This window comes from Streptomyces griseoviridis (assembly GCF_005222485.1).
GTDB classification, from domain to species: domain Bacteria; phylum Actinomycetota; class Actinomycetes; order Streptomycetales; family Streptomycetaceae; genus Streptomyces; species Streptomyces hintoniae.
Map to the genome: position 1 here is coordinate 852818 of NZ_CP029078.1, position 55273 is coordinate 908090.

Annotated in this window: 52 protein-coding genes and 1 pseudogene (2 of these 53 cut by a window edge); 24 read left to right on the forward strand and 29 right to left on the reverse strand. The window is 72.6% G+C overall.

The features are described 5' to 3' along the window. The 3 genes from DDJ31_RS03565 to DDJ31_RS03575 all read left to right on the forward strand — a co-directional run. Positions 1-195, forward strand: the 3' end of a protein-coding gene (locus tag DDJ31_RS03565) for a chitinase (protein ID WP_127181754.1). It extends 1209 nt beyond the left edge of the window; the window shows 195 of its 1404 coding nt (coding positions 1210-1404); its start codon lies beyond the left edge, outside the window; its stop codon occupies positions 193-195. 48 nt (positions 196-243) lie between these two features. Further along, positions 244-2451 carry an RICIN domain-containing protein gene (locus DDJ31_RS03570; protein WP_127181753.1) on the forward strand — a complete coding sequence of 736 codons (2208 nt, stop codon included), beginning with the start codon at positions 244-246 and terminating at the stop codon, positions 2449-2451. 238 nt (positions 2452-2689) lie between these two features. Beyond that, on the forward strand, positions 2690-3499 hold the full coding sequence (locus DDJ31_RS03575) for an SCO2400 family protein (protein ID WP_127181752.1): 810 nt from the start codon (positions 2690-2692) through the stop codon (positions 3497-3499). Between the two features lie 63 nt (positions 3500-3562). Here DDJ31_RS03575 and DDJ31_RS03580 read toward each other — a convergent pair whose 3' ends face one another. Beyond that, the gene (locus DDJ31_RS03580) at positions 3563-5227 is read right to left on the reverse strand and encodes a cellulase family glycosylhydrolase (RefSeq protein WP_127181751.1); all 1665 of its coding nucleotides are present in this window, start codon (positions 5225-5227) and stop codon (positions 3563-3565) included. Positions 5228-5793: 566 nt separating this feature from the next. Between DDJ31_RS03580 and DDJ31_RS03585 the strand changes: the two genes are divergently transcribed. Next, positions 5794-6987, forward strand: coding sequence for an MFS transporter (locus DDJ31_RS03585; protein WP_127181750.1), 1194 nt, complete (start codon positions 5794-5796; stop codon positions 6985-6987). Positions 6988-7065: 78 nt separating this feature from the next. Here the strand turns inward: DDJ31_RS03585 and nadE are convergent, their stop codons facing one another. Next, on the reverse strand, positions 7066-7980 hold the full coding sequence (nadE, locus tag DDJ31_RS03590; RefSeq protein WP_127181749.1) for an ammonia-dependent NAD(+) synthetase: 915 nt from the start codon (positions 7978-7980) through the stop codon (positions 7066-7068). 29 nt (positions 7981-8009) lie between these two features. Here nadE and DDJ31_RS03595 point away from each other — a divergent pair, with 29 nt between their 5' ends. Then, positions 8010-8741: a maleylpyruvate isomerase family mycothiol-dependent enzyme gene (locus DDJ31_RS03595; protein WP_127181748.1), complete on the forward strand. Its 732-nt coding sequence runs from the start codon at positions 8010-8012 to the stop codon at positions 8739-8741. A gap of 27 nt (positions 8742-8768) precedes the next feature. Here the strand turns inward: DDJ31_RS03595 and DDJ31_RS03600 are convergent, their stop codons facing one another. From DDJ31_RS03600 to DDJ31_RS03620, 5 genes are all read right to left on the reverse strand, one after another. After that, on the reverse strand, positions 8769-9146 hold the full coding sequence (locus tag DDJ31_RS03600) for a MarR family winged helix-turn-helix transcriptional regulator (protein ID WP_127181747.1): 378 nt from the start codon (positions 9144-9146) through the stop codon (positions 8769-8771). A 248-nt stretch (positions 9147-9394) separates the two neighbouring features. Next, complete coding sequence (locus DDJ31_RS03605) at positions 9395-9622, reverse strand: hypothetical protein (RefSeq protein WP_127181746.1); 228 nt, start codon at positions 9620-9622, stop codon at positions 9395-9397. Between the two features lie 197 nt (positions 9623-9819). After that, a complete protein-coding gene (locus DDJ31_RS03610; protein ID WP_127181745.1) occupies positions 9820-11451 on the reverse strand; it encodes an MDR family MFS transporter in 1632 nt (543 codons plus the stop codon). A gap of 136 nt (positions 11452-11587) precedes the next feature. Continuing rightward, complete coding sequence (locus DDJ31_RS03615) at positions 11588-12805, reverse strand: glycosyltransferase (RefSeq protein WP_127181744.1); 1218 nt, start codon at positions 12803-12805, stop codon at positions 11588-11590. A gap of 89 nt (positions 12806-12894) precedes the next feature. Beyond that, positions 12895-14208 carry a UDP-glucose dehydrogenase family protein gene (locus tag DDJ31_RS03620; protein WP_127181743.1) on the reverse strand — a complete coding sequence of 438 codons (1314 nt, stop codon included), beginning with the start codon at positions 14206-14208 and terminating at the stop codon, positions 12895-12897. Positions 14209-14382: 174 nt separating this feature from the next. Between DDJ31_RS03620 and DDJ31_RS03625 the strand changes: the two genes are divergently transcribed. Next, complete coding sequence (locus tag DDJ31_RS03625) at positions 14383-15036, forward strand: TetR/AcrR family transcriptional regulator (RefSeq protein ID WP_127181742.1); 654 nt, start codon at positions 14383-14385, stop codon at positions 15034-15036. Positions 15037-15072: 36 nt separating this feature from the next. On the opposite strand, the gene DDJ31_RS03630 is transcribed toward DDJ31_RS03625, so the two are convergent. After that, a complete protein-coding gene (locus DDJ31_RS03630; protein ID WP_171480766.1) occupies positions 15073-16389 on the reverse strand; it encodes a geranylgeranyl reductase family protein in 1317 nt (438 codons plus the stop codon). A 136-nt stretch (positions 16390-16525) separates the two neighbouring features. Between DDJ31_RS03630 and DDJ31_RS03635 the strand changes: the two genes are divergently transcribed. Then, complete coding sequence (locus DDJ31_RS03635; RefSeq protein ID WP_127181741.1) at positions 16526-17881, forward strand: dipeptidase; 1356 nt, start codon at positions 16526-16528, stop codon at positions 17879-17881. 825 nt (positions 17882-18706) lie between these two features. Here DDJ31_RS03635 and DDJ31_RS03640 read toward each other — a convergent pair. The 3 genes from DDJ31_RS03640 to DDJ31_RS03650 all read right to left on the reverse strand — a co-directional run bounded on the left by DDJ31_RS03640 (position 18707) and on the right by DDJ31_RS03650 (position 21260). Next, positions 18707-19747, reverse strand: a complete 1041-nt coding sequence (locus tag DDJ31_RS03640) for an NUDIX hydrolase (RefSeq protein ID WP_127181740.1) — start codon at positions 19745-19747, stop codon at positions 18707-18709. 143 nt (positions 19748-19890) lie between these two features. Next, positions 19891-20085, reverse strand: a complete 195-nt coding sequence (locus tag DDJ31_RS03645) for a hypothetical protein (protein WP_127181739.1) — start codon at positions 20083-20085, stop codon at positions 19891-19893. A gap of 227 nt (positions 20086-20312) precedes the next feature. Continuing rightward, positions 20313-21260: an ROK family protein gene (locus tag DDJ31_RS03650; protein ID WP_127181738.1), complete on the reverse strand. Its 948-nt coding sequence runs from the start codon at positions 21258-21260 to the stop codon at positions 20313-20315. 235 nt (positions 21261-21495) lie between these two features. On the opposite strand from DDJ31_RS03650, the gene DDJ31_RS03655 reads away from it, so the two are divergent. Beyond that, entirely contained in the window at positions 21496-22545 is a 1050-nt protein-coding gene (locus tag DDJ31_RS03655; RefSeq protein ID WP_127181737.1) for a LacI family DNA-binding transcriptional regulator, read from the forward strand. A 7-nt stretch (positions 22546-22552) separates the two neighbouring features. Next, positions 22553-23293, forward strand: a complete 741-nt coding sequence (locus DDJ31_RS03660; protein WP_127181736.1) for a hypothetical protein — start codon at positions 22553-22555, stop codon at positions 23291-23293. 37 nt (positions 23294-23330) lie between these two features. Here DDJ31_RS03660 and DDJ31_RS03665 read toward each other — a convergent pair whose 3' ends face one another. The 5 genes from DDJ31_RS03665 to DDJ31_RS03685 form a co-directional block, all read right to left on the reverse strand. Continuing rightward, on the reverse strand, positions 23331-24629 hold the full coding sequence (locus DDJ31_RS03665; RefSeq protein WP_127181735.1) for a DUF6986 family protein: 1299 nt from the start codon (positions 24627-24629) through the stop codon (positions 23331-23333). A gap of 153 nt (positions 24630-24782) precedes the next feature. After that, entirely contained in the window at positions 24783-25745 is a 963-nt protein-coding gene (locus DDJ31_RS03670) for an electron transfer flavoprotein subunit alpha/FixB family protein (RefSeq protein WP_127181734.1), read from the reverse strand. 51 nt (positions 25746-25796) lie between these two features. Then, the gene (locus tag DDJ31_RS03675; protein ID WP_127181733.1) at positions 25797-26585 is read right to left on the reverse strand and encodes an electron transfer flavoprotein subunit beta/FixA family protein; all 789 of its coding nucleotides are present in this window, start codon (positions 26583-26585) and stop codon (positions 25797-25799) included. Between the two features lie 229 nt (positions 26586-26814). Further along, positions 26815-27324, reverse strand: coding sequence for a flavin reductase family protein (locus DDJ31_RS03680; protein WP_127181732.1), 510 nt, complete (start codon positions 27322-27324; stop codon positions 26815-26817). Between the two features lie 208 nt (positions 27325-27532). Then, complete coding sequence (locus DDJ31_RS03685; protein WP_127181731.1) at positions 27533-27946, reverse strand: TlpA family protein disulfide reductase; 414 nt, start codon at positions 27944-27946, stop codon at positions 27533-27535. A gap of 75 nt (positions 27947-28021) precedes the next feature. On the opposite strand from DDJ31_RS03685, the gene DDJ31_RS03690 reads away from it, so the two are divergent. Beyond that, a complete protein-coding gene (locus tag DDJ31_RS03690; protein WP_127181730.1) occupies positions 28022-28438 on the forward strand; it encodes a DUF4395 domain-containing protein in 417 nt (138 codons plus the stop codon). A 203-nt stretch (positions 28439-28641) separates the two neighbouring features. After that, positions 28642-29370: a lysophospholipid acyltransferase family protein gene (locus DDJ31_RS03695; RefSeq protein ID WP_127181729.1), complete on the forward strand. Its 729-nt coding sequence runs from the start codon at positions 28642-28644 to the stop codon at positions 29368-29370. Positions 29371-29557: 187 nt separating this feature from the next. Here DDJ31_RS03695 and DDJ31_RS03700 read toward each other — a convergent pair whose 3' ends face one another. From DDJ31_RS03700 to DDJ31_RS03715, 4 genes and pseudogenes are all read right to left on the reverse strand, one after another. Continuing rightward, positions 29558-30151: a transglutaminase domain-containing protein gene (locus DDJ31_RS03700; protein WP_127181728.1), complete on the reverse strand. Its 594-nt coding sequence runs from the start codon at positions 30149-30151 to the stop codon at positions 29558-29560. Positions 30152-30243: 92 nt separating this feature from the next. Further along, a pseudogene (locus DDJ31_RS03705) lies at positions 30244-31311 on the reverse strand (threonine aldolase family protein); the annotation flags it as partial. Further along, entirely contained in the window at positions 31308-32054 is a 747-nt protein-coding gene (locus DDJ31_RS03710) for an SDR family NAD(P)-dependent oxidoreductase (protein WP_127181727.1), read from the reverse strand. The gene DDJ31_RS03710 and the pseudogene DDJ31_RS03705, both read right to left, overlap by 4 nt. 95 nt (positions 32055-32149) lie before the next feature. Beyond that, entirely contained in the window at positions 32150-33547 is a 1398-nt protein-coding gene (locus DDJ31_RS03715) for a DUF6421 family protein (RefSeq protein ID WP_127181726.1), read from the reverse strand. 349 nt (positions 33548-33896) lie between these two features. On the opposite strand from DDJ31_RS03715, the gene DDJ31_RS03720 reads away from it, so the two are divergent. After that, a complete protein-coding gene (locus DDJ31_RS03720) occupies positions 33897-34580 on the forward strand; it encodes a glycerophosphodiester phosphodiesterase (RefSeq protein ID WP_127181725.1) in 684 nt (227 codons plus the stop codon). A gap of 3 nt (positions 34581-34583) precedes the next feature. Here DDJ31_RS03720 and DDJ31_RS03725 read toward each other — a convergent pair whose 3' ends face one another. Next, a complete protein-coding gene (locus DDJ31_RS03725; RefSeq protein ID WP_127181724.1) occupies positions 34584-35126 on the reverse strand; it encodes a GNAT family N-acetyltransferase in 543 nt (180 codons plus the stop codon). Between the two features lie 74 nt (positions 35127-35200). On the opposite strand from DDJ31_RS03725, the gene DDJ31_RS03730 reads away from it, so the two are divergent. After that, positions 35201-35602, forward strand: coding sequence for a VOC family protein (locus DDJ31_RS03730; protein WP_127181723.1), 402 nt, complete (start codon positions 35201-35203; stop codon positions 35600-35602). Between the two features lie 42 nt (positions 35603-35644). On the opposite strand, the gene DDJ31_RS03735 is transcribed toward DDJ31_RS03730, so the two are convergent. Both DDJ31_RS03735 and DDJ31_RS03740 read right to left on the reverse strand, forming a co-directional pair. Continuing rightward, positions 35645-36187 carry a MarR family winged helix-turn-helix transcriptional regulator gene (locus tag DDJ31_RS03735; protein ID WP_127181722.1) on the reverse strand — a complete coding sequence of 181 codons (543 nt, stop codon included), beginning with the start codon at positions 36185-36187 and terminating at the stop codon, positions 35645-35647. Beyond that, on the reverse strand, positions 36184-37860 hold the full coding sequence (locus DDJ31_RS03740; protein ID WP_127181721.1) for an FUSC family protein: 1677 nt from the start codon (positions 37858-37860) through the stop codon (positions 36184-36186). Before DDJ31_RS03740 ends, DDJ31_RS03735 begins: the two co-directional genes overlap by 4 nt. A 154-nt stretch (positions 37861-38014) precedes the next feature. On the opposite strand from DDJ31_RS03740, the gene DDJ31_RS03745 reads away from it, so the two are divergent. The 3 genes from DDJ31_RS03745 (at position 38015) to DDJ31_RS03755 (ending at position 40419) form a co-directional block, all read left to right on the forward strand. Beyond that, a complete protein-coding gene (locus tag DDJ31_RS03745; RefSeq protein ID WP_127181720.1) occupies positions 38015-38557 on the forward strand; it encodes a DUF5134 domain-containing protein in 543 nt (180 codons plus the stop codon). Positions 38558-38677: 120 nt separating this feature from the next. Further along, positions 38678-39613 carry a M56 family metallopeptidase gene (locus DDJ31_RS03750; RefSeq protein WP_127181719.1) on the forward strand — a complete coding sequence of 312 codons (936 nt, stop codon included), beginning with the start codon at positions 38678-38680 and terminating at the stop codon, positions 39611-39613. Between the two features lie 80 nt (positions 39614-39693). Then, positions 39694-40419, forward strand: a complete 726-nt coding sequence (locus DDJ31_RS03755) for a phosphatase PAP2 family protein (RefSeq protein ID WP_127181718.1) — start codon at positions 39694-39696, stop codon at positions 40417-40419. Here DDJ31_RS03755 and DDJ31_RS03760 read toward each other — a convergent pair. Further along, positions 40382-40630, reverse strand: coding sequence for a DUF2630 family protein (locus DDJ31_RS03760; protein ID WP_127181717.1), 249 nt, complete (start codon positions 40628-40630; stop codon positions 40382-40384). The genes DDJ31_RS03755 and DDJ31_RS03760 overlap by 38 nt on opposite strands. 241 nt (positions 40631-40871) lie before the next feature. On the opposite strand from DDJ31_RS03760, the gene DDJ31_RS03765 reads away from it, so the two are divergent. Next, the gene (locus DDJ31_RS03765) at positions 40872-41627 is read left to right on the forward strand and encodes a TetR/AcrR family transcriptional regulator (protein ID WP_127181716.1); all 756 of its coding nucleotides are present in this window, start codon (positions 40872-40874) and stop codon (positions 41625-41627) included. Here the strand turns inward: DDJ31_RS03765 and DDJ31_RS03770 are convergent. Then, positions 41615-43117, reverse strand: coding sequence for an LVIVD repeat-containing protein (locus DDJ31_RS03770; protein ID WP_127182970.1), 1503 nt, complete (start codon positions 43115-43117; stop codon positions 41615-41617). The two genes, DDJ31_RS03765 and DDJ31_RS03770, sit on opposite strands and share 13 nt — an antisense overlap. A 189-nt stretch (positions 43118-43306) precedes the next feature. Here DDJ31_RS03770 and DDJ31_RS03775 point away from each other — a divergent pair, with 189 nt between their 5' ends. Next, the gene (locus tag DDJ31_RS03775; protein ID WP_127181715.1) at positions 43307-43960 is read left to right on the forward strand and encodes a DUF305 domain-containing protein; all 654 of its coding nucleotides are present in this window, start codon (positions 43307-43309) and stop codon (positions 43958-43960) included. A gap of 62 nt (positions 43961-44022) precedes the next feature. On the opposite strand, the gene DDJ31_RS03780 is transcribed toward DDJ31_RS03775, so the two are convergent. After that, on the reverse strand, positions 44023-44472 hold the full coding sequence (locus DDJ31_RS03780) for a DUF6214 family protein (RefSeq protein ID WP_253302951.1): 450 nt from the start codon (positions 44470-44472) through the stop codon (positions 44023-44025). A gap of 283 nt (positions 44473-44755) precedes the next feature. Here DDJ31_RS03780 and DDJ31_RS03785 point away from each other — a divergent pair, with 283 nt between their 5' ends. Then, positions 44756-46141, forward strand: a complete 1386-nt coding sequence (locus DDJ31_RS03785; RefSeq protein ID WP_127181713.1) for a nucleobase:cation symporter-2 family protein — start codon at positions 44756-44758, stop codon at positions 46139-46141. Here the strand turns inward: DDJ31_RS03785 and DDJ31_RS03790 are convergent. Further along, positions 46064-46414 (reverse strand): ArsR/SmtB family transcription factor, encoded by a 351-nt coding sequence (locus DDJ31_RS03790; RefSeq protein ID WP_240678295.1) that lies wholly within the window; start codon positions 46412-46414, stop codon positions 46064-46066. The two genes, DDJ31_RS03785 and DDJ31_RS03790, sit on opposite strands and share 78 nt — an antisense overlap. 162 nt (positions 46415-46576) lie before the next feature. Here DDJ31_RS03790 and DDJ31_RS03795 point away from each other — a divergent pair, with 162 nt between their 5' ends. Then, positions 46577-47656, forward strand: coding sequence for an NADH:flavin oxidoreductase/NADH oxidase (locus DDJ31_RS03795; protein ID WP_127181711.1), 1080 nt, complete (start codon positions 46577-46579; stop codon positions 47654-47656). Positions 47657-47741: 85 nt separating this feature from the next. Here DDJ31_RS03795 and DDJ31_RS03800 read toward each other — a convergent pair whose 3' ends face one another. Beyond that, positions 47742-49112, reverse strand: a complete 1371-nt coding sequence (locus DDJ31_RS03800) for an extracellular catalytic domain type 1 short-chain-length polyhydroxyalkanoate depolymerase (RefSeq protein WP_240678294.1) — start codon at positions 49110-49112, stop codon at positions 47742-47744. Between the two features lie 366 nt (positions 49113-49478). Here DDJ31_RS03800 and DDJ31_RS03805 point away from each other — a divergent pair, with 366 nt between their 5' ends. Together DDJ31_RS03805 and DDJ31_RS03810 are read left to right on the forward strand one after the other, a co-directional pair. Beyond that, the gene (locus DDJ31_RS03805; protein ID WP_127181710.1) at positions 49479-50465 is read left to right on the forward strand and encodes a pectate lyase family protein; all 987 of its coding nucleotides are present in this window, start codon (positions 49479-49481) and stop codon (positions 50463-50465) included. A gap of 110 nt (positions 50466-50575) precedes the next feature. After that, positions 50576-51304, forward strand: a complete 729-nt coding sequence (locus DDJ31_RS03810) for a pectate lyase (RefSeq protein WP_431028819.1) — start codon at positions 50576-50578, stop codon at positions 51302-51304. Between the two features lie 147 nt (positions 51305-51451). Here the strand turns inward: DDJ31_RS03810 and DDJ31_RS03815 are convergent, their stop codons facing one another. Continuing rightward, positions 51452-52195, reverse strand: a complete 744-nt coding sequence (locus tag DDJ31_RS03815; protein ID WP_127181708.1) for a PaaX family transcriptional regulator C-terminal domain-containing protein — start codon at positions 52193-52195, stop codon at positions 51452-51454. A 71-nt stretch (positions 52196-52266) separates the two neighbouring features. Here DDJ31_RS03815 and DDJ31_RS03820 point away from each other — a divergent pair, with 71 nt between their 5' ends. Together DDJ31_RS03820 and DDJ31_RS03825 are read left to right on the forward strand one after the other, a co-directional pair. Continuing rightward, entirely contained in the window at positions 52267-53937 is a 1671-nt protein-coding gene (locus tag DDJ31_RS03820; RefSeq protein WP_127181707.1) for an acyl-CoA dehydrogenase family protein, read from the forward strand. Between the two features lie 124 nt (positions 53938-54061). After that, on the forward strand, positions 54062-55273 hold the 5' portion of the coding sequence (locus tag DDJ31_RS03825; RefSeq protein ID WP_127181706.1) for a HEAT repeat domain-containing protein. 924 nt of this gene lie beyond the right edge of the window; 1212 of the gene's 2136 nt are visible here — the first part of the coding sequence; it begins with the start codon at positions 54062-54064; its stop codon lies beyond the right edge, outside the window.

Here is a 55273-nt window from a genome sequence, read left to right on the forward strand (position 1 = left end):
GACCAGAACGAGACGGTCACCGTGGCCGACTTCCGGACCATCCTCGGGTACGCCCAGCAGCACCATCTGGCCCGGCTCACCTTCTGGTCGGTCAACCGCGACCGCCCCTGCACCGGTGGCCCCGCGGACAGTTGCTCAGGCGTGGGCCAGTCCGACTGGGACTACACGCGCGTGTTCGCCGCGTACACCGGCTGACGCACCGCCGTTCCGGGCTCCTGCCCTCAACCCCCCATAAGGAGAGCCGTGTTCCGCCACCCACCCCCCGCATCCGCCACGCCCTCCACACGCCGCAGAGCCGGTGTCGTCGCGCTGGTCGCGGCGGCCGCCGCCTCCGTCCTGACGGCGGTCCCGGCCGAGGCCGCCCCGACCGCGCTGCCCGCCTCCTGGTCCACCCTGGTCAACGCGGCCAGCGGCAAGTGCCTCGACGCGCGGGCGGCGGGGACCGCGAACGGCACCGCCGTACAGCAGTACGCCTGCAACAACAGCGCGGCCCAGCAGTGGAGTTTCACCACCACGAGCAACGGCTACGTCCGCATCAACAACCGGCCGAGCCCAGAACAGGTCGTCGACGTCACCGGCGTCTCCACGGCCGACAACGCGGCCACCCAGCTCTGGGCGTACGGCGGCGGCACCAACCAGCAGTGGCTGCCCGTGGACGACGGCGGGGGCGCCTTCCACTTCGTGAACCGCAACAGCGGCAAGTGCCTCGACGATCCGGCCGCGTCCCTCGCCGACAGCGTGCAGTTGGTGCAGTACACGTGCAACGGCTCGGCGGCCCAACGTTTCCAGGTGGTTCCGGTGGCCCAGTCCACGGCCGATCCCGACCTCGGTCCGAACGTCGTCGTCTTCGACCCGTCCATGTCGGCGTCGGCGATCCAGACCAAGCTGAACTCCCTCTTCAAGCAGCAGGAGACCAACCAGTTCGGGTCCCAGCGCTACGCGGTGATGTTCAAGCCGGGCGCGTACAGCGCGGACGTCAACGTCGGCTTCTACACGCAGGTGTTGGGGCTCGGGCTCACCCCGGACGCGGTGACGGTGAGCGGCGCGGTGCACGCGGAGGCCGACTGGTTCCAGGGCAACGCCACCCAGAACTTCTGGCGCGGCGCCGAGAACCTCTCGGTCAACCCGACCGGCGGGAGCGACCGTTGGGCGGTCTCGCAGGCCGCGGCCTACCGCCGGATGCATCTGCGGGGCAACCTGGCGCTTGACGACGGCGGTTGGTCCAGCGGCGGCCTGCTCGCCGACAGCAAGATCGACGGACAGGTCAACTCCGGCAGCCAGCAGCAGTGGCTGACGCGCAACTCGCAGCTCGGCAGCTGGACCGGCGCCAACTGGAACATGGTCTTCGTCGGCAGCCAGGGCGTCCCGGGGACCAGCTTCCCCAACCCGCCGTACACGACGGTCGCCCAGACCCCGGTCTCCCGGGAGAAGCCGTTCCTGTACGTCGACGGCGCGGGCGCCTACCAGGTGTTCGTCCCGTCCCTGCGGACCAACTCCACGGGTACCAGCTGGGCGGGCGGCACCCCGGCGGGCTCCTCGCTGTCCCTGGACAGCTTCTACGTCGTGAAGCAAGGCGCGACGGCGGCACAGATCAACGCGGCGCTCGCGGCGGGCAAGAACCTGCTGGTCACTCCGGGCGTCTACCACCTCGACCAGACCCTTCAGGTCAACCGGCCCGACACGGTCGTCCTCGGCCTGGGTCTCGCCACCCTGGTACCCGACCAGGGCATCACCGCGATGAAGGTCGCCGACGTCGACGGCGTGAAGATCGCCGGTCTGCTCTTCGACGCGGGCACCACCAACTCGTCCACCCTGATGGAGGTCGGCCCGCCCGGCGCGTCCGCGTCGCACGCGGCCGACCCGACCTCGCTGCACGACGTGTACTTCCGCGTCGGCGGCGCGGGCGTCGGGAAGGCGACCACCAGCCTCGTCGTCAACAGCGACCATGTGATCGGCGACCACATGTGGATCTGGCGGGCCGACCACGGTTCGGGCGTCGGCTGGACCAGCAACACCGGTGACACCGGGCTGATCGTCAACGGCGACAACGTCACGATGTACGGGCTGTTCGTCGAGCACTACCAGAAGTACCAGACCGTCTGGAACGGCAACGGCGGGCGCACCTACTTCTACCAGAACGAGATGCCGTACGACCCGCCCAACCAGGCGGCCTGGATGAACGGTTCGACCCAGGGCTACGCCGCCTACAAGGTCGCCGACTCGGTCACCAGCCACCAGGCGTACGGGCTGGGCAGCTACTGCTACTTCAACGTCAACCCGGGCGTGACGGCCGCCCGCGCCATCGAGGCACCGAACAACCCGAACGTCCGCTTCACCAGCATGCTGACGGTGTCCCTGGGCGGTACGGGCACGATCAGCCACGTCATCAACAACACCGGAGGCCCCTCCAACTCCGGCACCAACGTGGCCAATCTGACCAACTACCCGTAGGAAGCTGCTAGTTGGCCCAGCAGGGCGTAGGTGGTCGGCCGTGGGGTGCGCCGGAGCGTCGGCGCACCCCACACCCTCGCCCTCCCTCGCGACCTCTTGCCCCTCTCATCCCCCCTTGTCCCCACCGCGGCCCTGAATCCGCGCAGGAGCGGCACACAGACTGCACACAGCGCCGCGCGGGCACCGTTAGCGTTACTGGCCGATCGCTCCCCTGTACGAACGTGCCAGAAAGACCGAAATGGACTACTGCTCCACGTGCCGTCGGCATCTCAACGGGGCTCTGGTGTGCCCCGGGTGCGGGGCCTACGCCCCGGACATCGCGCCCCGGACGACCGTGTCGGCCTACGGCAGCGGTCTCGCCCCCGAGGCCCCGGAGCCCGAACCCCTCCCGCACGCCGACGACATCGTGGACGCGCCGGTCGTCGCGGCGGGCCGGGCCGCGAGGCGGCGGCAGTTGGCGCGGTGGAAGAAGAACAAGCGGCGGGCCGCCGTCGCGACCGCCGTCGCCCTGGTCGGCGGTGGGCTGAGCGTCGCGGCGATGAACCGCCAGCCGGCGGACCGGGCACAGGCCGACGCCGCGCCCGACACCCGCGGTATGGGCGGCGCCGAGGAGCGGACCGAACCGGTCGGCCCTTCGTCGACCCCGCCGTCCACGCACAGGACCACGCGGGTGGTGACCCCGGCGGCTCCGTCGACCGCGGCCGACGGCCCGCACGGCCGGTCGGCGTCCGCGTCCCGGACGGCCTTGAAGCTGGTCCCGAGCGGGAAGGCCGACACGTCGGCCAGGACCCCGTCCCCGGCAGGGACGACGGCCGACGCCGCGCGGTTGCCGGACCGAGGGCAGCGGTCGGCCGTCACGGAGACGTCCGACCCGGCCAAGGAGACGTCCGCCTCTTCGCCGTCGGACACGGGCGCCTCGGACTCCGGTGCCCGGCAGCCGAGTTCGACGCCGGACACGTCGCGGACACCGGAGGCATCCGAGTCCGCCGACCCCGCGGACTCGGCCGCGCCCGCGAAGCTCTGCCTGCTCGTGATCTGCCTGGGCTGACCGCCGGCCCGACCGCGGCGCCGGACAGCGGGCACGACCTGCCGTCCGGCGCCGCGGCTCTGCTCAACTGGTCGCGCAGGTACTGCCGTTGAGCGTGAACGCGGTGGGCGCGGTGTTCGTCGTGGCCTTGTTGCCGAGGAACCCGACGGTGACGGAGCCGCCCGCGGGGACGGACGAGGTGTAGGAGGCGGCGGCGACGCTCACCGCGCCGCCGGTCTGGGTCGCGGTGCCGCCCCACATGCTGGTGACGGTCTGCCCGTCGGCGAAGGAGAAGCCGAGCGTCCAGCCGTTGATCGCCGTGGTGCCGGTGTTGCGGATGGCCAACTCGGCCTGGAAACCGCCCGGCCAGTCGCCGACGATCCGGTAGCCCACGGAGCAGGTCGCTCCCGGGGTGCCGCCGCCCTTGGCGGTGGTGACGCTCACCGTCGCGGAGCGCGCGGACTTGTTGCCGGCCGCGTCGTGGGCGTACACGGCGAACGTGTAGGTGGTGTCGGCGGTGAGCCCCGTCAGGTTGACGGTGTGGGACGTGGCGGTGGCGAAGGCGGTCTCGGTGCCGCCGCTGATCCGGACGACGTCGTATCCGGTGACGCCGACGTTGTCCGTGGCGGCCGTCCAGCTCAGGGTGGCCGACGTGGCGGTCACGGCGGTGGCGGTGGGGGTGCCGGGTGCGGTGGGCGCCTGGGTGTCGGTGGGGGTGGAGCCGTTGAAGACGGTGGCCTCGCGGGCGGTTTTGGCGATGCCGTTGGCGCCGTTGAAGACGCGCTGGCCCCAGGAGCTGAGACGGGTCGCGTCGAAGTCGAGGGCGAGGTCGAGGACCGGGTCGGTGTTGCCGCTCCAGGACCAGGCGAGATAGCCGAGCCGCAGCTGTTCGGCGGTGGCCATCATGGTGTCCTCGTCCGGATCGCCCCACTGGTCCGCGGGGCCTCCGAACTCACCTATCAGGATGGGTAGTTTGGCGTTGACGAAGGCGTTGAGGTAGTCGGTGATCTCGGCGGCCGTGTCGTAGACGCTGTACATGTGGATCGAGAAGATCAGGTTGCCGGTGGTGTCGGCGGCGTACACCGCCTGGGCGTTGGCGCGCATCACGCCTTGGAGGTCCTGGCCCCAGTTGGGCGCGTCCACCATGATGGTGTGCGCGAATCCGGCGGCGCGGAGCTTCTTGACGGCGGCGATGGTGGGGGCGGTCCAGCCGGCCGGATCGGTGTTGCCCCAGGGCTCGTTGCCGATGTTGATGATGGTGTAGTCCTCCTGGCCGGCGAGGACGCTCTTGAGGCCGATCCAGTAGTCGGCGGCCTGGTCGAGGGTGCCCGCCGCGGAGTCCTCGCCGTATCCGGTCGTGTCGTGCACCTCGAGGACGCAGATCAGCCGGTTGGCCTTGCACTGGCTGATCACACCGGCGACGTCGGAGGCGCTGTTCGCGGACCAGCGGTGCCCGTCGGCGAGGACGACACGGACGGCGTTGGCGCCGAGCGCCTTGATGTCGGCCAGCGACTGCTGGGTGCGGCCGGGGTACCAGGTGTGGGCGTGGTTGACGCCCCGCATGATGAAGTCGTTGCCGTTGCCCTCGACGAGTCTGCCGCCCGCGATGTGCAGGCCGGTGGCGAGGGCGGCGGGCGGCTCGGCCGCGTGCGCGGAGGCCTGGGAGAGGCCACCGCCCACCAGGACGAGCCCGAGAAGGCCGGCCAGGGACGCGAGCAGACGGGCGAGGGGGCTCCTTGCGGTTCTCACTGCGGCTCCAGGGAGTCAGGGCCCGGGACGTTCAGGCTCGGGGTGAGGTGCGGGGGTGCAGGGAGTTCGAGGGGTGCTGGGAGTACGAGGGGTGCTGGGAGTACGAAATTGCGGGCAGTGCCAGGGGGTGCGGGGGGCGCAGAACGTGGGGAGTGCGGGCCGTGCACGGCCGTACGGGGAATCCGGAGGGTGCGACACGGGGGGGGCGGCTCAAGCGTGGGAGCGCTCCCATACAACCGACACTGTCAAGGGCACGTCAAGGCATCGAGCACGACCAAAGCGAGTCCGCCCACCACCGACCACGACACCGCGGGCCCACTCCCCTCCCTGCCCCGCCGGAAGCACCGCCCCTGGCCGGACCGCGCACCCTCCTCCCCTCCCTGGCCGCCGGAAGCGCCCCACCTCGCCGGACCGCGCCACCCCCACACGCCACCCCTCCTCGCCGCACCCACACCCCTCCCCGCCGGAAGTGCCGCACCGCACCCCACCCCTCCTTGCCGCCCTCGCCCCCCTCCCCCTAGCCTTCTTTTGTGCCGCTCATAAACAAAACCCGCTCGCACAGCGTCGTGCCGGGTACCGCAAGCCATCTCGCCCGGCTCCGCCTGGCCCTCACCCTCTTCTTCGCCCTCGACGGCTTCGTCTTCGCCGGGTGGGTCGTCCGGATCCCCGCGATCAAGCACCAGATCGGCGCCTCCGCCAGCGCGCTCGGCCTCGCCCTCCTCGGGGTCTCGGCGGGCGGTGTCATCACGATGACCCTCACCGGCAGACTCTGCCGCCGCTACGGCAGCCACCAGGTCACCGTCGTCTGCGCGGTCCTGCTCTCCCTCAGCGTGGCCCTGCCGCCCCTCACCCACTCCGCGCTCTCGCTGGGCCTCGTGCTCCTGCTGTTCGGCGCCGCGTACGGCGGGATCAACGTCGCCTTCAACAGCGCCGCCGTCGATCTCGTCGCGGCCCTGCGCAGGCCGATCATGCCGAGCTTCCACGCCGCCTTCAGCCTGGGCGCCATGGCGGGCGCCGGGCTCGGCGGACTGGTCGCCGGGTCTCTCACCCCCACCCAGCACCTGCTGGGGCTCGCGGTGATCGGCCTGCTGGTGACGGCGGTCGCGGGCCCCTCGCTGATCCGGCTCCGCCCTCCCGTCCGCGAGCCGCGCCCGGACGCCCCGCTGCCCGAGCCGTCCGACCCCGCGGGCCGCGCGCCCCGGCGCGCGTCCTCCGCGCGGCGCGGGATCGTCGTCACGTTCGGTGTCATCGCCCTCTGCACGGCCTACGGCGAGGGCGCGATGGCGGACTGGGGCGCCTTGCACCTGGAACAGGATCTGGGCACCTCGGCCGGGCTCGCGGCGGCCGGCTACTCGTTGTTCGCGCTCGCCATGACGGCCGGACGGCTCTCCGGAACGGCCCAGTTGATGCGGCTCGGGACGACCCGGGTGATCGTGTTCGGCGGCGCCACCGCCGCGGCCGGCATGCTGCTCGGCGCGCTCGCGCCGACGACCTGGGCGGCGCTGCTGGGGTTCGCGGTCGCCGGGTTCGGGCTCGCCAACCTCTTCCCGGTGTCGATCGAACGGGCGGGCGCGGTGGCGGGCCCTGACGGGGTCGCCCTCGCCTCCACGCTCGGCTACGGCGGGATGCTGCTGGGGCCGCCGACGATCGGCTTCATGGCGGACTGGCTCTCCCTGCCCGCCGCCCTGACCAGCGTGGCGATCCTGGCCGCGACGGCGGCGGCCATCGGCTTCACCACCCGCAAGGCGTCCGGCCGTTGAGGACTGGCCGGCCGTCATGACGGGCGCGGTGCGGACGGGTCGGGAGTGGGCGACGCCCTTCGGCCGCACCGCGCTCGCTCACGGCGCGATCGGCAGCCGCCGCTTGTGCTCGGTCGCCCGGTACCGGCGCACGATCGCGAGGGCCGCCTCCTCCGCGACGGGCCTGCCCTCGAGGAAGTCGTCGATGTCGTCGTACGTCACACCGAGCGCGTCCTCGTCGGGCAGGCCGGGGTTGAGGGTCTCCAGGTCGGCGGTCGGCACCTTGCCGACCAGCTCCGCCGGTGCGCCCAGCGCCTCGGCGACGGCGCGGACCCGCCGCTTGGTGAGCCCGGTCAGCGGGACGACGTCGGCGGCGCCGTCGCCGAACTTGGTGAAGAAGCCGGAGACGGCCTCGGCCGCGTGATCGGTGCCGACGACCAGGCCGTTGTGCGCGCCCGCCACCGCGTACTGGGCGATCATCCGCTGCCTCGCCTTGATGTTGCCGTGGGTGAAGTCCTGGTGGCCGGCGTCGCGGAACACCGTCCCGGCGGCCAGCACCGCGTCCAACGCGGCGTCGCTGGCGGGCTTCACGTCGACGGTGAGGACCTCGTCGGCGCGGATGAAATCAAGGGCGAGCTGGGCGTCCTTCTCGTCGGCCTGCACGCCGTAGGGCAGCCGCATCGCGTAGAACACGGCGTCGTGGCCCGCCTCCCTGGCCCGCTCGACGGCGAGTTGGCAGAGCCGTCCGGTGGTCGTGGAGTCGACCCCGCCGCTGATGCCGAGGACCAGCGCGCGCAGTCCCGTGGAAGTCAACTGGTCGGTGAGGAAGGCCACTCGGCGCGCGATCTCGGTCTCCGCGTCGAAGTCGGGGCTGACCAGCAGGTCCTGGGCGATCGTCTGCCGCACGGGCGCGGACTCCTGGTCGATCACGGTGTGCTCCTCGCTGTCTCTGTCGCTTGTGGCGCCGCAATGGTCGCTGGTGGTGCGGGTGTGGTGCGGGAATGTCCCTGCCATGATCTTCCATCGTGCGGCAGACTCGCGCCATGGAGACAGCTGAGTTCGTGCGGACCGTGGACCGGGAGGGCCGGCTGCTGGCCGTGGCGGCCGAGGAGGCGGGCCCGGAGGCGAAGGTGGCGACCTGTCCCGACTGGCGGATCCAGGACCTCGTCGGGCACATCGGGGCCGTGCACCGCTGGGCGACGGCCTACGTCGTCGAGGGGCACAGCGCTTTCCGGCGCCTCGGCACACCGCCCGACCTGGACGGCGACGCGCTGCTCGGCTGGTTCCGGATCGGGCACCGGCGGCTGGTCGACGCCCTCGCCGCCGCGCCGTCCGACCTCGACTGCTGGCACTTCCTGCCCGCGCCGTCCCCGCTCGCGTTCTGGGCCCGCAGGCAGGCCCACGAGACGGCGATCCACCGGGTGGACGCGGAGTCGGCGCTCCGCGAGACGCCGACCGCGATCGAGCCGGCCTTCGCGGCGGACGGCATCGACGAGTTGCTGCGGGGCTTCCAGGCCCGCTCCAGGAGCCAGGTCCGCAGCGAGGAGCCACGGGTGCTGCGGGTCCGGGTCACCGAAGGCGGGGGCGAGGTGTGGACCGTACGGCTGTCGCGGGAGAAGCCCACGGCCGAGCGGGGCGACACGGGGGCCGCCGACTGCAAAGTGGCGGGAACGGCCGAGGAGTTGTACCTGGCGCTGTGGAATCGCGGGCCGTTCCCGACCGTGACGGGCGACACCGGCCTCGTCGACCTGTGGCGGACGACGTCGGCGGTCTGACTCCGGGGGCCGGCGGCGAACGCGGGTTCAGCCCGTCAACATCCTGGTGAGCACCGCGCGTTGCACCGGCAGTACCTCGCCGTGCAGCGCGCGTCCCTTCCCGGTCAGCGTGACCCGCACGCCCCGCCGGTCCTCCTGGCACATGGCCCGCGCGACGAGGTCGTCGCCCTCAAGGCGTGCGATCAGGCGGGACAGCGCGCTCTGGCTCAGATGGACGCGCTCGGAGATCTCCTGGACGCGGAAACCGCAGGAGTGCGAGGCCAGGACGTCCATCACCTCGAAGTCGCTGGCGCACAGGCCGTGTCGGTGCAGGGCGCGGTCCAACTCGCACTGGGTGCGGGCATGCAGTGCCAGGATGTCCCGCCACTGGTCCACGAGCGCCTGTTCGGCCTTCTTCCCCGCCATCCGCGCACCGTAGCAGAGAGTCCGGTCCGTTGCGCCGTCGTCATGGGCGGCCGTCTTCGCCTCTCGGGCGGACCTGCTCCCCCACCGTGCGCCCGGCGGTTTCGCCACCCGCCGGGTGCACGGTCCCGAGCCCGCTGGAGTCGGGCGAGGTGATCGCCTGTGCTCCCCGGGCCGGTGCGAGCAGAGAACGTGACGGGCCCGTGCCGACTGGCTGCGGCACGGACCCGTTGGACCCTGTTTCTCCGGGGTCAGAAGGGGAAGCGGCCCGCGGCCTGGACCGTGCCCTGCCAGTGGGCCTCGGCACAGCCGTTGGCGTAGAAGCCCTTGCCGTTGCCTGCCCCCGCGACCATGCCGCAGGCCTTGAAGCCGCCACCGGAGTGGTCGTCGTGACGGTCGTGGGCCAGGGCCGACCCGGCGCTGCCCAGAACGGCCGTGACGGCGAGGAGGCCGGCGGCGAGGGTGGTGCGCATACGCATGTTTTCTCCCGATCGAGAGGGTTTTGGGGACGTGACAGGACTCCCCAACAGGACCCGCCTTCGAACCGCGCTTCACCCGCACGCCACACGGAACACCCGAATGCCACGGCCCCGTCAACCACCCGTGGGGCCGCGTCCCCCACTCACTCCGCGCACTCCCCTCGCGGGGCGGCGCCGCCTGGCCGCACGGAGCGGCGTCAGTCCGCCGACAGTCTGGTGTCGGGCACCCGCCAGGCCGCGATCACGAAGGCGATGAGGCCCACGGCCGCTCCCCCGAGGAAGACCACCTGCATGGCGCTGACGTAGCCGTCGAGGAACGGGTGGGCGACGCGCGGGTCGAGGGCGTGCAGGAAGGCCGAGTCCTCCAGGTTCACGCTGCCGTCGGTCCGCAGCACGCCGTCGAGGGCGCGGGCGTTCTCCGGTTCCTCGGCGAGCCGCCGGAACGCCGGCTCGCCCCGCGCCGCCGTGAGGCGTTCGCCGATCCGTGAGCCCGCGAGGGAGAAGAGGACGGAGAGGAACGCGGCGGCGCCCACCGTCCCGCCGTTGGAGCGGAAGAAGTTCACGGACGCGGTCGCCGCGCCCATGTCGGCGCGGGGCACCTCGGACTGGGCGAGGGTGGTGATCGTCTGCATCGCGGCGCCGAGCCCCGCCCCCATGAAGAGCATGCCGATCGAGACGTACCACAGCGGGCTGTCCGCCCGGAGCGTCGCGAAGACCAGCAGGGCGAGGGTGAGCGAGCCGACGCCGGCCACCAGGTGGACCTTGAACTTGCCGGTCCGCGCCATCAGCCGGCCGACGAGGAGGGTGACCGACACGTTCGCGACGACGGTCGGTAGGGTGGCGAGTCCGGCCCGCATCGGGCTCATGCCCTGGGCGAGTTGGAGGTAGAGCGGGAGTGTCGTCATGGCGCCGAACATCGGGATGCCGACGGTGAAGTGCAGGACGGAGCCGAGTCGGAACGCCCGGATGCGGAACAACCGCAGCGGCAGCAGGGCCGCGTCGCCCATCCGGCGCTCGCAGCGCACGAAGACGATCAGGCCCACCAGCCCGAGCGCGTACGCGGTCAGGGCGCGTCCCGAGCCCCAACCCCAGGCCCTGCCCTGCTCGGTGACGACGAGGAGCGGGACGATGCCGACGACCAGGGCCGCCGCGCCGCCGTAGTCGAGGCGGTGGCGCACCGGCCGGTGCGGCACATGCAGTACGCGCAGCACCACCATGACGGCCAGCACCGCGAGCGGCACGTTGAGCAGGAAGATCCAGCGCCAGCCGGCCAGCCCCCCGAGGGTGGCCTGCCCGGCGAACACCCCGCCGACGAGCGGTCCCGCGATGCTCGCGCCGGCGAAGACCGCGGTGATGTAGCCCTGGTACCGGCCGCGTTCCCTGGGTGAGGTGAGGTCGGCGATGATCGTCATGGCGAGCGACATCAACCCGCCGCCGCCCAGCCCCTGTACGGCCCGGAAGGCCGCCAACTCGTAGATGGAGGTGGCGAATCCGCACAGCAGGGAGCCGGCGGCGAACAGCACGATGGCGCACAGGTAGACCGGGCGGCGGCCGTAGATGTCGGAGAGCTTCCCGTAGAGCGGGCTGACGATGGTGCCGGTCACGAGGTAGGCGGTCGTCACCCACGCCTGCGCCGTCAGCCCGTGCAGGTCGTCGGCTATGGTGCGCAGCGCGGAGGCGACGACGGTCTGGTCGAGGGCGGCGAGGAACATGCCGACCATGAGCCCGGACAGCACGGTGACGATCTGCCGGTGCTCGAGCCGTGCGGGAGCGGCCTGTGGGTCGGGGCCGTCGGCGGTGTCGAACGCGGCGGCGTCGGAGGTGGTCATGGGGCGCCCCGGACGGCCGTGGTGGAGGGTGGGGAGAACGGCATGGGGTTCCTTCTTCGCCGGGTGGGGTGAGGGGGTACCGGGAGAGCCGTCCGCCTCGACGGCCGGACGGCTCCCGCGGACGGTCGGCGGACCGTCAGACGATCTTCTCCAGGTCGGACACCGCGCAGTCGATCTCCGGCAGCGTGAGCATCGCGAGGCGGGCCTCGCGGGCCCTGGCCGCGGCGCCGGGGTCGGCGAGGACCGTGCGCAGCGTCTCGGTGATGCCGTCCGGTGCGGTGTCGGTGATCATTCGGCCGAGCCCGAGCCGCTGGACCCGGGCGGCGTTGCCGAACTGGTCGCCGAACTGGGGCAGTACGGCCATCGGGGTGGCCGTGCGCAGCGACTCCCGGATGCTGTTGAAGCCTCCGTGGGTGAGGAACAGGTCGACCGCTTCGAGCAGCAGCGGCTGCGGCACCCGGTCGGTGACGCGCACGTGCGGCGGCAGCGCCGCGGTGTCGGCGGGGATGCCCGAGGTGGCGACGACGACGGTGCACTCGTCGAGCCGTGACACCGCCTCGATCATCGACCGCAGCGTCTGCTCGGGGTCGGGCACGGGGAACGGCGGCCGGCCCTGGTCGTCCTCGGCGGCCATCTTCTTGATCATGGGGAGGGCGGTGCCGAGGGCGGCGAGCACCAGGGGCCGGTCGGTGGGGAGTTCGGCGATCCATCGGGGCAGGGCCGCGCCGCGGTCGACGGACACGGTCTGCCGGTAGGACAGTTCGGACGGGGGCAGGTGCTCGGCGAAGGAGAAGGCGGCGGGCACGTAGTCGACGCGCCCGTGGGGCACGATCGACAGCGGGTCGTCCTTCGTGGGCAACCCGCGCTTCGCGCGCAGGGTGTTGAGTCCTTCGAGCACGTCGGCGGGGTCGACGAGGTTGCTGGTGCCCGAGGGGGTGGGCAGGTGCGGGACGCCGAGGGACTCGGCGACCAGGCACGCGCTGAGGTCCATGCCGTCGCGCAGGACGAGGTCGGGGCGGAACTCCCGCGCCACCGGCAGGCTCCGGTCGAGGAGTTCGGCTGCCATCGGGCCCGCCATCGCCCGGAACAGGACGCCGCGGAAGGCCGCTTGGCGTTCGGCGTCGTCGAGGCCGGGGCGCAGGGCGGGTTCGGCCAGTTCGGGGGTGATGAAGGAGTTGGGGGAGAAGTCACCCATGGAGACGGTCACGCGGACGTCGTCGTGTTCGAAGACGGGGGCGACGGAGGGGGTGGTGGCCACGAGCACCTCGTGTCCGGCCGCCGCGAGCGCTCGGGCCAGCGGTAACTGGGCGCGGCCGTGGGAGGGGCTTCCGATCGTGGTGAACAGTACCCGCACGACAAGCCTTTCGGTGGGGGTCGATGAGCGTGAGGAGAGAAGTGGTGGGGGCGGTCAGCGGGCCATCGGCGTCAGCGGGCCGTCGCCGGTCAGCGGGCCATCGCCGGTGAGCGGCCGACGCCTTCCCAGGACAGCGCGGCCCGGTCGAGGCGTTCGGGGTCGAGGACGTTGCGGAAGTCGTAGACGAGCGGGGCGTCGAGGCGTCCGGCGAGGGCGGCCCAGTCCAGGTCGCGGAACTCGGGCCACTCGGTGAGGACGACGCAGGCGCGGGCGCCCTCGACGGCGGCGAGGGGCGTGCCGACGACCGTGAGCAGGTCGCTGAGGTCGGGGCGCAGTTCGCTCAGCGCGGGGTCGTAGGCGTACAACTCGGCTCCGCGCTCGCGCAGTTGGCGGGCGATGACCAGGGCGGGCGAGTCCCGCAGGTCGGAGGTGCCTGCCTTGAAGGCGAGGCCGAGCAGCCCCAGCCGGACGCCGCGCAGGGTGCCGTCGGGTCCGGCGCAGCGGGCGGCGATCCGCTCGACGAGGCGGCGCTGGTGCTCGACGTTCGTCTCGATGGTGGCCCGCAGCAGCGGGAACTCCACGCCCGACTCCTCGCACACCCGCAGCAGCGCGTGGGTGTCCTTGGGCAGGCAGGAACCGCCCCAGCCGGGGCCGGGGGCGAGGAAGGCGCCGCCGATGCGCGGGTCCTGGCCGATGCCCGCGACCACGTCGTCGATGTTCGCGCCGAGCCGTTCGCAGAGGGTGGCCAGGTTGTTCGCGAAGGACAGCTTCATCGCGAGGAAGAAGTTCGCGGCGTACTTGATGAGTTCGGCGCCCGCGGTGTCGGTGAGGACGCGCGGCGCGTCGATGCCGGTGTACAGGTCGGCCACCCGCCGGGCCGCGTCCGGGTCGGCGGCGCCCACCACGATGCGGTCGGGGTGGAGGAAGTCGTGGACGGCGTGGCCCTCGCGGAGGAACTCCGGGTTGCTGACCACCGTCACATCGAGGCGGCCGAGGAGCGCGGCGACGCGTTCGGCGGTTCCGACCGGCACGGTGGACTTGTTGACGACGACCGCGCCGCGCGGCAGCCGGTCGCGTATCTCGTCGGCGACGGCCTCGACGGCGGCCAGGTCGGCGGCGCCGCCGACGCCCATCGGGGTGGGCAGGCAGAGGAAGACCACCTCGGCGCTCTCCACGGCCGCCCGGGGGTCGCGCACGAACTCCAGGCGCCCGGAGCCGAGTCCGTCGCGGACGGCTTCCGGCAGCCCCGGTTCGAGGATGTCGACCTCCGCCCTGCGCAGCCGTTCGACCTTGTGGGCGTCGGCGTCGGCGCACACCACGCGGTGTCCGAGGGAGGCGAGACAGGCGCCGGTGGTCAGGCCGACATAGCCGGTTCCGATGACGACGACACGTCGAGAGGACATGAGAACGACCCTTTCCGCACATTCGGGCAGCGGCTTCGCCGAGGAGCAGGCGCCGCCAAGCTACGTGGATCACTCAGCTACTTGTCAACGATCGATGACATTGAATGGCTGCTTTTCGACAGGGCAGGCCACGACCGCGAACATGTACGGAAACAGCCCAGGCGGAGGTATCAGGTGGACACACCAGAGGAAGCGAAACGGGGCCGCGGACGCTCCACGACGACCCGCAGATACGACGCGGAGGGCAGCCGAGCGGCCCTGGTGAGCGCCGCGGCCCGGTGCTTCGGGAAATACGGGTACGACGGCACCAGCATCCGTGACATCGGCAGGACGGCGGAGGTCGACGCCGCTCTCGTCTACCGCTACTTCGGCTCAAAACAAGGGCTGTTCGAGGCCGTCTCGACGAGCAGCACGGCCCTGTTCGAACCCTTGCGTCAGCTGCCCCTCGATGAGGTGGCGGAGTGGCTGCACCGGGTCGCGTTCCACGGTCCTGACGAGGACGAAGTCCCGCATCCCGTGCTGACGATGCTCCGCTCGCCCAGCCGGGAGGAGGCCGTCGGGCAGTTGCGCGCCGACGTCACCGAGGTCTTCACGGAGAGCTTCGCCGCCCGTCTCGACGGCCCCGACGCGGAGATCCGCGCGGAGCTGCTGGCGGCGTGGATGCTGGGGATGACGCTGCTGCGGCTGGCGGTGCGGACCCCGGCCCTCAGCGCGGCTCCTGACCGCACGCTGCCCTATGTGCGGGTGGCCGTCGACTCGCTGCTGCATCCGGGCGAGCCGGACGACGGCGCGGCCGGGGGCTGCCGGTGCCCGGTGTCCGGGGGCTGACGGGGCGGCCCGGAGGACCGGGCCGCCGATGGTCCGTCAGGAGGAGGCCGTCCGGCCGTCCGTCCGGCCGCCGGTCTCACCGGCCGGCTCGTCGGGCTCGGCCGACTCGGCCGCCGCCGTCTCCGCCGTCTCCGCCGGCGCGGGTGCGCGGCGGTCCAACGCGGCCAGACCGCGCTGGGCCATCGGGTGGGTGCGGACCAGTTCGCCGAGGGTGGTCTTGCCTTGGGTGATCTCCCGGAACGCGTTCCACGCGGGCCGGAACCCGGTCAGCGCCGCGTGGAAGAGGCCGGGTCGGCGCTCGAAGATCGCCAGCATCGTCTTGCCGACGCTCATCTCGACGCCCAGGCCCGCCTTGACGGCGAACGCGTAGTTCAGGGCCTGGCGACGGGCGTCCACGGCGTCGTGCGCCTCGGCGATCCGCACCGCCCACTCCCCCGCGAGCCGCCCGGAGCGCAGCGCGAAGGAGATGCCCTCGCGGGTCCACGGCTCCAGCAGCCCGGCCGCGTCGCCGCAGACCAGCACGCGCCCGCGGGACAGCGGCGAGTCGTCGGCCCGGCAGCGGGTCAAGTGGCCTGAGGAGATGCTCGGTTCGAAGCCGGCCAGTCCGAGCCGGCCGATGAACTCCTCCAAGTACCGCTTGGTGGCCGCGCCTTCACCGCGCGCGGAGATCACGCCGACCGTCAGGGTGTCGCCCTTGGGGAAGACCCAGCCGTAACTGCCGGGCATCGGGCCCCAGTCGATGAGGACGCGCCCCCGCCAGTCCTCGGCGACCGTCTCCGGTACCGGGATCTCCGCTTCGAGGCCGAGGTCCACCTGGTCGAGCTTGACGCCGACGTGAGCGCCTATGCGGCTGGCGCTGCCGTCGGCGCCGACCACGGCGCGCGCCAGCAGTGTCTCGCCGCCCTGGAGGACGACCGCGACCGTCCGCCGGTCGGGCACGGCCGAGCCGTGCTGCTCCACCCGCTGCACGGTCGCGCCGGTGCGCAGCTCCGCGCCCGCCTTCTGGGCGTGCTCGACCAACTGCTGGTCGAACTCGGGCCGGTTGATGAGCCCGAACAGCATCTGCCGGGAACGCCTGGTGCGGGTGAAGCGGCCGTTGTTGGAGAACGTCACCGCGTTGACCCGGTCCCGGAAGGGCAGCTCGAAGCCCGGTGGGAGGGAGTCGCGGGAGGGGCCGATGATGCCTCCCCCGCACGTTTTGTAGCGGGGCAGTTCCGCTTTCTCCAGCACCAGCACCCGCCGTCCCGCCACAGCGGCCGCATAGGCCGCCGAGGCCCCCGCGGGCCCCGCGCCCACCACCACGACGTCCCACACCTGCTGCACGTCGTCCGCCGAAGAGTTCTCGCCGCTCACGATGGTCCGCTGCTCCGATCAAGCCGTCTGCCGCACTGTCCCCCGCATCCTACGGCGGCTGTCACGGCAGGCCACTGTGGGAGGATCTTCGTACCCACATGTACTGCACAACGTCGCACCCACCAGGAGCGTGCCCATGACGTCGAATCCGGTCGCCGAGACCGTCGCCTCGCTGATGCCGAGGGCGCGGACGGAGCTGGCCGAGCTGGTCGCCTTCAAGTCGGTGGCGGACTTCGACCAGTTCCCGAAGTCGGAGAGCGAGGGCGCGGCCGGCTGGGTCGCCGACGCGCTGCGCGCCGAGGGCTTCGAGGATGTGGCCCTCCTCGACACCCCCGACGGCACCCAGTCGGTCTACGGCCATCTGCCCGGACCCGAGGGCGCCAAAACGGTTCTGCTCTACGCGCACTACGACGTGCAGCCGCCGCTCGACGAGGCGGCCTGGACCACCCCGCCGTTCGAGCTGACCGAGCGCGACGGCCGCTGGTACGGGCGCGGCGCCGCCGACTGCAAGGGCGGCGTCATCATGCACCTGCTCGCGCTGCGCGCCCTCAAGGCGAACGGCGGCGTGCCGGTGCACGTGAAGGTGATCGCCGAGGGCTCGGAGGAGCAGGGCACCGGCGGTCTCGAACGCTACGCCGAGCAGCACCCGGAGCTGTTGACGGCCGACACCATCGTCATCGGGGACGCGGGCAACTTCCGCGTCGGCCTACCCACCGTCACCACCACGCTGCGCGGCATGACCCTGGTGCGGGTGAGCGTCGACACCCTCGAAGGCAACCTGCACTCGGGGCAGTTCGGCGGCGCGGCCCCCGACGCGCTGAGCGCGCTGATCCGCGTCCTCGACTCGCTGCGCGCCGAGGACGGCTCGACGACGGTCGACGGGCTCGCCTCCGACTCCGGCTGGGAGGGGCTCCAGTACGACGAGGAGCAGTTCCGGCAGGACGCCAAGGTGCTGGACGGCGTCGAGCTGATCGGCTCGGGCACGGTCGCCGACCGGATCTGGGCGCGGCCCGCGGTCACCGTCCTCGGCATCGACTGCCCGCCGGTGGTCGGCGCCACGCCGTCGGTGCAGGCGAGCGCCCGCGCGCTGGTCAGCCTGCGGGTGCCGCCGGGCGTGGACAGCGTCGAGGCGACCAAGCTGCTTCAAGCCCACCTGGAGGCGCACACGCCGTGGGGCGCGCGGGTGAGCACCGAGCAGACCGGGCAGGGCCAGGCGTTCAGCGCGGACACCACGAGCCCGGCGTACGCGGCGATGGCCGAGGCCATGTCCGTCGCCTACCCGGGCCAGGAGATGCAGTACGCCGGTCAGGGCGGCTCCATCCCGCTCTGCAACACCCTCGCCGGGCTCTACCCCGAGACCGAGTTCCTGCTGATCGGGCTGAGCGAGCCGGAGGCCCAAATCCACGCGGTGAACGAGAGCGTGTCGCCCGACGAGTTGGAGCGGCTGTCGGTCGCGGAGGCCCTGTTCCTGCGCAACTACGCGGCCGGCTGAGCCGACACCCCGCCGCGGAGGTCCCACGCCGGGCCCGCGCGCGGGGCGACGTCGCACGGACGACCGTCGCCCCACGCGCGGGCCGCGCTTCGCCGTGGTGATCAGGGAAAGTGATCAGGGACGGTGATCAACGAACGGGACGAGCCGCCCCGTCGCCCCCACGCGCGCGTGCCGAGCTTCCGCCGGGCCGTGGCCGTCCGTCAGAAACGACCGTGACGCGCGCGTGCCGTGCTTCGGTGCTGGGACTCACACCCCGTGCCGGGCCCCGTCGCCCCCACGCGCGCGTGCCGAGCTTCCGCCGGGCCGTGGCCGTCCGTCAGGAAGGGCCGCCACGCGCGCGTGCCGTGCTTCAGTGCCGGGACTCACACCCCATGCCGGGCCCCGTCGCCCCCACGCGCGCGTGCCGTGCTTCCGCCGGGGCCGTGGCCGTCCGTCAGGAACGGCCGCCCCGCGCGCGTGCCGTGCTTCAGTGCCGGGCCGCACGCTCCGTGCCGGGCCCCGTCGCCCCCCGCGCGCATGCCGTGCTTCCGCCGCGCCGTGGCCGTCCGTCAGCAACGGCCGCCACGCGCGCGTGCCGTGCTTCAGTGCCGGGCCTCACGCTCCGTGCCGGCCCCGTCGCCCCCCCCGCATGCCGTGCTTCCGCCGCGCCCTGGCCGTCCGTCAGGAACGCCCGCCGCGCGCGCGTGGCGTGCGGGGTCCGGTCGGCCGTCGCGGCGCCGGTGTCCGCCGCGGCCACGCGCGCGTGCCGTGCGGCGGAGGAGCTGACCCGGCACCGACTTCGGACGGCGCCCCGCGCGCGTGCCGTCGGCTGCCCGCCGGGCCTGGTCAGGGGACCGGGATCCCGCGCTCCAGGTACATCGCCGCGCCCCGCTCGCGCGCCCGCAGGGCCCAGCGGAGGCGTTCGTAGCGGACGGGCGGGAGGAGGTCGGCCGCCTCGCTCTCGGTGACGAAGCGGCAGTCGCGGAGTTCGGGGCCAGGCAGCATCAGACGGGACGCCTCCCCGGAGTCGAGCCGACCGCCGTCGTAGAGGAGCCGCAGCCCGCCGTACCCGGGGGGCGCGGGCGCCTCCCAGTCGACGACCAGCAGCCGCGGTACGTCCGCGAGGTGCAGGCCGGTCTCCTCGGCGACCTCGCGGATACCGGCTCTCGCGGGTGCCTCGCCGGGTTCGACGACACCGCCGGGGAACTCCCAGCCGGCCTTGTACGTGGGGTCGACGAGCAGGATCCGGTCCCGTTCGTCGAAGAGGAGGACTCCGGAGGCGAGGGTCTCGCTGGTGGGCTCGGGCGTCTGAACGATGTCGCAGGCAGGCACCTCGCCGTTGCCGACGGCCTCGGCTATCCGGCCGGCCGCCGCCCGCGCGCTCAGCGCGCTCGTGTCGACGAGGTGGGCGTCGGCGCTGAGCCAGGACGCGAGGGCGGCCCGGTAGGGCTCGATGTGGTCGGCCGACCACCGCCGGCCGCGCGGCGCGCCGTCGACGGGGTCGGACGGCAGCTCGCGGTCGGCCGCGCGGACGCGCAGCACCGACTCCGCGGGAGCGAGGACGAAGTGGTGGACGCCGATCCGCCGGGCGGCGAGAGCGCCGAACATCTCGTCGCGGTACTCCTGGCGCAGCAGGGTCATCGGGACGACGAGGGTCCCGCCCAGCTCGGCCAGCATCGCGGCGGCCGTGTCGATCACCAGGCGGCGCCAGATCGGCAGGTCCTGGTGGTCGCCGACCTCGGCGAGGTGCTTGGGCGGGAGCAGTTGGGCGAGAGCTCCGCCGATGACCTCCGGGTCGAACATCGTGCTGTTCGGGATCAGGTCGATCAGTTCCCGTGCGGTGGTGGTCTTCCCCGCACCGAACGCGCCGTTGATCCAGACGATCACGGTTCCCCCTCTTCTCTTGGCCTTGTGAGGCTTGCCCGCTTCACCCCGTCTCGGAAACCAGTGCGAGTCCAGTACTGACACACGGCGGCGCCGGTGCCCTCCCTGACGAGGCACCGGCGCCGCCGTGTGGTCGGGGCCCGGGATCAGCCGTTCTGGCCGAGGCTGTGCTCGTCCATGGCGAAGCTGTCCTGGCTGACGGTCCTGTCGACCGCGCTGATGGTGTCCTTGACGTTCAGGTCGTCCAGGACGGTGTGGTCCTCGGCGTGCGACGGGGTGACCGCCGCGACGACGAAACCGGTGGCGAGGGAGGCGATGGCGAGCAGGCTGCGCTTCTTCATGCCCGGCTCAACTGCGTGACCGCCACCGGGGTCACGGTCGTGCTCCGGCGGCCACCCCGCGCGGAGCGGATCCCGGACCCGGTCCGAGGGCGGTCCGTGTCCCCGACCGCCGGGCGCCGAGCCCCGAGCGACCGGCGGGAACGTTCCTGCTTCCCGCCCCGACGCCGTCCCGGCGCGCAGCACCCCACCGCACCCGCCGCCTCGCCGTACGTCCACGCCGCCGCCCCTCAGACCGTCGCCGCGTCCGTCCGCTTGGCGAGTGCCGCGGCCGCCGCGCCCACCAGTCCCGCGTCCGTGCCCATCTGGGCCGGCGCGACCGCGAGGCGCTGCACGAACGACAGGGTCGCGTAGTCGCCGAGGGCCTTGCGCAGCGGGGTGAGGAGGACGTCGCCCGCCTTGGCCACGCCTCCGCCGATCACCGCGATGTCGATCTCGACGAGCGTGGCGGTGGCCGCGATCCCGGCGGCCAGCGCCTGCGCGGCCCGCTGGAACGACGCCGTCGCGACCGGGTCGCCGAAGCGGGCGGCCTCGGCCACCGCGGCGGCCGAGACGTCGCCGTCGGGGCCGGGCCGCCAGCCGTTCTCCAGGGCGCGGCGCGCGATGTTCGGGCCGCTCGCGATCCGCTCCACGCAGCCGCGCGAGCCGCACGGGCACAGGTCGCCGTCGAGGTCGACGCTGATGTGGCCGATGTGACCCGCGTTGCCGGTGGGGCCGGGATGCAGCTGGCCGTTCAGCACCAGGCCGCCGCCGACTCCGGTGGAGACGACCATGCACAGCGCGTTGTCGTGCCCCCGGGCCGCGCCCTGCCAGTGCTCGGCCGCGGTGATCGCGACGCCGTCGCCGATCAGCTCGACCGGCAGCCCGCAGGCGGCCTGCCGTACCCGGCGCACCAGCGGATAGTCGCGCCAGCCCGGTACGTTCACCGGGCTCACCGTGCCGGCGGACGCGTCCACCGGGCCCGCGCTGCCGATGCCGAGCGCGCCGGCCCGTTCCCACAGGGGCGAGGCCGTCAGCTCGCCGAGCACCTCCTCCACGGCCCGCATCACGGTCTCGCCGTCCCGCTGCGCGGGCGTCGGGCGCTGGGATCGCACCAGGATCTGGCCGTGGCCGTCCACCAGCGCTCCGGCGATCTTCGTGCCGCCGATGTCGAGCGCTGCCACGAGGTCGGTGTGCATCAGTGTCGGATCTCCCCGTCAACCATCGGATCTCCCATCGAGTGGGAACCTCCCCCACCGGGTGCGGGAGAGGAGCGGACCGGTCTGGCGGTGGGGGCGCAGGCCGGAGATTGCGGTGGACAGTCTCTCGCGCATATGACAACGTTGTCCAGGCTCTATGCTCGACGCCACATCCTCATACATCCCTATGGTCCGACGCACCCCTATGGACGAGACAGGACAAGGACAGCGCATCGTGCCCGAGACTGCCCGCCGCACCGCAGGCGTTCCCACCCACCGCTACGGCAACCGCCCGACCATGAAGGACGTCGCCGCGCGCGCCGGGGTGGGGCTCAAGACCGTCTCCCGGGTGGTCAACGGCGAGTCAGGCGTGACCCAGGAGACCGAGCGCCGGGTGCAGGAGGCCATCGACGCGCTGGGCTTCCGCCGCAACGACAGCGCGCGGGTGCTGCGCAAGGGCCGCACCGCCAGCATCGGCCTGGTCCTGGAGGATCTCGCCGACCCGTTCTACGGACCGCTCAGCCGCGCCGTCGAGGAGGTGGCGCGGGCGCACGGGGCGCTGCTGATCAACGGGTCGAGCGCGGAGGACCCGGACCGCGAGCAGGAGTTGGCGCTCGCGCTGTGCGCGCGCCGGGTGGACGGGCTGGTGATCATCCCGGCCGGTGACGACCACCGGTATCTGGAGCCCGAGGTGCGGGCGGGCGTCGCGACGGTGTTCGTGGACCGGCCGGCCGGCCGGATCGACGCGGACGTGGTGCTGTCCGACAACTTCGGCGGCGCCAGGGACGGTGTCGCCCACCTCATCGCGCACGGCCACCGCCGGATCGGCTTCGTCGGTGACATGCCCCGCATCCACACCGCGGCGGAGCGGCTGCGCGGCTACCGGACGGCCATGGAGGAGGCCGGCATCACGGTCGAGGGCTCCTGGATGTCGCTCGGGGTCACCGATCCGACGCGGGTGCGGCGGGCGACCGAGGAGATGCTGTCGGGTCCTGACGCGGTGACCGCGATCTTCACCGGCAACAACCGCGTCACCGTCACGGCCATCCGGGTCATCGCCGAGCGCGCCCGGCCGGTCGCGCTGGTCGGCTTCGACGACATCGAGCTGGCCGATCTGCTGCAGCCCGGCCTCACCGTCGTCGCGCAGGACTCCGCGGCCCTCGGCCGTACCGCCGCCGAGCGTCTCTTCCGCCAGTTGGACGGCACGCTCCTGGCGCCGGAGCGCATCGAGCTGCCGACCCGCCTGATCGCGCGCGGCTCGGGCGAACTGCCCCCGGCGAACTGAGGAGTTCATGGCGGACCGCACACTGGAGGCGCTGGGCCTCGCCGAGGCGCCACGCGAACACCCGCTGAGCTACCCGGGGATGTGGCCCCGCGACTCCGGACTCCTCGACGGCGACCGGCTGTTGCCGCTCGACCGGCTGGTGCATCCGGAGCGCGTCCCGGTCCTGGCGGTCGGCTCCAACGCCTGTCCGGGGCAGCTCAGGCACAAGATGGCCACGGCCGGCCTCCGATCGCCGGTCCCGATGACCCGGGCCCGGGTGACCGGGGTCGAGGTGGGCGTCTCCGCGCACGTCAGCCCGATGGGGTACATGTCGGCGTCGCCCTTCCGCTCGCCCGACACGGTGCGGGAGTTGTTCGTGACGTGGTTCGACGCCGGGCAGCTCGCGGTGGTCGACGCGAGCGAGGGCGTGCCGCTGCCCGGCGGCCACTATCTGCGGGTCTGGCTGCCCGCCTCCGAAGTGCGGATCGAGCTGGCGGACGGGACGGTGCTGCCCGGCGCGTACGGATACGTCAACCGGCGCGGTGTGCTGCTCGACGGCTCGGGCTCGCCGCGTCCGCACCTGCGCGACCAGCGTGCCCTGCTGACCGAACTCCTGCTTCAGTCGCGGGGGTTGAGGGAGCTGTTCGGGTACACCGCGCGGGAGTTCAGCCGCCGGGCGCGGGCCGACCCGGTGCTGTGCGAGGCGGGGACGCGGCTGTTCGCCGAGGAGAAGCTGGTCACGGCGTCCGGCTTCGAGGAACTCGCCTGAGCCCCGCGCCCGACGCCGTGGACACGGCCGCTCGCCGCTACGGCGCGGACGCCGTCAGGTCGGCGCGCCTCGGCAGCGCGAACGCCTCCAGGTCGGCGCGGGTCAGGCCGGTGGCGCGGGCCACCTCGGCGATGTCGAGGGCCCCGCAGTCCAGGCCGCGCAGCAGATAACCGCTGAGCGCCTTGGCGGTGGCGGGCTCGTCCATGACGTCGCCGCCGGTCCGGTGGGCGTACCGGGTGAGCCGGGCCGCCGCCTGTTCGAAGCCCTCGCGGTAGAAGGCGAAGACGGCCGCGTACCGGGTCGGGAGGTGGCCGGGGTGCATGTCCCAGCCCTGGTAGTAGGCGCGGGCGAGGGCGCGGCGGGTGAGGCGGTGGTGCAGCCGCCAGGCGTCGTGGACCTTCGGGGTGGGTCCGACGGGCAGGACGTTGGTGGAGCCGTCGGAGAGCCGGACGCCGGTGCCCGCGGCGGCGACCTGCATGATGGCCTTGGCGTGGTCGGCGGCCGGGTGGTCGCTGGCCTGGTAGGCGGCGGAGACGCCGAGGCAGGCGCTGTAGTCGAAGGTGCCGTAGTGGAGTCCGGTGGCGCGGCCCTCGGCGGCCTGGATCATGCGGGCGACGGTGGCGGTGCCGTCGGTGGCCAGGATGGCCTGGCTGGTCTCGATCTGGATCTCGAAGCCGATCCGGCCCGGCGGGAGGCCGCGCGTCTTCTCGAAGCTCTCCAGGAGCCGGACCATGGCGGTGACCTGCTCGGGGTAGGTCACCTTGGGCAGGGTCAGGACGAGCCCGTCGGGCAGACCGCCGGCGTCGAGCAGGCCGGTGAGGAAGATGTCGAGGGTGCGGATGCCCCGGTCGCGCACCGGTGCCTCCATGCACTTCATGCGGATGCCCGTCCAGGGGGCGGCCGTCCCGTCGCGGTACGCCTCGGCGACGAGCCGGGCGGCGCGGGCGGCGGCGGCGTCCTCCTCGGCGTCGGGGCGGGTGCCGTAGCCGTCCTCGAAGTCGACGCGCAGATCCTCGATCGGCTCGCGTTCCAGTTTGGCCCGGACGCGGTCGTACACGGGTGCGGCGAGGGCGTCGTCGAGGCCGAGGACGGCGGCGAGGGAGGCGGCGTCCGGGGCGTGCCGGTCGAGGGCGTCGAGGGCCTGGTCGCCCCAGGAGCGGACGGTGTCGGCGGCGAGGACGTCGGCGGGGACGTACACGGTGTGGACGGGCTGACGGGTGCCGGGGTCGCCGGGGTAGCGGCGTTCGAGTTCGGCGTCGACCGGCGCGAGGGAGGCGCTGATCTCCTCGCTGACGGCGCCCGCGAGGCTCGTCGCCACCTTCTCCTGCTGACCCATCCCACACCCTCCAGTTCTTCCGCTTTACGGAATCAATTATCCGCAGAGCGAAGTTATCTGTGTCTCTTCCCGCGGGTCAACACCCGCCGCCCCGACAGACCGAGGCCCCCGTGACCACGGGGGTCACGAGGGCCTCGGGCCGAGCGGCGGGGATCAGCCCTTGCGGGCCTTGATCTCCTCGGTCAGCTGCGGCACCACGTCGAAGAGGTCGCCGACGACGCCGTAGTCGACCAGGTCGAAGATCGGGGCCTCGGCGTCCTTGTTCACGGCCACGATCGTCTTCGAGGTCTGCATGCCGGCCCGGTGCTGGATCGCGCCCGAGATGCCGTTGGCGATGTAGAGCTGCGGCGACACCGACTTGCCGGTCTGGCCGACCTGGTTGGTGTGCGGGTACCAGCCGGCGTCCACCGCGGCGCGCGAGGCGCCCACGGCCGCGCCGAGGGAGTCGGCCAGGGCCTCGATGATCGCGAAGTTGTCGGCGCCGTTGACGCCGCGGCCACCGGAGACGACGATCGCGGCCTCGGTCAGCTCCGGGCGGCCCGTCGACTCGCGCGGGGTGCGGCCGGTGACCTTGGTGCCGGTCGCCTGCGCGGAGAACGTCACGGACAGGGCCTCGACGGCGCCGGCCGCCGGGGCGGCCTCGACGGCGGCGCTGTTCGGCTTGACGGTGACGACCGGAGTGCCCTGGGAGACACGGGACTTGGTGGTGTAGGACGCGGCGAACACCGACTGGGTGACGACGGGTCCTTCGGCGCCGGCCTCCAGGTCGACGGCGTCGGTGATGATGCCGGAGCCGATGCGCAGCGCGAGGCGGGCGGCGACCTCCTTGGCCTCGGCGGAGGACGGCACCAGGACGGCGGCCGGGGAGACGGCCTCGTAGGCGGCCTGGAGGGCGTCGACCTTCGGGACGACCAGGTAGTCGGCGTACTCGGCGGCGTCGTCGGTCAGCACCTTGACGGCGCCGTGCTCGGCGAGGACCGCGGCGGTGTCGGCGGCGCCCGCGCCCAGCGCGACGGCGACGGGCTCGCCGATCCGGCGGGCCAGCGTCAGCAGTTCGAGGGTGGGCTTGCGGACGGCACCGTCCACGTGGTCGACGTAGACGAGAACTTCAGCCATGGGATTGCTCTCCTGCGGAACGAGGGTGAGGGGCGGTGGGCGGGGGCGGGCTCAGACGAACTTCTGGCCCGCGAGGAACTCGGCGAGCTGCTTGCCGCCCTCGCCCTCGTCCTTGACGATCGTGCCCGCGGTGCGGGCCGGGCGCTCGTCCGCCGTGTCGACCTTGGTCCAGGAGCCGTCGAGGCCGACCTCGTCGGCGTCGATCTCCAGGTCCGAGAGGTCCCACGCCTGGACCGGCTTCTTCTTCGCCGCCATGATCCCCTTGAAGGAGGGGTAACGGGCCTCGCCCGACTGGTCGGTGACCGACACGACGGCGGGCAGCGCGGCCTCCAGCTGCTCGGAGGCGGCGTCGCCGTCGCGGCGGCCCTTGACCGTGCCGTTCTCGACGGAGACCTCGGACAGCAGGGTGACCTGCGGGACGCCGAGGCGCTCGGCGAGCAGCGCGGGGACGACGCCCGCGGTGCCGTCGGTGGAGGCCATGCCGGAGATCACCAGGTCGTAGCCGGCCTTCTCGATCGCCTTGGCGAGCACCAGCGAGGTGCCGATGACGTCGGTGCCGTGGAGGTCGTCGTCCTCGACGTGGACCGCCTTGTCGGCGCCCATGGAGAGCGCCTTGCGCAGGGCGTCCTTGGCGTCCTCGGGGCCGACCGTCAGGACGGTGACCTCGACGTCGTCGTCGGAGTTCTCCGAGATCTGGAGGGCCTGCTCCACCGCGTACTCGTCCAGCTCGGAGAGCAGACCGTCCACGTCGTCCCGGTCCACGGTCAGGTCATCGGCGAAGTGCCGGTCGCCAGTGGCGTCGGGCACGTACTTCACAGTGACAACGATCCTCAAGCTCACGCCGGCTCTCCTACTGCATCGTCATTTTCGGCTGCCTCTTGAAGGCAGCATAGGTGCCTCAAGCGGCCCGTCCCGGTCGGGGCGACCTGTGCTCCGACCGCAATATTACTCGTCAGTACACCCAGTTCGTTCCCGCTGAGCAAGCGCTTTGAACTGTGACCTTTGCAACGCAGCGTAATCGGAACTCGACCGGTGTGCAGCACCGGGGACGGGTCACCCGTACCGGCTGTCAGTCGCGCAGGCCGTGGAAGCCGCCCTGGTGGTACAGGAGCGGACGGCCGGGGCCCGTGGCGTCGCCCGCCAGCACCTGGGCCAGCACGATGCGGTGGTCCCCGGCCGGCACCCGCGCGACGATCCGGCACGCCAGCCAGGCCCGCACGCCGGCCAGCACCGGTACGCCCTCGGGGCCCTCGTGCCAGCGGGTGGGCGCGCCGAAGCGGTCGGCGCCGCTGCGCGCGAAGGTGGCCGCCAGTTCGCTCTGGTGTTCGCCGAGCAGGTGCACGGCTATGTGGTCGGTGTCGGCGACCGCGGGCCAGCTGGAGGCGCCGGTACCGATCCCGAAGGAGAGCATGGGGGGTTCGGCGGAGACGGAGGTGAGGGAGGTGGCGGTGAAACCGACCGGACCCGAGCCGCCGCGCGCGGTGATCACGGCGACCCCCGCCGCGTGCCGCCGGAAGACGGAGCGCAGCAGGTCGGGCGAGGCGAGCTGAACGGTCTCGAGGTCGGGGGATGCCGTCATGGAGCTGTCCTTCCGCGAAGGGGTGCGTACCGGGCCGTGGTCGCTCAGTGGCCCGGACAGCGCGCGCTCGCGGTGCGCCCGAGGTCGACGTGCGTCCGCCCGTGCAGCAGGAGTTCCGGTGGCATACGGTCAGGTTGACGATAGGTGGCAGGTGCAGTCAAGTGCGTCCCGGCATCCGGGAGACGGCCCGCCACGGCGCCCGGAGACGTCACACCGCCTCCCCCAGCGCGGCGATGACATCGGCCCGGCGCGGCTGCCCGGTGGCGCGGCGGACCACCCGGCCGTCGGCGTCGAGGACCAGGACCGTCGGCGTCTTGAGGATGCCGAGGGCGCGAACGAGGTCGAGGTGGTCCTCGGCGTCGATCTCGACGTGCGTCACCCCCGGGACCATGCCGGCCACCTCGCCCAGGACCCGCCGGGTCGCCCGGCAGGGGGCGCAGAAGGCGCTGGAGAACTGCACCAGCGTGGCCCGCTCGCCCAGCGCCTCGCCCAACTCGGCGGCGCCCAGCCGTTTTCCCTCGTCCCGTCCGCGCACCCGCACCCTCCCGCTCCGTCGTCGCCACACGGCTCCGCCCGCGCCCGCCAGCGCGAGCACCGCCAGGCACACCCACAGTCCTGTCACACCGGTCCCCAGCGTTCACGAGACCGCAAAGATTCCCGGTCCCGCGCATCCTTTCGGATGCGGAATGCTTGATCCATGGACATCGATGTACGAGGCCCCCGGTTCGGCGCGGCCGTGACGACCGTCGTCCTGGCGGCCGTGCTGATCACCGGCAGCGCCTGGCTGCTGGCCTGGCAGACCCTGGCGTTCGCGCTGGGCGCGGCAGGCGGGGTGGCCCGCTCGCCGTACGGGGTGCTGTTCCGCGCCGCGATACGGCCGAGGCTCGGGCCGCCGCGCGCGTTCGAGCCGCCCGAGCCGCCGCGGTTCGCCCAGGCCGTCGGGCTCGGCTTCGCGCTGCTCGGTCTGATCGGGTACGCGGTGGGTCCTGAGTGGCTCGGGACGGCGGCCACCGGGCTCGCCCTCGCGGCGGCCTTCCTGAACTCCGCGTTCGGCTTCTGCCTGGGGTGCGAGATGTATCTGCTGCTGCGCCGGGCGACCGCGGGAGCGGGGTAAAGAGGCTGGTGGAGAAGGATCAGGGGCATATCGGCGACCCGAGGGCGCGGACGTGACGAGGATCTCGTGACCGGTGGGCACTTGGACTGGCTACCCGGACGTTCTTCGGGCACGATCTGCGAGATGCCGTAAACCTACGGCTCCGTAACTTCCCGCCGGGAGCTCCCCTTTCCCGGGCTGAGCACGAAGGGCCCACCCCGTCCATGGCAGAGCTTGTCTACCGTCCCGTCATCGGATTCGCCCGCACGTTGTTCAAGACGTGGGACCTGAAGATCGACTGCCAGGGATCGGAGAACATTCCGCGCTCGGGCGGCGCCGTGCTGGTGAGCAATCACATCAGCTACCTGGACTTCATCTTCAGCGGCCTGGCGGCGCTCCCGCAGAAACGTCTCGTTCGCTTCATGGCGAAGGAGTCCGTCTTCCGGCACCGTATCTCGGGCCCGCTGATGCGCGGGATGAAGCACATCCCGGTCGACCGCGACCAGGGTGAGGCCGCCTACGCGCACGCGCTGGCCTCGCTGCGTTCGGGCGAGATCGTCGGGGTGTTCCCCGAGGCGACGATCTCGCCGTCGTTCACCCTCAAGAGCTTCAAGTCGGGTGCCGCGCGGCTGGCCCAGGAGGCGGGCGTGCCGCTGGTCCCGATGGCCGTGTGGGGGACGCAGCGGCTGTGGACCAAGGGCCACCCGCGCAACTTCAAGCGCAGCCACACCCCGATCACCATCCGGGTCGGGGAGGCGATCGAGGCGTCCAAGGACAAGTACGCGGGTGCCCTCACCCGGCAGGTGCGCGAGCGGGTGCAGGAGCTGCTCGAGGCCGCGCAGCGCGCCTATCCGGTCCGCCCGAAGGACGCGAACGACACCTGGTGGATGCCGGCCCACCTCGGCGGCACCGCGCCCACCCCGGAAGAGGTGCGGGCGGCCGAGGCACGCTGACCCGGCCCACCCGGCAGGAATCACAGCCCCGGCGCACGCGGCTCGACGCGCGCACCGGGGCTGCACTGCGCCAGGAGCGCGGCCCGTTCGGCGCCCGCCGCCGCGATGTCGGCGACCGGCGTCGCGGCGGCCCCTCCGACGGGAGCTTCCGGACCAGGCGTCGAGGAGGACCGCGCTCTCCTCGGTGTCAGAGCGCGGTCGGGAGGGTCGCCCACAGGTGCGGCCGGTCGGGCGCCGCCTTGAGCGCGCCGAGCACGGCCGGGTGCGGCGCGGCGTACAGGTCCGGGTGGTCCACCTCGCCGCGCTCCGGGTCCGGGACCCAGGCGAGGTGTTCGCCGTCGAGGGAGAACCGCGCGGCCACGCCCGGCTTGTTGCCGCGCGGGTCCTGGCGGTGCCAGGCGCCGTGGAAGCGGACGGCGACCAGGCCGTGGACGACGTGGCACTGGCCGTCGTCGTGGCGGAGCCGTTGGTAGCAGAGCGCGGTGGGGATGTCCTCGGCGCGCAGCAGGGCGGCGAGGGCGTGTGCCTTGGCGTGGCAGATGCCGGTGCCGAGGGCCAGCACGTCGGAGGCGCGCCAGGTGACGCGGAGGTCGCCGGAGTCCTGGGAGTGCGGGACGGTGTCGCGGACGAACTCGTAGGCGGCCTGTGCATAGGCATACGAGTCGGTGACGTCGGCGGCCAGCCGGAGCGCGGTCCGTCTGACCACCGGATGGTGGTGGTCGATGGCCTCGTCAGCGGCCAGATAGGCGGACAGGTCGGGGGTTCTCTGGATCAGCTCCATGCCCGCAGAGCATAGGAAAGCGATCACCCGAGCGTCAATGACTTTTCAGGTGACCGCATACCTATGCACGACGGTCCGCCGGTGGTCCGCCAGCGGGCCATCTCCTCCTTGACCGACGCCACGAACGCGTCGACGTCGTCCTCGGCGGTGTCGAACGCGCACATCCAGCGCACCACGCCCGCCGTCTCGTCCCAGAAGTAGAAGCGGAACCGCTTCTGCAGGCGCAGGCTCACCTCGTGCGGGAGCCTGGCGAAGACGCCGTTGGCCTGGACCGGGTAGAGGATCTCGACGCCGTCCACGGCGCGGACGCCCTCGGCGAGCCGCTGGGCCATCTCGTTGGCGTGCCGGGCGTTGCGCAGCCAGAGGTCCTTGGCGAGCAGGGCCTCCAACTGCACCGAGACGAAACGCATCTTGGAGGCGAGCTGCATGGACAGCTTGCGCAGATGCTTCATGTGGCGGACCGCGTCCGGGTCGATCACCACGACCGCCTCACCGAAGACCGCGCCGTTCTTGGTGCCGCCGAGGGAGAGCAGGTCGACGCCGACGGCGTTGGTGAACGTCCGCATCGGGACGTCGAGGGAGGCGGCGGCGTTGGCGATCCGGGAGCCGTCCAGGTGGACGCGCATGCCGAGGGCGTGGGCGTGGTCGCAGAGGGCGCGGATCTCGTCCGGCGTGTAGAGGGTGCCGAGTTCGGTGCTCTGGGTGATCGAGACGACCTGCGGCATCGCCCGGTGCTCGTCGTCGAAACCCCAGGCCTGCTGGTCGATCAGCTCGGGGGTGAGCTTGCCGTCCGGGGTGGGCACGGTGAGCAGTTTGAGGCCGCCCATGCGCTCGGGGGCGCCGCCCTCGTCGACATGGATGTGGGCGCTGTCCGCGCAGATCACCGCGCCCCAGCGGTCGGTGACCGCCTGGAGCGCGACGACGTTGGCGCCGGTGCCGTTGAAGACCGGGAAGGCCTCGGCGGTGGCGCCGAAGTGGCTGCGGATCACGCCCTGGAGGTGCTCGGTGTAGTCGTCCTCGCCGTAGGCGACCTGGTGGCCGCCGTTGGCGAGGGCGAGCGCGGCGAGGATCTCCGGGTGCGCTCCCGCGTAGTTGTCGCTGGCGAAGCCGCGGACCTCGGGGTCGTGGTGGCGACGGGCGTCGGTCCTGGGCGGGTTCACGGCCGGTCGGTCAGCCACAGACGGTTTCCGTTCACTTCGGCGGCGGGCTTGTCCCAGACGTCGACGATGGCCTCGGCGAGGTCCTTGACGTCGGTGAAGCCGGAGAACTTGGCGTTCGGGCGGTCGGCGCGCATCGCGTCGTGCACCAGCGCCTTCACCACCAGGATGGTCGCGGCGGAGGTGGGCCCCTCGTCGCCGCCCGCCTTGCGGAAGAAGTCGCCCATGGCGAGCGTCCACGCCTCGGCGGCGGCCTTGGCGGCCGCGTAGGCGGCGTTGCCCGCGGTGGGCTTGCTGGCGCCTGCGGCGCTGATCAGGACGTACCGGCCGCGGTCGCTGCGCTGGAGCGCCTCGTGGAAGGCGAGGGAGGTGTGCTGCACGGTGCGGATGAGCAGCAGTTCGAGGAAGTCCCAGTCGTCCAGGACGGTCTTGGTGAACGTCTCGCTGCCGCGCCAGCCGCCGACGAGGTGCACCAGGCCGTCGACGCTGCCGAACTCCTCGGCGATGTGCGCGGCCCACTCCCGGGTGGAGCCCAGGTCGAGCAGGTCGACGGGTTCTCCGATGACGTTGGCGCCGCCGCCCGCGTACCGGGCCGCGTCGACGGCCTCGGCGAGCCGCTCCGGGTCGTTGTCGGCGGCGACGACCGTCGCGCCCGCCTCCGCGAGCCGGACCAGTGTCGCCCGGCCCGCGGCTCCGCCCGCGCCGGCCACCGCGATCACCGCACCGCTGAGAGCCCCGTTCCCCATGTTCCTCGCCTCCTGAGCAGTGTGCGCCGTGGCCTCGGTCGTCCGCCCGAGGGGCGCCCCGGCCGGTGTCGGCCCGTTCCCTGTGGTGCGGTCGCTCACGCGGCGATCCGCGAGTCGCTCTCCGCGGTGATGCCCCGGGTCGAGGCGATCACGTTCTTCAGCTTCTTGGAGAGTGCCTCATAGAACATGCTCAGCGGAAACTCGTCCGGAAGCACGTCGTCCACCAGCTTGCGCGGCGGCAGGTCGAGATCCAGGGCGTCGGGGCCCTTGGCCCAGCGGGAGCCGGGGTGCGGCGAGAGGTAGCCGGCGACCAGCTCGTACCCAGCGAACCAGTGGACCAGCTTCGGGCGGTCGATGCCGTCGCGGTAGAGCTTCTCGATCTCGGCGCAGAGCTGGTTGGTGACCTGCGGGGCGCGCTGCCAGTCGAAGTGCAGGGTGTTGTCGGTCCAGCGGACGACGTCGTGCCGGTGCAGGTACGCGAAGAGCAACTGGCCGCCGAGGCCGTCGTAGTTGCGCACCCGCTCGCCGGTGACGGGGAAGCGGAACATGCGGTCGAAGAGGATCGCGTGCTGGACGTCACGGGCCTGCGGGACGCCGTCGTCGGCCAGCTTCACGGCCTCCCTGAAGGCGGTGAGGTCGCAGCGCAGCTCCTCCAGGCCGTACATCCAGAACGGCTGGCGCTGCTTGATCATGAACGGGTCGAAGGGCAGGTCGCCGTGGCTGTGGGTGCGGTCGTGGACCATGTCCCACAGGACGAACGCCTCCTCGCAGCGCTTCTGGTCGTGGACCATGGCGGCGACGTCCTCGGGCAGGTCGATGCCGAGGATCTTGACGGCGGCCTCGGTGACCCGGCGGAAGCGGGCGGCCTCGCGGTCGCAGAAGATGCCACCCCAGGAGAATCGTTCCGGCGCCTCACGGACGGCGATGGTCTCCGGGAAGAGGACGGCGGAGTTGGTGTCGTACCCGGCCGTGAAGTCCTCGAAGGTGATCCCGCAGAACATCGGGTTGTCGTAGCGGGTCCGCTCCAGCTCCGCCAGCCACTGGGGCCAGACCATCCGCAGCACGACCGCCTCCAGATTGCGGTCCGGGTTGCCGTTCTGCGTGTACATCGGGAAGACGACCAGGTGCTGGAGGCCGTCCTCCCGGTGGGCGGCGGGCTGGAAGGCCAGCAGCGAGTCGAGGAAGTCCGGCACCTGGAAACCGCCGTCGGACCAGGCGCGCAGGTCGGCGGCGAGGGCCCGGTGGTAGTCGGCGTCGTGCGGGAGCAGCGGGGACAGCTCCGCGACGGCCGCGACGACCGTCTCTACGGCCTCGGCGGCGTCCGCGCGCGTGGGGGCGCCCTCGGCGTCGAAATCGATGGAACCGTCCTTGGACTGCCATGGCCTGATCCGCTCCACGGCCTCCTTGAGCACGGGCCAGGCCGGATGTTCGACCGCCCTGGTCACCGGAGGAATCTGCTCCTCAGCGCCCACCCGCACAAGAATTTCCGTCATGTCCCACCCTCCACAGGAGAAGCTCGCGTAAGAAGACCGTATACATATGGCCTTTCACCCAGCAAGAGGCACCTCGGGAAAATATCCTGCGCGGCCCCACTTCTCACCGTACTTTTTCCTGCCGGAAACCCCGATGGCCGACGGATGGACCCGTCGCGCCTACCCCGCCCGGGGAGGCGCGAAACAGGCCACTGATCGACACGCGCCTGGGTAGGGAACCGGACGAGGCGGAACCGGCACGTGCGGGTCCATCGCGGGGCGCGGCCGTTAGGCTGCGGCTCTGCCCGCGCGGCCGTCCGCCCCGGTGCGCGCGAGCGCCGAGCCGCCGTCGACGGAAGAGGGTCGAACCTTGAACTTCCTTACCATCGGTCACCGCGGGGTCATGGGTGTCGAACCCGAGAACACCCTCCGTTCGTTCGTCGCCGCCCAGCACGCCGGCCTCGACGTCATCGAACTCGATCTGCATCTGAGCAAGGACGGCGCCCTCGTCGTCATGCACGACACGGACGTGGACCGCACCACCGACGGCACAGGACCGATCGCCGAGAAGACCCTCGCCGAGCTGCGCGCGCTGGACGCGGGCCGGGGCGAGCGGGTGCCGGTCTTCGAGGAGGTCCTCGACGCGGTGCCGACGCCGATCCAGGCCGAGATCAAGGACGTGGCGGCGGCCCGCGCGCTGGCCGAGGTGATCCGCGAGCGCGATCTCACCTCCCGCGTCGAGGTGTCGTCGTTCCACGACGAGGCGGTCGCCGAGGTCGCCCGGCTGCTGCCCGGCGCCCGCACCGCGCTGATCGCCAGCCGCTACGGCAACGACATCGTGGAGCGGGCCGTGGAGGCCGGGGCCGCGACCGTCTGCCTGAACCTCAGACGGCTGACGCTGGAGACCGTGGAGCGGGCGCGCAAGGCGGATCTGCGGATCATCGGCTGGGTGGTGAACACGCAGGAGCAGCTGCGGCTGGTGCGGGCCCTGGGCCTGGACGGCGCGACCACCGACTACCCGGAGATCAAGCGCACCGGCCGCTTCACCGCGTGAGCGTCAGCCCAGTTCCTTGATCAGCAGCTCGAACCGCAGGTCGTCGCGGAGCGGGATGCCGAAGCGCTCGTCGCCGTACGGGAACGGGGTCGTCCGTCCCGTGCGGCGGTAGCCGCGGCGCTCGTACCAGGCGATGAGGTCGTCGCGGACGGAGATCACGGTCATGTGCATCTCCCGCGCGCCCCAGCTCTCCCGTGCGGCACGCTCCGCCTCGGCGATGATGATCTTGCCGAGCCCGGCGCCCTGGAGCGCGGGGCTGACCGCGAACATCCCGAAGTAGGCGTGGTCACCGCGGTGTTCGAGCTGGCAGCAGGCGACCCGGCGGCCGTCCCGCTCGACGACGAGCAGCCGGCTGTCGGGCGACTCGATCACCGCGAGCACGCCCTGCGGGTCGGTGCGCTGCCCCTGGAGGAGGTCCGCCTCGGTGGTCCACCCGGCCCGGCTCGAGTCCCCCCGGTACGCCGACTCGATCAGCGCCACGAGGGCGTCCACGTCGGCGTCCGTGGCGTCGCGGAAGGTCAGCGCGGTGGTGGCGGCCGTGTCCATGGTGCGGGTCTCCGATCGGGGCTGCGGCGCGGGCACCGCCGAGATTAGCGCGCCCCTCGGTAGGCTCCGAAGGCATGGTGCATGTACTCAGCGGCAGGATCCTGCTCCGTCCCGTGGACCCCGAGCGGTCCAGGGACTTCTACGGCGGGCGGCTCGGGCTCGCGGTGGCCCGCGAGTTCGGCACGGGGCCCGAGCGCGGCACGGTGTACTTCCTCGGGGGCGGCTTCCTGGAGCTGTCGGGGCGCTCCGACACCCCGGCGTCCCGGGATTCCTCCTCGGCGCGGCTGTGGCTCCAGGTCGAGGACGTCGCGGCGGCGCACGAGGAGCTGACGGCGAAGGGCGTCGAGATCGCCCGCCCGCCGGTCAGGGAGCCGTGGGGGCTGATCGAGATGTGGATCACCGACCCGGACGGCACGCCGATCGTGCTGGTGGAGATCCCGCCGGAACACCCGCTCCGGTTCCGGCCGGGCATCTGACGGCCGCTCACGACGCCGTGTCCCAAGGGGCGTTGACGTCCCTCAGACCCGCAGCGCGCCCAGGCGTCCCTCCAGGCGGCCCAGCAACTCACCGAGCAGACCCGCCAGTTCGTCACGCCCCTCGGGGGCGAGCACGGACAGGACGGCTTTCTCGTAGGCGAGTTGCTCGGGGAGGATGCCGTCGACGAGGTCGCGCCCTTCGTCGGTGAGGCGGAGGTGGGCCACCCGGCGGTCGCGGGTGTCGCCGCGCCGCTCGACGAGTCCGCGGGCGGTGAGCTGCTTGAGGCGCTTGGTGACGGCGGCCCCCGAGGAGAAGGTCTCGCGGGCCAGCTCGCCTGGGGTCAGTTCGTGCCCGGTGCGGCGCAGCGCGCCCAGCAGGTCGAACTCGGGCCGGCTGAGCCCGGCCCGGCGCAGCGGCGCGTCCTCGGCCTGCTGGAGGAGGGCGGCGCAGCGGTTGACCCGGCCGATGATCTCCATGGGGGCGGTGTCGAGTCCCGGATGGACGGTCCGCCACTGCCGAACGACCGCGGAGACGGTGTCGTCCACGCCGGCTGCGGTCGCGGTCTCGTGGCGGGGTGCCGTCATGGTCGTACGCCTTCCGTCTCCGTGCGGTCGCCCGGCAGCCGTCCCCGGCGCCGGGTCGTCGCGGCGAGCGTACGGTGTCCGGCCTGTTCGGCGCGCATCACCCGTTCCTGGGGCAGGGCGCGCTGCCACCATTCGCCGGACGCGGCGTCGGCGGTGGCCCGCAGTTCGACCAGGGCGGCGGCGAGCGAGCGGCGGGCGGACTCCAGGGCGGCGGGCTCGGGTTCCGGCCCGGCGAGCAGCCGGGCGGTGTGCTCACGGAGGCGTTCGACGGCGGCCAGGGCGTCCTCGACGCGGTCCCCCGCCCGCCGGTTGGTGACGGCGACGGCGGCGAGGAAGCCGACCAGGGCGCCGACCAGGGTGTCCACGACGCGTTCGGTGATGAGGGTGCCGGGTTCCTGGACGCCGACGAACTCGGTGATGAGCAGCGCCATGGGGGTGACGCAGACGCTGCCGAGCCAGTAGTTGCGGGTGATGAGCGCCTCGGCGCCGAAGTTGAAGGCGAGGCAGCAGAGCACGAGGGCGGCGGGTCCGAGGTGGGCGAGCGGGGCGACGGCGGCGAAGACCAGGACGCCGGCGAGGTTGCCGACGACGCGCTGGACGCCCCGGCTCCAGGTGAGGGCGACGTTGGCCTGGTAGAGGGAGGCGGCGGTGACCAGGGCCCAGTAGGGGCGGCCGATCCCGAGGGCGAGCGAGAGGTAGCCAGCCAGGGCACAGCCGACCGCGGTGCGGACGGCGAGCGGCGTGAGGGGGGCCAGGCGGTGGCGCAACGAGGGGCGCGGTGAGGCGAGTTCGACCTCGACGCCGAGGAGTTCGTCGCCGTCCTCCGGGGTGTCGGTGCGGGGCACGGGGCCGCGCGCGACGAGGTCACCGGCCCAGCCGCGCAGGCGGCCCGGGTCGGTGTCGGCGGGGGCGGCGAGGGCGACCTCGGCGCGTACGACGAGGCGTTCGAGCGCGCGCCGGGTGCGGGCGGCGCGGGGGCCGGTGGCGAGCAGGGACTGCCAGGCGGCCTGGACGGCGGCCGCGGCGGCGGCGCGGGTCCTGGCGCGGGCGTGGGTGTCGTCGGCGGGGGTGCCGGCGTACGCGGCGGCGGCGTTCAGGGCCTGGGCGGTGGCGCGGCGCTCGGGTCCGTGCGGGCGCACCAGCCAGGGGGCCATGCCGACCAGCCAGGCCCAGGCGCCGGCCGCGACGGCGAGCGCGAGGTGGCCGGGGATCTGGCCGAGGGTCTGCGGGGCGAAGAGGGCGGCGGAGCTGATGAAGGTGAGGACGACGTTGCCGGGCGGGCCGATGCGGGTGGCGTCGCAGAGCGCCTTCTGGGCCGCCGCGAGCAGGGCGCCGACGGTGACCAGGACGACCGCCGAGCCGGTGAGGGAGGCGGTGAGCAGGGCGACGGCGAGTCCGCCGACCATGCCGAGCACCACCAGGGCCAGTACCCGGGCGCGGGCCGCGTAGGGGCGGTTGTGGGCGTAGAGGGCGCAGAGCGATCCGGCCATCGTGTACATGGCGAGGTCGAGGCGGCCGAGGGCGAGCAGGGTGAGGTTGGGCGGTGCGACCGAGGCCACGGCGCTGAGGGCGGGCTTGAACCAGATGTCCGACGGTCGGCCTGGGCGGAGCACCCCGGCGAGCGGGAGGCGGCGGGCGCGGGTGGGTCCGGGGGCGGGGGTCGGGGTGCTCATACCGATCAGATTAACAGGTGTTTTACCCGTAAACGATTCTCGTCACGTGCCGTGCCGCCCCGCACGCTCCCCGTGTACACCCTTGCGCTCGCGTGCGCGCCGCGTGCCGTGGGCATCGACCGACTGTCCGACACCGTCGAACGGGGAGGTGCGTGTGCACGGACCGGCTTCGCCCGGGTGGCTGCTGGTCGCGCTGTGCGCGGCCCTGGGGGCGTACTGCCTGCTGCGGATGCGCAGCGGCGTCGAGGAACAGCGCCGAACGGCCGGGACGGAGGCGCTGATGGGGTTCGGGATGGCCGCGATGGCTGTGCCGGCCACGGCGTTCAGCCCGCCGTCGTGGGCCTGGCCGCTCTACGCGGCCGTCTTCGGGGCCGCCGCGCTGCGCGCCCTGTGGGCGGCCCGCCGCGGCGCACACCATCTGCACCATCTGGTCGGCGACGCGGCCATGGTCTACATGGCGGTCGCGATGACGCTCTCCCCCGGCCGTCACGCCGGGCACGGCGGCACCCTCGGAGTCCCGGCGCTGACCGGGGTGTTGCTGCTCTACTTCGTCGGGTACGTGCTGCTGTCCGGTGCGCGGCTGGTGCCGGCGGCGGCGGGCTCGGGGGCCGTCGGATGGGGCGACCGGCCGGAGTTGGCGCGCGCCTGCCGGCTGTCGATGGGCATCGCGATGGTGGCGATGCTGCTGGCGATGTGACCGCGTCCGGGACACGGCGGGCGGTATGCCGGCCGGGGCGCGGCGCGCGGCACCGTTGCCTGCGTCACTTTGGCGGAAGAGGGCATGTGCGGGGCGGCGGCCCGCTCATAGGGTGAGCCCATGATGGTCCCCGCAGCACTGTTGCTGCTCGGCGCCCTGACCGCCGTCGTCGCCCCGCGGCTGCTCGCGCGCGCCGACTGGCCCGACCGCGAACCGGTGGTCGCCCTCTGGGTGTGGCAGTGCGTGGTGGCGGCCGTCCTGGTGTGCTGCGCGCTGTCGATGACGCTCAGCGCGGCGGCGGCCTGGCAGGCGGTGCGCGGCCAGGTGTTCGCGTCCGCCCCGCACGGCGTCATGGAGGCGTACCCGCTCGTCACCGCGGGCCCCTGGGCCGCGACGACGGCGGTGACGCTCGCCTGCGCGGGCGGGTGGAGCGTGGCCATGCTGGTGCGCGAGGTGCTGCGGGCGCGGTCCCGCAGGCGCCGGCGCCGGGCCGAACTCCTGCTGCGAGCGCCGCTGTTGCCCGGTGAGCGGCCCGCGCACGGCAGGCTGGTGGTGCTGGAGGGCGAGCGGGCCGACGCGTGGTGGCTGTCGGGCGCGACGCCCGGACTCGTCGTCACCACCGGCGCGTTGCGCCGGCTCGGCGACCGTCGGCTGGACGCCGTCCTCGCGCACGAGAAGGGGCACGCGCGGGCCAGGCACGACTGGCTGCTGCACTGTTCGTCCGCGCTGGCCGACGGGTTCCCGCAGGTGCCGGTGTTCGCCGCGTTCCGCGACGAGATGCACCGGCTGGTCGAACTCGCCGCGGACGACATGGCCTCGCGCCGCCACGGGCGCCTCACCACGGCCCTCGCGCTGGTCGAACTCAACGAGGAGCGCGGGGTGTTCGGCTCCGCGCCGGCCGGCCAGGCGCAGGTGCCGCAGCGCGTCCACCGGCTGCTGAGCGCGCCCGACCGCCTCACCCCGACCCGCCGTCTGGGGCTGACGGCGACGGCGGCGCTGGTCCCGGTGGTGCCGGTCCTGGTGGCGTTCGTACCGGGGCTGCGGGCGCTGGGATAGCCGTCCCGCCCGTCCGGGTCCCCAGGGGCGGCCCGGGGGGGCATTGGCGTCCCGGCCACCGGTTCGGGGAGGATCGACCCATGCATCCGCACCTCGTCGACTCCCCGCCCCGCCCGCCAGGCCACCGGAGCGCGACCCGGGCGGCGGCCGTCCTCGCCGCCCTCTCCGGGCTGCTGCTCGCCCTGGTCGCCGCCGGATGGCGGCCGCTCATGGAGTTCGACGAGGACGTCGCGGACGCGGCCCACCGCCGGGCGGTCGCCGAGCCCGGCGTCACCCGCGCCGCGCGGATCCTCAGCGACTGGGCGTGGGACCCGTGGACGATGCGGCTGCTGTGCGCGGTGGTCGTGGTGCTGCTGGCCGTGCGGTACGCGGACCGCTGGACGGCGGTGTGGCTGGCCGGCGTCTGCGCGCTGGGCAGCCTGCTGCAACAGGGCCTCAAGGCCGCCGTGGACCGGCCGCGCCCGGTCTGGCCCGACCCGGTCGACACGGCCCACTTCGCCGCCTACCCGTCGGGGCACGCGATGACCGCCACGGTCGTCTGCGGGCTGCTGCTGTGGCTGCTGCGCCGCCGCGGCACCACGCCCGCGAAGTGGCGGACGGCGCTGGCGGCCGGGGTGGTCTCGGTGGTGGGCGTCGGTCTGACCCGGGTGTGGCTGGGGGTGCACTGGCCTTCGGACGTGGTGGGGGGCTGGCTGCTCGGGGCGACGGTGGTGGCCGCGGCGGTCGCGGTGCACCGGCGCGCGCACCCGGCGCGGGCTGCGGGGCGGGTCAGCCCCGATACCCCTCCACCTGCGACGACGGCCTGACCTGGGCTTCGTCCGGGTTCTCGCCGAACTCGCTCTTGGCCCGCCGTCTGCGCAGCAGGTCCCAGCACTGGTCGAGCTCGCGCTCCAGCTGACCGAGCTGCCGCTGTTCCGACACGTCGTCGATCTCGCCGGCGGCGAGGGCCTGCCGCAGCCGGTGCTCGTCCGCGACCATCTCCGTGATCCTGGCCAGGATCCGCTGGTCCTGTTCCATGGCGCACGCCTCCTCGGGTGGCACTCGTGCCCACTCTAGAGACGGTCGGGCGGCCGTGCGACAGGTGCGCGCGGGCGTCCCCGCGGGCCCCGGGAGGGCGCCGGGGCAGGGTCCGCCGGCCGCCTGAGACGATCCCCCGTGTCGCCCCAGACGGACGGCGGCCTGACCAGGCCGTTCCGGGTCCTGGTCGGGCTGCGCTGAGTATGGTTGGCTGCCAACCAGTCAACGCAGGAGTTACAGCATGTCCCCGCGCAGCGCATCGGTCAATGAAGAGTTGCGGAGACGTTCCCGGGAACGGCTCCTGATGGCCGCCGTCGAGGTGGTCGGAGAGCGCGGGTACGACGCCACGACCCTCGCCGACATCGCCGACCGGGCCGGGTCGGCGCGAGGGCTGGTCTCGTACTACTTCCCGGGCAAGCGGCAGCTCGTGCAGTCGGCCGTGCACCGGCTGATGCACCGCACGCTGGAGGAGGCCCTGGAGCGGGAGCCGCGCACCGAGGACGGGCGGGAGCGGATGGCGCGGGCCATCGACGCGATCCTGGGGCTGGCGAGGGACCGGCCGGTCCTGATGCGCCAGCACATGGCGGGGCTGCTCCAGGCCGAGGGGTTCGTGCAGTGCCCGGAGCAGAAGCGGCTGGCCGACCTGTTACGGGACACGGTGACCCGGCACGGCTCCGAGCACCCCGACACCGACTATCCGATGATGCGCTCGCTGCTGATGGGCTCGGTGTACGCCATGGTGCTGCCCAACGTGCCGATGCCGATCACGGCGCTGCGCACCGAGCTGTTCGCGCGCTACCGCCTCGACTGGCGGATGGGGCTCCCGCCGGACGCGGGTGAGGCGTCCGGCGGGAGCGGGGCGGCGGACCCGGACCTGTCACGGTTCTTCGCGACCGGCGACCCCGCGTCCGGCCGGCCCGGGGGGACCGGACGGGCGGAGGGGACGGGACGGCCCGAGCGGACCGGACCGGCCCAGGACGGCCGTCAGTCGAAGTAGTCCGGCTGCGTCTGGACGTTCAGCTCGCCCAGGCGCACCCGCGCCGCCGGGTCGGTGCGGCGGTCGCTGAGCTTCAGGACGTCGAAGCCCTTGGCGATGTCGTTCGAGTAGATGTAGCCGTTGTAGTAGTAGGCCGACCACGATCCACCGACGTCGAGGGTCTGCGTGGAGAGCGGGCCGCGCTCGAAGTACGCGATCTCCTTGGGCTTCGTCGAGTCGGTGAAGTCCCAGACGGAGACGCCTCCTTGGTACCAGGCCTGGACCATGAGGTCCTTGCCCTTGACCGGGATCAGCGAGCCGTTGTGGGCGACGCAGTTCTCGGTGTCGGCCTGGTGGCGGGGGATCTTGTAGTAGCTGCGGAAGACGAGCTTGCGCTTGTCGCCCTTGCCGACGATGTCGTAGATGCCGTCGGCGCCCCGGTTCGGGCCCACGGCCGCGTTGCAGGTGGCCGCGCCGCCGCCGCCCAACTCGTCGGTGAAGACGACCTTGTCGGCCTTCTGGTTGAAGGTCGCCGAGTGCCAGAACGCGAAGTTGACGTTGTCCTGGACCTGGTCGATGACCTTCGGGTGCTCCGGGTCCTTGATGGACATCAGGATGCCGTCACCCATGCAGGCGCCGGCCGCGAGGTCCTCGTCCGGCAGGACGGTGATGTCGTGGCAGCCGGTGGTCTTGGAGACGCCCGGGTTGGTGGGGGCGCCGGGGTTGCCGCCGCCGTCGGGGCCCACGCCGGGGAACAGCACGGGGAAGCCGACGACGGCCGCCTTCTCCGGGTGGCTGCGCGGCACCTTGACGATCGAGATGCCGTCGTGCGGCGGCTGGCAGTCCGGGTAGGACGCGCTCGGCGAGTACGAGGAGACGTAGAGGTAGACGTTCTTGCGCTTGGGCACCAGCGAGTGCGTGTGGGAGCCGCAGGCGGTCTCGACGGCGGCGACGTAGCGCGGGTTGCGCTTGTCGCTGATGTCGAAGACCTTCATGCCCTCCCACGACGACTTCTCGGTCGCGGGCTGCGTGGTGCTGTTGCAACTGCTGTCGCTGCGCGAGGAGTCGGTGGACAGGAACAGCAGGTCGCCGGAGACGGAGATGTCGTTCTGCGAACCGGGGCAGAGGACCTGCGCGACCGTCTTCGGGGCCTTCGGGTTGCTGATGTCGAAGACGCGGAAGCCGTCGTAGTTGCCGGCGAAGGCGTACTTGCCCTGGAAGGCGAGGTCCGAATTGGTGCCGGCCAGCGCGTCCTTGGGGATGTTGGTGAGGTGCTTGATGTTGGGCGAGTGGACGATCTCGTCCTGGCCGGGTATCTCGCCGCCCGCGATGGCTTCGGCGGCCTGCGCCCTGGCGCTCTTGGACACCTCCTTGCCGGTGGCCGGGGCGTCCCCTGGGTCGGGGGTGGCGGCCGCCGGGACGGCCGTCAGCAACGCCGCCAGGAGTCCGGCGGCCACGGTGGCAACTCCCGCGCGTCTGTGCCGCTTTCGGGAAACGTTCAACAGGATCACTGCTTCCTCCCTGGTGCCGTTCACGTCGGAACGGTGCACGCACCCCGCAGTATCGTCTTGACCATGCACATATCAACAGAGGGCAACGAACTCGTAATGAAGGTTTTTGATCACGCACAAACACAAGCGTGCTAGGACGGTCATCAGCACTCACGAGGTGTCCCCACCCGCCTGCCACAGGAGGTCGCCGTGCCGCTTCGCCGGACCCCCCGCACATTCCTCGCCGCCCTCGCGCTGACCGCGCCCGTCCTGCTCGGAGTGACCGGGTGCGACGCGGACCCCGCGGCCAAGTCGCCTGCGCCGAGCGGGCCTTCGGTGCTGGTGCCGGGCGCGCCCGGTGAGGAGAACCGCACCCTGTCGGCGGCGGACGCGAACAAGCAGCGCGCCGAGGACGACTCCCCCAACACGGCCGACGTCGCCTACGCCCGCATGATGATCCAGCACCATGGCCAGGCCCTGGACATGACCGAACTCGTCGCGGACCGCGCCGAGTCGACGAAGGTCAAGCGGCTCGCGGAGCGGATCGCGGCCTCGCAGGGGCCGGAGATCGGCGCGATGCGGGGCTGGCTCGAGTCGTACGGCAAGAGCGAGCGGGGCACCGGCCACGACCACGCCGCGATGCCGGGGATGGCCACCGAGGCCCAGCTGAAGAAGTTGCGCGCGGCCCGCGGCTCGGCGTTCGACCAGCTGTTCCTGACCCTGATGATCACTCACCACGAGGGCGCGCTCAGCATGGCGACGGACGTGAAGGCGCAGGGCAACAACATCCGCGTCGAGGAGATGGCGGACGACACGATCGCCCAGCAGACGAGCGAGATCACCCGCATGCGGGACATGCTCTGACGGCCCAGGCGGCGCGCGCCCCAGCCCCCTGCTCCGCGTCCGCGCCGGCCCGACTCCCCTGCTCAGTACCTCACATGACGTGGTGTCAGGTATCCGGCGTCCCGGGCCCGCGCGATCATCCGCAGGGCCTCGCGGCGGCTGTGGCCGGTGGCGCCCATGACCGCGAGGACCGGATCGACGCCCGCCGCCTGGGCCGCCCGGTACTCCCGGGCGACCTGGCGCTGCCCCTCGGGGCCGCGCGGGCGGCCCTGCCGGGCCCTGCGGGCCCCCGCCGCGCCGTCCACCCCGGCGCCGAGGCCGCACGCCTCCGTCAGCGGCTCCTCGATCCAGTCGGCGAGCACCGCGAGGTCGTCGAGGCAGAGCGCGGGCCTCGCCTGGACGTCCTCGACGCAGACACCGCCCTCGCCCACCACGGCCAGCGCCTCGACATGGGCGCCGTCCGGGAACGCCAGCCGGACGGTGTACCAGGAAGTGGCGGTCTCGTCCTCCCGCACTTCCCACGCGGGCCGCACGGACGCCGTGCAGTCCGTCGGACAACGATCGGAAAGATTAAGAAAGGATGCTTCTAGCACATACGCAACGTAACCGCATGATCACATTCCATACGAACGGACACGCGCGCCCGCCGCCACCCGCACCCCACCGGCCGAGCGCCGGCCCGGCGGGACCGGCCCGGCCGGCGTCCGGGTGGGCATGACACGCGTCGGCAACACGGTCGCAATCAACAAACTGTTTAACGGTCCTACCGTCGGGTGCTGTTCGGATGCCATCCCCCGCCGCCGTCCAGGAGTCCCCATGATTACTGCCACCTCCGCACATCCCGCCGACGAGGTGCCACCGGCACGCCAGTTGGCCGCCTTCGGGCTCCAGCACGTCCTGGCGATGTACGCGGGCGCCGTCGCCGTTCCGTTGATCGTGGGCGGGGCGATGAAGCTGTCGCCGGCCGATCTCGCCTATCTCATCACCGCCGACCTGCTGGTGTGCGGGATCGCGACGCTCATCCAGTGCGTCGGGTTCTGGCGGTTCGGGGTGCGGCTGCCGATCATGCAGGGCTGCACCTTCGCGGCGGTGTCGCCGATGGTGCTCATCGGCACGACCGGCGGCGGGCTGCCGGCGATCTACGGCTCGGTGATCGTCGCGGGGCTGGCGATCGTGCTGCTCGCACCGGTCTTCGGCAGACTGCTGCGGTTCTTCCCGCCGCTGGTGACCGGCACGGTGATCCTGATCATCGGCGTCTCGCTGCTGCCGGTCGCCGGCAACTGGGCCGCGGGCGGCGCGGGCGCCGAGGACTTCGGGGCGCCGAAGAACCTGGCGCTGGCCGCGTTCGTGCTCGCAGTGGTGCTCGGTGTGCAGCGGTTCGCGCCCGCCTTCCTCGGCCGGATCGCCGTGCTGATCGGCATCACGGTGGGTCTCGCGGTGGCGGTCCCGTTCGGGTTCACCGACTTCGGCGGGGTCGGGGACGCCGACTGGCTGGGCGTCAGCACGCCGTTCCACTTCGGGGCGCCCGTCTTCCAGGCGTCGGCGATCATCTCGATGCTGGTCGTCGCGCTGGTGACGATGACCGAGACGACCGGCGACCTGATCGCGGTGGGCGAGATGACCGGGCGCGAGGTGGAGCCGCGGTCGCTCTCCGACGGGCTGCGGGCCGACGGCCTGTCGACCGTGCTGGGCGGCGTCTTCAACACCTTCCCCTACACGGCGTACGCGCAGAACGTCGGGCTGGTCGGGATGACCCGGGTGCGCAGCCGCTGGGTGGTGGCCGCGGCCGGCGGCATGCTGGTGCTGCTCGGGCTGCTGCCCAAGCTGGGCGCGGTGGTCGCGGCGATACCCGCGCCCGTGCTGGGCGGTGCGGGCCTCGTGATGTTCGGATCGGTCGCGGCGAGCGGCCTGCGCACGCTCGCCCGGGTCGACTTCAAGGGCAACGACAATCTGACCGTGGTCGCGGTGTCGGTGGCCGTGGGCATGCTGCCGGTCGGGGTGCCGACGGTGTACGAGAAGTTCCCCGACTGGTTCCAGACGGTCATGAACAGCGGCATCAGCGCGGGCTGCCTCACCGCGATCGCGCTGAACCTGCTGTTCAACCACCTTCCGGGCAGGGCCCGTTCACTCTCCGAGCCGCAGGGCCTGCCGGTCGGCGGCATCGAGAAGGGCGTCGAGCAGCCCCGGGAAGAGGTCGTCTAGCGCCTCCCTGCGCAGCGCGCTCAGCTTCGCCGTGCCGCGGTAGACCTGCCGGACCACGCCGGATTCGCGCAGCACCCGGAAGTGGTGGGTGCTGGTGGACTTGGTGACCGGAAGGTCGAAGTGCGAACAGGCCAACTCGCCTCCGTCGGAAGCGAGTTCGGACACGATCCGCAGGCGCACCGGGTCGGAGAGGGCGTGCAGCACCCCTTCCAGGCGGATCTCCGCCAGGGCCGGATGCGGAAGCTCGCGGCTGGGCGCGGCGGCACTGGTCACGGTCACTCCTCTGCGGGCTCGGTCCGCACCCCCGCGCGGGGGTGCGCGGCCCGGTCGCGGACCCACTGACGATTGTACGAGACCCATCGTAGTTTGACATCTCACGTACTACGATGCCTATCGTACGAGTGACCCCCGGTCCCGTGATGAATGGAGTCCGCCGTGAGCGCGCTCTTCGAGCCTTTCACCCTGCGTGGAGTGACCGTCCCCAACCGTGTCTGGATGCCGCCGATGTGCCAGTACTCGGCGGCGCCCGAGGGCCCGGAGACCGGCGCCCCGAACGACTGGCACTTCGCGCACTACGCCGCCCGCGCCGCCGGCGGCACCGGACTGATCATCGTCGAGGCCAGCGCCGTCTCGCCCGAGGGCCGGATCTCCCCGTACGACCTGGGCATCTGGAACGACACCCAGGTCGAGGCGTTCCGCCGGATCACCCGGTTCCTGGTCTCGCAGGGCACGGTGCCCGGCATCCAGCTCGCCCACGGCGGGCGCAAGTCGTCCACCGACCGGCCCTGGAAGGGCGGCGCGCCGGTCGGCCCCGAGGCCCACGGCTGGCAGCCGGTCGCGCCGAGCGCCATCGCCTTCGACGAACGGCACCCGGTTCCGACCGAGTTGACGGTCGATCAGATCAAGGAGATCGTCGGGCAGTTCGTCGACGCGGCCCGGCGCGCGCTGGCCGCGGGGTTCGAGGTCGCGGAGATCCACGGCGCCCACGGCTATCTGATCAACGAGTTCCTCTCCCCGCACTCCAACCACCGCACCGACGCCTACGGCGGCTCCTGGGAGAACCGCACCCGGTTCGCGCTCGAGGTCGTCGACGCGGTACGGGAGGTGTGGCCCGACGACAAGCCGCTGTTCTTCCGGATCTCGGCGAGCGACTGGCTGGACGACGCGGGCTGGACCCCGGACGACACCGTCCGCTTCGCCGCCGAACTGCACGCCCACGGCGTCGACCTGCTCGACGTGTCGACCGGCGGCAACGCCTCCGGCGTCCGCATCCCGGTCGGGCCCGGCTACCAGGTGCCGTTCGCGGCCCGGGTGAAGGCCGAGACGCCGATGCCGGTCGCGGCCGTCGGCCTGATCACCGAGCCCGAGCAGGCCGCGAAGATCCTGGGCAACGGCGAGGCCGACGCCGTCCTGCTCGGCCGTGAGCTGCTGCGGGACCCGTCCTGGGCCAGGCGCGCGGCCCGCGGGCTGGGCGCGGAGGTGCACGTTCCCGACCAGTACCACCGGTCGGTCTGAGAGCCGCGCCCCACGCCGCCAGGTCCATGGGCCGCCCGCCGCGCCCGGTCGCCCCGCGAGGGCGGCCGGGCACCGCCGTCCGGTATCAACCCGTCGTGCAGGCCGTGCCGTTGAGCGTGAAGGCGCCCGGCGACGCGCTGTTGCCTGTGTGGGTCGCCTGGTAGCCGAAGGAGACGCTCGCGTTCGGGGCGACGGCGCCGTTGTAGGCGACGTTCGTCGCCGTCACCGCGCCGGACGACGGGGCGATCGTCGCGTTCCAGCCGTTCGTGACGGCCTGGCCCGAGGGCAGCGTGAAGGCGAGCCGCCAGCCGTCGATCGCCGTGGTGCCGGTGTTGGTGAGCGTGACGGTGGCGGTCAGGCCGGTGTTCCAGGCGCTGGTGGTGACGGCCACCTTGCAGGGCCCGGCGGGCGGCTGGGGTCCGGTGCCACCCGCGGTGAGGCCGAAGAAGGTCAGGGCGCGGGCGGCCATGCCGTTGGCGTAGAGGTTGTGGCCGACGCCCTGGAGGCTGATCGCCTCGACGGGCGCCTGGTCACCGGTGGCGCCGTAGCGGGTGCGGGTCCAGCCGGTGGCGGGCGTGTCGGTGGCCGCGGGCGTCTGGCTCACGCCGAGGACGTTCGTCCACTGCTTGATCTCCTCCCCGAAGTTGGGGTAGCGCAGGGTGTCGTCGGTGGTGCCGTGCCACAGCTGCATGCGCGGGCGGGGACCTGTGTAGCCGGGGTAGGCGCCGCGCACCAAATCGCCCCACTCCTGCGGGGTGTGGCTGACCGTGCCGCCCGCGCAGGCGCTGTTCCACTCCGAGCCGTCGGTGGTGGCGAAGCAGCCGAACGGGACGCCGGAGAAGGCGGCGCCGGCCGCGAACACGTCCGGGTAGTCGCCGAGCAGCACGTTCGTCATCATCGCGCCCGAGGAGATGCCGGTCGCGAAGACCTTCGTGGTGTCGGCGGAGTACTGGGTGGCGACCCAGTCGACCATCGACTTGATGCCGACCGGGTCGCTGCCGCCGCCGCGTCGCAGGGCCGCGGGCGAGGCCACGTCGAAGCACTTGCTGGCCCGGGTGACCGACGGGTAGACGACCACGAATCCGTAGCTGTCGGCGAGCGAGGCGAACTCGGTGCCCGCGTACATGGCGGGGCCCGAGCCCGTGCAGTAGTGGACGGCGACCACGACGGCCGGGTGCGCCGCGACGTTGGCCGGCACGTACACGTACATCTGGAGGTTGCTGGGGTTGGCGCCGAAGCCGGTGACCTCGGTGAGGGTGGCGGCCGGGACGGCGGCGGCGGTCGTGGCGCGGGCGACGGCCGCCGCGGGGGCCGCCTCCGCGCGGGCGTCCGGCGCGGTGCGGGCCGCGGCCTGGGGGGCGGCGAGCAGGCCGGCCGTGAGGAACGGCAGCAGGACGGCGAGCAGGGCCACGAGCGACGAACGCCGTGGTGGGTGCGGGCGGGTGCGGGGGGTCACGTCCTTGCCCCTTTCTCGGCGGAAGGTTCGATGGTTGACATGTGGGAGCGCTCCCACATTCAGAGTGCGGCGGGAGTGCGCCCGTCGGCATGGTGGCATGGACACGACTGGCACGGAAGCGCTCCCACAGCCCTGTTCGCGCCCCTTCCGCCGCCTTCCGCCGCCCGCCGGGAGTGGCTGGATGTGTACTGCGCGAAGCGTTGACTAGAAAGCGCTTGCCCCCTACGTTCCGTTCAGCAGTGTGACCGCGAGGGTCTTCCGGAGCCGCATTCCGGCCCGAACGGCCACCCTGCTCACGCACAGGGTTCAGCATCTTGCACATCGTTCACGTACGCGATCAACGGATTTCTGAAGGGACGCACCCGCATGCGTACTCGCGCCTCTCGCCCCTCACCCGCACACACGCGAAGAGTGACTCTGTCAGCCACGGCGGTGGCGCTCGCGGCCGTCGCCGCGATCGCCCTCCCCCAGTCCGCGGGGGCGGCCGACACCGCGCCCGTCGGGTTCGGCGCCGGCACCACGGGCGGCGGCAGCGCGACCGCCGTCACCGTCTCGACGCTGGACGCCTTCAAGTCGGCCGTCACGGGCAGCACCGCCAAGGTAGTCAAGGTCAACGGCCTGATCTCGCTGAGCGGTCAGGTCGACGTCGGCTCCAACACCACGGTCCTGGGCGTCGGTTCGGCCTCCGGGTTCACCGGCGGCGGGCTGCGGCTCAAGAAGGTGACGAACGTCGTCGTCCGCAACCTGAACATCAGCAAACCGGTGGCGCCGTCCGACGGGATCACCGTCCAGGAGTCCACCAAGGTCTGGATCGACCACAACTCCTTCTCGGCCGACCGCGACCACGACAAGGACTACTACGACGGGCTGCTGGACATCACGCACGCCTCGGACTACGTGACGGTGTCCTGGAACACCTTCAAGGACCACTTCAAGGGCTCGCTCGTCGGCCACAGCGACAACAACTCGTCCGAGGACACCGGGCACTTGAGGGTCACGTACCACCACAACTACTTCAACAACGTCAACTCCCGCATCCCCAGCCTGCGGTTCGGCACCGGGCACTTCTACGACAACTACGTCGTCGGTGCCGCGACGGCCGTCCACTCGCGGATGGGCGCCCAGATGTTCGTCGAGAACAACGTGTTCCGATCGACCACGGTCGCCGTCACCACCAGCCGCGACAGCGACGTGGACGGCTACGCGAACCTCTCGGGCAACGACCTCGGCGGAGCCGCCACCGAGATCTCCAGGACCGGGACGTTCACCAAGCCCCCGTACACCTACACCGCCGAACCCGCCTCATCGGTCGTCGCCTCGGTGACGTCCGGCGCGGGCTCGGGCAAGCTCTGACCCTCCCCCCACCTGGAAGAAGGCATCGGGACATGACGTCACCCCCACCCCGGCGCGGGCGCCCGCGCGCACTCGGCGCCGGACTCGCCGCCGCGGGACTCACCGTTGGCATGATCATGACTAGCGGAGCGCTGACCCCGGCGAGCGCCGCGACCTGGCCGTCCGCGAGCGGCAGCCAGGCGGTCACCGCCACCATCAAGGTCTCCGGCACCAAGGACTACGGGATGCTGCGCCTGTACGGCAGCGGCGACCTGGGCACCGGAGGCCAGGACGAGGACCAGGGGCCGATCCTGGAACTCGCGGCGGGCGCCACGCTGAAGAACGTGATCATCGGCTCGCCCGCCGCCGACGGCATCCACTGCCTGGGCAGTTGCACGCTCCAGAACGTGTGGTGGGAGGACGTCGGCGAGGACGCGGCCACCTTCCTCGGCTCCTCGTCGTCGAACGTCTACACCGTCTCGGGCGGGGGCGCCAAGGAGGCCAGCGACAAGGTCTTCCAGTTCAACGGCGCCGGCACGCTGAACGTCTCGAACTTCGCGGCGCAGACGTTCGGCACCTTCGTGCGCTCCTGCGGCAACTGCAAGACGCAGTACAAGCGCACGATCAACCTCAACACCATCGAGGCGACCTACAAGGGCAGCCGGATCGTCGGCATCAACACCAACTACGGCGACAGCGCGACCCTGAAGAACATCACCATCGTGGGCGACTCGAGCAAGAAGATCATCCCCTGCCAGAAGTACATCGGGAACAGCACGGGGGCGGAGCCGACCACGAACGGCACGGGTCCCGACTCGACGTACTGCAAGTACGCGACGTCGGACATCACGTACAAGTAGCCGCGCGGGCCCGCGCACTCCCCCCACGGTGAACCCGGCCGTACGGAACGCCTCCCGCACGGCGCTCCGTACGGCCGCCGCCGTGCGCGGGGAGCACGCCCGACGGCCGTCGCGCCATGCGCGGCGGCGGTGTGCCGACTCCCGGCCTCAGTGGCCGATCGACTCGGCGATCTCGCCCCGGTAGCGGGCGTACGCGGTGCGCAGCTCGGCGCCCGGCCAGTCGGCGGGCAGGAGTCCGGGCGGCAGGACGGGGTCGGCGAGCAGATGGCGGACCGCGGCGGCGAAGACGGTGAGGCGGTCGGCAGGCCGGTGCGCCTCGGCGCCGCTGGCCAGCAGCGCGCGGGCGGTGGCCGACCAGGCGTCCAACGGCCACAGGCGCGCGGCCAGTTCGGGTGCCGGGCCGTCGGGGCGGGCGGTGTAGGACTGCGCCACCCGGACGAGGCCGTCCGGCAGCGGCCGGGTCAGGTTGGCGGGGCGCAGCCAGACGCCCTCGCGGAGTTCGGCCAGCCGCAGGGCGGTCAACCGGGCGCGCGACTCGGCCCGTTCGGCGGGCTCCCGGCCGGTGGCGGTGATCACCACCATCTCCCAGTCGCCGCTCCACGCGCGCGTGCCGGGACGCACCGCCTCGTCCTGACGGCGCTGGCGGTCGAGCAGCCGGTCGCTGAGCCGGTAGACGGCGTCGGCGCGCACCAGGTCCCCGGCGGCCACCATCCGGCTGAGCGCCGCCCTGAGCGTGGAGCCGCCGACCCCGAAGGCGGACACCGCGCGGACCAGGTCCCGCACCGGCAGCTCCGGTGGATGGGTGCCCAGCAGGAGGCTCAGTACGACCGAGCGCGCGGAGAGCGGGCGCAGGTCGGCCCCGCCCGGCCGCTCGGTGACGTCGATCCGCATGGTCGGTACCTTACGTGCGCCGTTCATGTTGCAGTATTGCGACAGTCGTCGAGTTCATGCAACATGGAGGGATGGCAGCCAAGACCTCCGCGCCCACCCCGCCGCAGTCGCCGTACGTCACCCACGACGTCACCAACCAGCCGCCGCCGCTGACCCCCTACGACGCCTCCGAGGACGCCGCTCTGCTGGAGGGGGTGCGCCGGGAGGGCGCCGGATGGGCCGAGGCGGAGGTGCGCGCGCTCGGGCTGCGGGCCGGCGGCGCCGAGGCGCGCGAGTGGGGCGAGCTGGCCAACGACCACGCGCCCGTGCTGCGCACCCACGACCGGTACGGACACCGCGTCGACGAGGTCGACTTCCACCCGAGCTGGCACCGGCTGATGGAGGTCGCGGTCGGCGCGGGACTCGCCGGGGCACCCTGGGCCGACGAGCGGCCGGGCGCCCATGTGGCGCGGACGGCGGGCGGCTTGGTGTGGGGGCACACCGAGGCCGGGCACGGCTGCCCCACGTCGATGACGTACGCCGCCGTCCCCGCGCTGCGCGCGCAGCCCGATCTGGCCAAGGTCTACGAGCCCCTGCTGACCAGCCGGGTGTACGAGCCCGGCCTCACCGTCCCCACGGACAAGCGCGGGCTGCTCGCGGGCATGGGGATGACGGAGAAGCAGGGCGGCTCCGACGTCAGGACCAACACCACGGCGGCGACCCCGACCGCCGAACCGGGCGTGTACACGCTGCGCGGGCACAAGTGGTTCACGTCGGCCCCGATGTGCGATGTGTTCCTGGTGCTCGCGCAGGCCCCGGACGGCCTCTCCTGCTTCCTGGTGCCGCGTGTCCTTCCCGACGGCACCCGCAACCCGTTCCGCATCCAGCGGCTCAAGGACAAGCTCGGCAACCGCTCCAACGCGTCCTCCGAGCCGGAGTTCGACGGCACGGTGGCCTGGCTTGTGGGGCCCGAGGGGCGCGGGGTGAAGACCATCATCGAGATGGTCAACTGCACGCGCCTGGACTGCGTGATGGCGTCGGCGACGCTGATGCGCGCGTCGTTCCTGGAGGCGGGCCACCACGCCACGCACCGCCGCGCGTTCGGGGCACGGCTGTCCGAACAGCCCCTGATGCGCAACGTTCTGGCCGATCTCGCGCTGGAGTCGGAGGCCGCCACGACGCTCACCCTGCGCCTCGCCGGCGCCGCCGACCGGGCGGTGCGCGGGGACGCGCGCGAGGCGGCGTTCCGGCGGATCGCGACCGCCGTCGGCAAGTACTGGGTCACCAAACGGGGTCCGGCCTTCACGGCGGAGGCGCTCGAATGCCTGGGCGGCAACGGCTACGTGGAGGAGTCCGGCATGCCCCGGCACTACCGGGAGGCGCCACTGCTGTCGATCTGGGAGGGCTCGGGCAACGTCAACGCCCTCGATGTGCTGCGGGCGTTGCGGCGCGATTCCGGCACCGCGCAGGCCCTGTTCGACGAACTCGCCCTGGCCACGGGGGCGGACGGGCGGCTGGACACCGCCGTGCGCGGCCTGCGGGACCTCCTCGCCACCGGGTCCGAGGCCGGAGCCAGACGCCTGGTGGAGCGGATCGCGCTGGTCCTCCAGGCGTCCCTGCTGGTGCGGCACGCCCCGCCCGCCGTCGCCGACGCGTTCTGCGCGACCCGGCTGGCGGGCGACTGGGGCCACGCCTTCGGCACCCTGCCCGACGGCGCCGACCTCACGGCGATCCTGGACCGCGCGCTGCCCGGCTCCGTCTGAGCCGGCGCCCGCAGGGCGCTGTCGCGCGCGTCCGGATCGCGCACAGTCACTCCCCGATTCCGCTTGGTTGTCAGTGCCGTGGTGCAGACTCACGATCAGTGGCACTTCGTGCGGGGAGGACAACGTGTTCACGGGGATCGACGAGGTCGACTGGGCCTCGATGCGCCATGCCTACGGCAGCGCGGAGGACGTACCGGCGCTGCTGTGGGGGCTCGCCTCCGCCGACCGGGCCGAGCGTGAGGTCGCGCTCGACGGGATGTACGGCGCGGTGCACCACCAGGGGGACGTCTACGACTCGACGCTCGCCTGTCTGCCGTTCCTCTTCGAACTGGTGGAGCGCGAGGAGGTGCATGATCGCGACGAGGTGGTGGAGCTGCTGGTCAGCATCGGCGGCGAGGACGGCTCGGACGGCGGCGCGGGCGCCCCGGCGCTCGACCTCGACCGGGTCGCCGAGCCGGTGCGGGAGTCGTACCTGATGGCGCGGACGGCGGTCCGCGCGGGTGCGCCCGCCTTCGCCCGGCTGGCCGGGGACCTGGACCCGGGGGTGCGGCGGGCGGCGCCCGGCGCCCTCGTCCGGTTCCTCGACGAACCGGCGCGCGTCCTGGACCTGTTGCGGCAGCGCGTCGCGGTGGAGCGGGACGACCGGGTGCTGGTCGCCCTCACCGAGAGCCTCGGCCTGTTCGCCCGCCGCCACCCCGGGCAGGCCCGGCCCGCGGTCACCCTGCTGACCGGGCTCAGCGCGCCCCCGTACGGGCCGGGGCAGCGGCTCGCCGCGCTCGGCCAGCTCACCGGCTGCGCACCCGACCTGCTCCCGGCCGACCTGGTGGACACGGTCGTCGGGCTGCTCAGGGACCGCTCGCGCGAACGCGTCCCGCACCGCGCCGACGAGCCGGAGCGGCCCGCCACCGACACCCTGGTCGGCCGGATACGGCAGTTGCGGCCGTCCGACGAGGAGGGCTCGCAGCTGCTGCGCACCCTGCACGGCGGTCTCGGCGACCGGGTCGCCGACCGGATCGCCCTGCTGGAGGGCCAGTTGACCAGCCCCGACCCCTCCGACCGGTGCAACGCGGTGTGGATGTCGGCGGGTCTGCTGCACGGCTGGCGCGGTGACTACCGCCGTCCCGTCGAGCTGATCGGTGCCCAACTGGCCGAGGGGAAGGGCCGGTTACGGGAGGCGGCCATGTCGGTGCTGAGCGACCTGTACGACCTCGCCGCCCCGGCCGCCGACCACCTGGACGCGCTGGTGGGCGCCCACTCCGACCTGTGGGTACGGCAGTGGGAGCGCGGTGCGCCGACGCTCGGCGACCCGCTCAAGGCCCTCGCCAGGAGCGGCGAT

What these genes read in the sequence shown, in the direction of transcription:
- DDJ31_RS03725 (WP_127181724.1), bottom strand. Translation starts at nt 35,126, where the DNA reads ATGGACACGGCCGCCACCACCGCGCTGACCTTCCGCGACGCCACGGAC.
- DDJ31_RS03680 (WP_127181732.1), bottom strand. Translation starts at nt 27,324, where the DNA reads ATGACGGCATCCCCCGACCTCGAGACCGTTCAGCTCGCCTCGCCCGAC.
- DDJ31_RS03645 (WP_127181739.1), bottom strand. Translation starts at nt 20,085, where the DNA reads ATGAAGAAGCGCAGCCTGCTCGCCATCGCCTCCCTCGCCACCGGTTTC.
- DDJ31_RS03650 (WP_127181738.1), bottom strand. Translation starts at nt 21,260, where the DNA reads ATGCACACCGACCTCGTGGCAGCGCTCGACATCGGCGGCACGAAGATC.
- DDJ31_RS03820 (WP_127181707.1), top strand. Translation starts at nt 52,267, where the DNA reads ATGGCAGCCAAGACCTCCGCGCCCACCCCGCCGCAGTCGCCGTACGTC.
- DDJ31_RS03700 (WP_127181728.1), bottom strand. Translation starts at nt 30,151, where the DNA reads ATGGAGCTGATCCAGAGAACCCCCGACCTGTCCGCCTATCTGGCCGCT.
- DDJ31_RS03785 (WP_127181713.1), top strand. Translation starts at nt 44,756, where the DNA reads ATGATTACTGCCACCTCCGCACATCCCGCCGACGAGGTGCCACCGGCA.
- DDJ31_RS03710 (WP_127181727.1), bottom strand. Translation starts at nt 32,054, where the DNA reads ATGGGGAACGGGGCTCTCAGCGGTGCGGTGATCGCGGTGGCCGGCGCG.
- DDJ31_RS03805 (WP_127181710.1), top strand. Translation starts at nt 49,479, where the DNA reads ATGCGTACTCGCGCCTCTCGCCCCTCACCCGCACACACGCGAAGAGTG.
- DDJ31_RS03730 (WP_127181723.1), top strand. Translation starts at nt 35,201, where the DNA reads ATGGTGCATGTACTCAGCGGCAGGATCCTGCTCCGTCCCGTGGACCCC.
- DDJ31_RS03740 (WP_127181721.1), bottom strand. Translation starts at nt 37,860, where the DNA reads ATGAGCACCCCGACCCCCGCCCCCGGACCCACCCGCGCCCGCCGCCTC.
- DDJ31_RS03600 (WP_127181747.1), bottom strand. Translation starts at nt 9,146, where the DNA reads ATGGCGGGGAAGAAGGCCGAACAGGCGCTCGTGGACCAGTGGCGGGAC.
- DDJ31_RS03755 (WP_127181718.1), top strand. Translation starts at nt 39,694, where the DNA reads ATGCATCCGCACCTCGTCGACTCCCCGCCCCGCCCGCCAGGCCACCGG.
- DDJ31_RS03810 (WP_431028819.1), top strand. Translation starts at nt 50,576, where the DNA reads ATGATCATGACTAGCGGAGCGCTGACCCCGGCGAGCGCCGCGACCTGG.
- DDJ31_RS03715 (WP_127181726.1), bottom strand. Translation starts at nt 33,547, where the DNA reads ATGACGGAAATTCTTGTGCGGGTGGGCGCTGAGGAGCAGATTCCTCCG.
- DDJ31_RS03660 (WP_127181736.1), top strand. Translation starts at nt 22,553, where the DNA reads ATGGCGGACCGCACACTGGAGGCGCTGGGCCTCGCCGAGGCGCCACGC.
- DDJ31_RS03735 (WP_127181722.1), bottom strand. Translation starts at nt 36,187, where the DNA reads ATGACGGCACCCCGCCACGAGACCGCGACCGCAGCCGGCGTGGACGAC.
- DDJ31_RS03695 (WP_127181729.1), top strand. Translation starts at nt 28,642, where the DNA reads ATGGCAGAGCTTGTCTACCGTCCCGTCATCGGATTCGCCCGCACGTTG.
- DDJ31_RS03595 (WP_127181748.1), top strand. Translation starts at nt 8,010, where the DNA reads ATGGAGACAGCTGAGTTCGTGCGGACCGTGGACCGGGAGGGCCGGCTG.
- DDJ31_RS03815 (WP_127181708.1), bottom strand. Translation starts at nt 52,195, where the DNA reads ATGCGGATCGACGTCACCGAGCGGCCGGGCGGGGCCGACCTGCGCCCG.
- DDJ31_RS03690 (WP_127181730.1), top strand. Translation starts at nt 28,022, where the DNA reads ATGGACATCGATGTACGAGGCCCCCGGTTCGGCGCGGCCGTGACGACC.
- DDJ31_RS03750 (WP_127181719.1), top strand. Translation starts at nt 38,678, where the DNA reads ATGATGGTCCCCGCAGCACTGTTGCTGCTCGGCGCCCTGACCGCCGTC.
- DDJ31_RS03765 (WP_127181716.1), top strand. Translation starts at nt 40,872, where the DNA reads ATGTCCCCGCGCAGCGCATCGGTCAATGAAGAGTTGCGGAGACGTTCC.
- DDJ31_RS03620 (WP_127181743.1), bottom strand. Translation starts at nt 14,208, where the DNA reads ATGTCCTCTCGACGTGTCGTCGTCATCGGAACCGGCTATGTCGGCCTG.
- DDJ31_RS03605 (WP_127181746.1), bottom strand. Translation starts at nt 9,622, where the DNA reads ATGCGTATGCGCACCACCCTCGCCGCCGGCCTCCTCGCCGTCACGGCC.
- DDJ31_RS03665 (WP_127181735.1), bottom strand. Translation starts at nt 24,629, where the DNA reads ATGGGTCAGCAGGAGAAGGTGGCGACGAGCCTCGCGGGCGCCGTCAGC.
- nadE (WP_127181749.1), bottom strand. Translation starts at nt 7,980, where the DNA reads ATGGCAGGGACATTCCCGCACCACACCCGCACCACCAGCGACCATTGC.
- DDJ31_RS03610 (WP_127181745.1), bottom strand. Translation starts at nt 11,451, where the DNA reads ATGACCACCTCCGACGCCGCCGCGTTCGACACCGCCGACGGCCCCGAC.
- DDJ31_RS03670 (WP_127181734.1), bottom strand. Translation starts at nt 25,745, where the DNA reads ATGGCTGAAGTTCTCGTCTACGTCGACCACGTGGACGGTGCCGTCCGC.
- DDJ31_RS03575 (WP_127181752.1), top strand. Translation starts at nt 2,690, where the DNA reads ATGGACTACTGCTCCACGTGCCGTCGGCATCTCAACGGGGCTCTGGTG.
- DDJ31_RS03635 (WP_127181741.1), top strand. Translation starts at nt 16,526, where the DNA reads ATGACGTCGAATCCGGTCGCCGAGACCGTCGCCTCGCTGATGCCGAGG.
- DDJ31_RS03760 (WP_127181717.1), bottom strand. Translation starts at nt 40,630, where the DNA reads ATGGAACAGGACCAGCGGATCCTGGCCAGGATCACGGAGATGGTCGCG.